The following is a 57,671-nucleotide window of genomic DNA, read 5'->3' on the forward strand; positions in this document are numbered from 1 at the left end:
TGAAGTTTGCTCTTGTGTATCTTTCGTTGTTCCTTCTGCCTGTTGATCTTTTGTTGCTGTATCTACCTTATCTTGTTCGTTATATTCTGGATCCACTGGTGATTCTGTTGATTTTGTTTGATTCTCTTTCGTTGTTCCTTCTGCCTGTTGATCTTTTGTTGCTGTATCTACTTTATCTTGTTCGTTATATTCTGGATCCACTGGTGATTCTGTTGATTTTGTTTGGTCCTCTTTCGTTGTTTCTTCTGCCTGTTGATCTTTTGTTGCTGTATCTACTTTATCTTGTTCGTTGTATTCTGGATCTACTGGTGATTCTGTTGATTTTGTTTGATTCTCTTTTGATGTTCCTTCTGTCTGTTGATCTTTTGTTGCTGTATCTGCTTTATCTTGTTCGTTGTATTTTGGATTTACATCGTTAGTGGTTAAATCACTTTCTGTAGCCACATCTTGTGCATTATGTACATCCTTTTGTGACGATGACTTAGTAGTTGCATCTTTACTGTTTTCTTGGTTTATATCTTGCGTATTATTTTGATTCGATTCGTCTGATAAAGAAGTATTAGTATTCACTTCTTGCTTAGATTGTGTAGCGTCAACTTGTTGTTGCTCTTCTTCAGCAGCTTGTGCAGTTCCTGCCCCTAAAAATAATAAAGCTCCAATGAGGATTGACGATGCACCAACACTAAATTTTCTGATACTGTATTTATTTTGTTTTTTCTCCATCTTAGACACCTCTTAAAAATATTCAAAATTACACTCTTAAAACCCAACGCATTTTAAATAAATAAATTAACGATGAAGCGTGGTAATAATTCAAAAAACTTTCCGATGAGAGCTTCCATAATTTTACCTCCTTTAGAAAACGCTTACATTTACAAAGAAAAATTTTATTTATTAAAAGTATTAATCTATAATTTATATATTCGTATACTATAATTAACAATTAATTGCTTCTAATAAATAATTTATTAAAATTGTACTAAACTGATAGTTAAATGTCAATGAAATGACACAATTTAATTTTATACAACTATTACCTGTTTATTGCTGATTTAAACAACATATTTAGCTAATTTAATTTGCAACGATTGATTCAATATACTTCATACTCATTTTACTGAAGTAAATTCTTTATTAATAAACTACTACAAAGTTTTAGTCGAATTTAACCGTCATCAACTGCATATAAAAAAGTGCCAACAAAGCGCAATACTTTGTCGGCACCTACCTATAACTATTAATAAAATAGAGTGTTATCTTTAAATAAATTGAACAACAAATATCAAAATGATTACAATTGGCAATACAAATTTTATTAAGTAATACCACGGTGCAAACAATTTAAATTTATCTTTACCAAAGTGTTCAACTAAATCTTCTTTACTAAGCACATGACCTACAACGAGCGTTGTCCCTAATGCACCTAATGGCATTAAAATATTTGATACTAAGAAATCCATATTATCGAAAATTGTACCCGCTGCAAAATGAATACCACTCAAACTACTGAAGGATAGTGTTGCTGGAATACTGATAATAAATACTAATAAACTAGCATAAAATGATACCGATTTTCTTTTACTGTTATCATTTTTAGTGAAGTTAGATACGTTCAACTCTAATAATGAAATAGAAGACGTTAACGCAGCAAACAAGAATAGTATCAAGAAGATAAAATAGAATGTAGAACCAAGAGCCATTTGATCAAATACTTTTGGCAATACTTTAAACAATAAACCTGGGCCATCCGTTGGCTTGTAACCAAATGCTGCAATTGCTGGGAAAATAGCTAGCCCTGCAAGTACTGACACCAATATATTCATCGCTACAATAGATACTGCAGATGTTTTAATCGGCATCTCTTTTGAAGCATAGCTCGCATACGTAATCATACCTGTAGTTCCAAGTGAAAGTGTAAAGAATGATTGACCTAAAGCAAACAAGATACCTTCCATAGTGATATCTTCAACACGAGGTTGTAATATAAATTTCAACCCTTCCATTGAACCACCTAACGTCAATGATTTTATAACTATGACAATTAAGAAGATAAATAGTAAAGGCATCATAAATTTCGAAGCTTTTTCTAGTCCTTTTTCAACGCCCATCATGACTATAATCATAGTTAACAAGATAAACACACCTTGTCCTATTATCGTCAATAACGGACTTCCAATAATGGATTCAAATTGAATATCTCCAAGTTTACCACCTTGGAATGATAATAATTGCAGTGCTACATTAAATATATAAATGATAATCCATCCACCAATAACACTGTAAAAACCAAACAATACAAAAACAGCTAAATTACCGTTCCAACCAATGATATTCAACCATCTTTTTTGTGTTAATTTCTCATAAATTTTAGTGGTATATGTTTGTCCCATTTTACCAACAGTAAATTCCATAACTAATAATGGTAAACCTACAAAAATTGTAAATACTAAAAACATTAATAAAAAGGCGCCACCGCCATATATACCTGCCATATATGGGAATTTCCACATTGCGCCTAGTCCTATTGCAGAGCCTGCACTAGCTAATATAAAGCCAGTTGAAGACTTCCATTGTGATTGTTTACTCATAACTCTACATCCTTTATATTTTACAAAACTTTATTGCGTTAAAGCGTTTTAGCGATATAGATTATACTATATCATTTTTCTACTTTCGGCTCAATAGCGTTTTTATTAACACAAAAATGTCATACCTTCATTTACTCTTTTATAGCCCTAATTCTCGCTGAAAATGTACAATTTGTGACTATATGTAGTTGTAATACTTTAAATATTAGAAATTGTCTGAAACTTCATTGAATTAAATGGTATTCTGTGTTAAAGTATTTTGTGTTTTGCGCAAGTAAATATCCTTGAAATTGAGGTAATCATAATGAATAAACTAATATTAATGTCTGGTCTCATGTTATTTTCATTTTTCTTTGGGGCTGGAAATTTAATTTTCCCACCGATGCTTGGCTATACTGCCCAAGATAATATGTGGATTGCGATGGGCGGCTTTGCAATAACTGGTATTTTATTACCTTATTTAACCGTCATTGTTGTCGCATATATGAATGGTGGCGTGGAGAGTATTGGTAATAAAGTACATCCAATATTCGGCACTATTTTTGCAGTATGTATATATTTATCAATAGGTGCACTTTACGGCATCCCAAGAGCTGCCAATGTAGCATATGAAATAGGTACGAACCATGTTTTACCTGTACATAACCATGCAACTTTAATCATATTCTCTGTTATATTTTTCTTTGTTGTATACTTTATCGCATTATATCCTAGCCGAATTATAGATAATTTAGGAAAATATCTAACACCTATATTAATTATTATAATTGCGATCCTGTGCATACTCGTTATTTTTAATCCAGAAGGATCAATCGGACAAGCAACTGGTGACTATGCGAAAACACCAGTCGTATCAGGAATCTTACAAGGTTATTTCACAATGGATCTCGTAGCCGCATTGGCATTTTCAGTTGTGATTGTACAAATGTTTAAAATGCATGGCATCGAAGATCATCGTACATTAGTAAAAAATGTAATTAAAGCAGGTCTTATTTCTGCTATCTTATTATTATTAATCTATTTTGCACTTGCTTATGTTGGAGCAACAACGAGTCACGCTGGTTTCAAAGATGGCACAGGCATTTTAACTTTTAACTCATTACGTGTATTTGGCTCACTAGGTAATTTAATTTTCGGTATCATTGTTATACTCGCATGTTTAACAACTTGCGTCGGTCTAGTCAATGCATGTGCGGCTTTCGCCATGAAAAAACTGCCTAAAATTTCATATAAAATGTTTGTACTTATCTTTTCATTATTAGGTTTCTTAGTTTCTACACTAGGTTTAGACTTAATTTTACAAATTGCAGTACCACTATTGACGTTCATCTACCCAACTTCTATCGTATTGGTAATTATTTCATTAGTGAGTATTTTCATACCATTTGATTTAAAATTTGCGTATATTTTACCAACTATAGTCACTTTAATTATTTCAGTATTACAAATTGTTAGTGACTTTAAGTTAAGTTCAGCCATCTCAAATTTATATCATGCATTACCATTAGCCGATATCCAACTCGCATGGTTATTGCCATTTATCCTATTACTTATTATCGGCTTAATTATTGATGCATTATTTCAACATAAAAAACGAAAAGTAACGGTGTAACCACCACAACAACACAATAACTTATCTAACTGTCTATTTCGGTAACAAGCTCAAACTAGTGCGCAAAACAAAGCACTTAACCGTGGCATTTAGAGCAACTCTTAAAGGTATCAAGATCCTTGAATTACTCATTTAACATATTCAAGACTTGATACCTTTTGTCTATCTATTATGAATTAATTTAAACAACATGATTACTATATTATTTGAAATCACGCTATTTACCATAAGCATTGTCACTAGCCCATTCTGTTATGCTATAATCAAAGAAATATTACACATTTACATGTAAAGATATAATTATTTCACTTTAAAAGGAGCTGACATTTACTTGGACTTATTTAAATCATTTCTCAATACTTTAGAAACAGATTCTCAAAAAGACACCATGATCCAAGTATTTCAATGGATGAATGACACATTTCCAAAACTAGAGACAACTGTGAAGTGGAACCAACCTATGTATACTGATCATGGCACATTTATCATAGCGTTTAGTAAGGCTAAACAACATTTCTCAATCGCACCTGAAGCGAAAACTATGTCCCATTTTTCTGAACGCATTACAAATGCAGGTTATTCACAAACCAATAATTTATTCAAAATAAAATGGACACAGGATATTGATTTTAATTTATTACAAGATATTATCCAATTTAATATTGATGATAAACAGAACTGTGATTCATTTTGGAGAAAGTAAAGCAGTATAGCGTCTTAAATGCTAAGTAATGCACAGTTCGCACTTAACATGCTAAAGACAAAAATATGCTACTAATTAATAAAAGACAATTACTACTTTATCTTCACCGATAATAGTAATTGTCTTTTTTGTTGAGCTTAGATTCAAACCAATAAGATCCATGATATTTACACTCATTTGTATTTTTTATTCATAATCTTCTAAGAAAGCAATAATATCCCGTTCTACATCTGGGCGCCCCTCTCCATGCGTCATAAGATGTTTCGAATGTGGATATCCAGAAATTTCCTTGTCATTATGTTTAATATGTTCATAAATGTAATTTGCACTCTTTGCATAGGACTGTTCGTCTTGTTCTCCATATTTAATTGCAATCGGTGCAGTAATATCTTCTAAATTTGCCATCACTTCATCTACGAGCAATTTAAATTTCTGTAACTGTGCATGATAACTTTCAATCATCGTCAATTGTCTGGTTACCTCTTCCTCAGATAACCCTACTAAATCACCCATGCGTTGGCAATAATATGTTAAGCGCGCTTCTAATCCTGCATCATCTTTACTAAATGGTGTCGACATGACAACTACTGAGTGCACATCAGTCGTTTCCGCTAATTTCAACGATAAGATACCACCTAATGACACACCACAAACACTGATTTGTTGATACCCTTGCTCTTGTAAAAAGCGATAGCCAGCTTGTGCCGTTTTCAACCAATCATCCGTATTGTACTCTAGTAAATCTTCTAATAACAAACCATGACCTTCATATGCTGGTACATAGCACGTATAGCCTACTTTATGTAATTTATTCGCTAATAACTTCACATCTCTTATCGTACCGGTAAAAGAATGTAACAGCAATATCGCGTGACTTGCCTCCTGCTGTTCTAAAAATAAAGAATTTGGTGCTTTTACATTTATCATCTTTTGTCACTCCAAATATTAATTTCATATACAAGTTTAAGCTAAAAAATTCAATCGCACAAAACAATTCACCTCATTTATTGATATGACAATAAATAAACGTTGCTTCAATTTGAATGTTCATACTAAATTAAAGCAACGCTATATTGAAATGTTTTAATACAAATTATTTTAAAGACTTAACAACTAGAAAAATTGTAGTTCATAAACAGATTTATCATTATACGTATTAAAGCTATCAATCTTCCCGTTCAAGTGTAAATATTGTTCCTTTCTACTCACATTATGTTTATATGTTATCTTGATATTTAAATTCGAATCATAGCCTTCATTTTTTATTGTATTTTCTATTTCAGAATATACATCCTTATTAATTGGCAATAAATATCCCTCTTTACTAGGTAATATATTAATATATTTACGTTGCAATACATCATCATCACCTAGGTAAATTTCAACTTTTATATTTTTAGCAGCCCCACCACCAAGATTATATAATTTCATATAATCTTGTTCAGACTCACTATCAATACCTGTATTGGTAAGTTGTAATTGATCCTTCTCCCGTGTAACAAGAATCTGATTGAAGCTTAACGCCGGTATAAAACTAATCTTCATTTGATAAAGTTGTATACTTACTGATACAAAGTAAAACAAAGCCATGACAAAAGTTCCAATCGAGCCAATAGCCGATATAATATTAATCATTTATTATTACCTCCATGACATAAATTTTCTAATATTCATTATAAAATCAAGCGTTCCCCACTTTTTAGAACTTACTTTTTTAAAAACATGGTTAATTTGTACGTTACCATGCTACATACCATATATCATTATCAATTGTAGAAAAAACCAATATATCCCTTTAAAAATAAAAATAATTTATTAATTTAATAATAATATGGTAACATATTTAATGTGTAATTAAATTTTAAAATACAGGAGAATTCAATGGCAGAAAATACATATTTTTTCAAATGGTTTTTTAAAAAAGAATTATATATCATAACCTTCACTTGTATGTTTATTTACCTTTTATCAGTCTTTTCTAAACCTGTATATGCTGACAGTTATGCTTCAATGACCGAACTGATGAATGATACAGAACAGGGGATTGACTGGAATTTATCGTATGACAAGCGTTTTGGCAATACGATAATTGCAGCTGTACATGGTGGCAATATTGAACCTGGTACAACAGAGGTTTCTAAATTAATCGCCAACAATGGATTTTATAATTATTATAGTTTTGAAGGTATTAGAACGACAAATAATGGGGAATTGCACGTAACATCTACAAATTATGACGAACCAACTATTTTAGATATGCAACAACAAATGACTAAATCCGTTATGATACATGGCGCTAGTGGTTCAGACTCAGTTGTTTACATAGGAGGAAAGGACGAGCCGTTAAAGAGCTCAATCAAGAAGCAATTAGAACTCAGAGGATTTAATGTTCAACCTACCCCTCGATATTTAGAAGGAGATTCCGATGCCAATATTGCGAATCGTAATGCTAAAAATGCAGGCGTACAGTTAGAACTATCATTAGGTTTACGTGCTTCATTTTTTAATAATGGGGATTTAACACGCTTTTCAAGAGAAGATGAAACAAATTGGAGCCCTATCATGCATGAATTTGCTGACGCGATAACTGTAGCTATTTTGCAAAATTAATAATATTTATCATTCACTTCGTCATATATGTGTGTATATCATTTTTGTAATATTCAAACAAATAAACCTTATTAATTCATCAATTTTGACGAATAATGCTTGTTACCATTCATGTATAATATAAAATGACGGAATTTAAAGAAAATGAGGTTATAAATATGGATGATTTGAAGATTAATAAACGATTAATTATGACACCAGGTCCTGTAAGTGTAGACCCTCGTGTTTCTCAAGCAATGTCTAATTCTATATTAGGTCAGTTCGACTATGAGTTTGTTGGTATAATGAATGAAACAATGGAATTGATACGCCAATCTTTTTTGACTAACAATCAATGGTCATTCCCAATTGATGGTACAAGTCGTGCTGGACTAGAAGCTGTCATTTCTAGTGTTGTTAAACCTGGTGATGATGTACTCATCCCGATTATCGGACGTTTCGGTTATTTATTCACTGAACTTGTCACTAGAGCAGGTGGTATTGTACATAATATTCAAAAACCTATGGGCGAAGTATTTGAACAATCCGAAATAATAGCTGCATTAGATGAAATCAAACCAAAAGTATTGGCTATTGTACACGGCGAAACATCTACGGGACGTCTTCAACCTATTGATAAAATTGGTCGTGCATGTAAAGAACGTGGCATTTTGTCGGTAGTAGACGCAGTAGCAACGTATCAAGGTATGGTTATCCCTGTTGATGAATGGGAACTTGATGCAGTTGTTGGAGGCGCTCAAAAGTGTTTATCTATCCCTTCAGGCATAACACCAATTACCTTTAATGAGCGCTTTAGCGAAGCAATTAATCGTCGTAAACGTGTCGAACTTGGTATACGTTCTGATGAAGTAGTCGAACAAGAACCTTTCATCCGCAGTAACTATTTAGATTTAACCCAATTACAAGACTACTGGAGCCCTAAACGCTTAAATCATCACACAGAATCTACAACTTCAATTTATGCATTGAACACAGGATTGAAGCTTGCACTTAAAGAAGGCATCGAAGCTCGTGCACAACGTCACGCTTTCCATCAAACAGGTTTGAAAGCTGCACTTAAAGCACTCGGACTTGAGATTTATGGTGATGAGGAAAATGAAATGAAAATGGTAATCTGTATAAAGATTCCAAATGGTGTAGATGATGCTACCTTTAGAGAAGGTTTATTAAAGCACTATGGTATTGAAATCGCTGGTTCATTCGGAGATCTACAAGGTAAGATTTGGCGAATTGGCATAATGGGTTATGCTGTAGAAAAGCAAAATATATTAACTTTCTTATCAGTATTTTCACTTTACTTAGCACAACAAGGTGTACCTAATTTAGAACCTGAAAAAGCACTTACTACATTATTACAACATTACGCAACACAAGATTAATCCTTTTTGATTTACATCACACATGTATGTCTCGTAGATTAATTGTATGAATTACACATTTTAAATTTAAAATAATACGCGCCCTTAAATGAAATTAATCGTTCATTTAAGGGCGCTTTTAGAGCTATAATACACATATCAACTGAACAATACTCAACAATGTCTAACCAAAAGCTAAACCAAACATGATTTTAATACTGATCATACTATTACCATTCACGGTAAAAAATCCTCACCAATAGCTACTGTAGTATTGTATAGTGATGCTTCTTGTGAATTAACATAATAAATAAGCCACCCACTTCCAAATATCCTTAGAAAGTGGGTGGCTTAATAAGTTGTACAGTAACTCTATCGAATCACAACAACCTTACTTCGACGTAATATCGCTATTACATTACAAACTAATTAATTTTTCAACTTGACTCTTTTGTTATAATGATTCATCTTCTATGACACGTCTCTTAGAAGCAGGATAACCAAATGCAAAGAATAGCACTGACATTACAAGCAAGGCAATGATTCCAGAAATCCAACTACCTGTTGCATCATGAAGATAGCCGATTAAAAATGGACCTACGGCAGCTATCAAGTAACCTACTGATTGACCAAAACCAGATAAAGAGATGCTGCCCTCACTTGTTTTCGCTCTAATTGAAAAGAATGTCATACATAAACTGAAACAAGCGCCCATCGCAAGACCAGCAATAACAATCCCTATAATAAGTAGTACTAAAGATTGTGTGAAGAATAAGCTAAATCCTACTATGAATAGTAACGTAATAATAATTACTAATATGCGTTGATCCTTTAACTTAGAAGCAATAATCGGAAAAGTAAAGGTCATTGGTACTTGTGCGAACTGATTTAACATGAGTAAATAACCCGCAGTTGATGGATCTAAACCTCTATCTACTAAAATTGATGGTACCCATGCAACAACGGTATAAAACACCATTGATTGGAAGCCCATAGTTAATGCCACCATCCACGCTAATTTAGAGCGAGTGATTTTAACTTTTTTTGGTTTAACCGTCTCATTAGAATCCATAGCTGCACGTTCTAATGTTGCCCCTTTTCGAGCTTTTGGCAACCATAATATAATGGCCATAATTGCCAAAACAATCCAAAATGCTAAAGACAATCTAAATCCTAAAGGTGATATTTGTGATAATGGAAAGCTCAATCCTCCGCCTAAACCTGCAGTAAAATTCATCGTCCCACTATAAATTCCCGTCGCCACACCAATTTGCAATGGAAAATACCATTTTACATAACTAGGCAACATCACATTCCCAAATGCTATGGCAATACCCAATACAACTGTACCAATAATAAACAGTGTAAAATCACCTGCAACACGAAGATAAAGGGCAAATATGAGTAAAATTGTTGAGTACAATATCGTTCTCGACATCGTCAGACGTGCTGTTACTTTAGAGACAACCGGTGATACAATAGCAAAAATAACAAGCGGTATCGTTGTGAGTATACCTGCAACACTATTATTTATCTCCATCACATGTTTTATCTCATCTACTACTGGACCTACGGAAGTAAGTGGTGCACGAAGCGTCGAAGCGATAAATACTATCGCTATAATCACGCCCCAATTCTTATTTATCTTATTCACATGAGAAGGATCAGTCATTTTATATCACCTTTCTTTGTAATCTTGTCATATAATAAGTTAACGAATCGACCAAATACATAAGCTTTGACCGATTCGTATCCAAATTAACTTTACTTAAGTTTAATTTACAACTTCAGTACTCGCTTCTAGCACGATGCGTGTACCTGCTTTTCCTTCTAATGCTTCAATTGCATCATCTAATGAACAAATGATGGCCTCTTTACCCATTTCTGCAAATTGAATCGCTGCTTCAACTTTAGGTAACATACTACCTGCTGGGAATTGCCCCTCACTTACATATTGTTTAGCCTGTTCTACTGAAATTGTCTCTAGCTTTTCTTCATTCGGTTTACCGTAATTCACATAGACGTTAGATACATCAGTCAGCATTACAAAGGTATCAGCATCAACTTGTTGTGCTAACTTTAAACCAGAGCGATCTTTATCAATGACAGCTTCGACACCATGTATCTTACCTTGGATATCACGATACACAGGTATACCTCCACCACCAGATGAAATAACAATCGCTTGATCAATAAGCGCCTTGATTTGATTCACACCATGAATCACTAGTGGCTCTGGTGATGGAACAACACGGCGATATCCTCTTCCTGCATCTTCTGCCATAACAAAGCCGTGCTTTTCTTCTAAACGTTTCGCTTCGGCCTCATCAAAGAATACTCCAATTGGTTTTGTTGGATTTTTAAATGCTGGATCATCTTTGTCAACTTCTACCATTGTCAATAACGTTACTACATTATTTTCTATATTTAAAGTCTCAAGATGATTCTTTAACGCTTCTTCCATCATATATCCAATAAACCCTTGTGATTCTGCGTTACAAGCATTGATCGGTAAAGGTTCTACAATATCTTTAGCCGCTTCATTTTGAGCGATGATATTACCTACTTGCGGTCCATTACCGTGAGTAACGACTACATTATGTCCTTGTTGCTTTAATTCTGCCATCTTTTTAGTAGCAGCACTGATATTATTATATTGATTTTCGTATGTCGCTTCTTGCTTTGGTTGTAAGATTGCATTTCCACCTAAAGCAAGTACTACTCGCTTACCCATACGTTCCACTCCTTAACGTTAATGCTACAAACACACCATACAATGTATCTTTCCCTGATGATGACCCTACTTGTATTAAGCGATCAATATTGTCTGGTGTTGGTTCTGTTTGTAACACTGATATTTTCGAACTAAATAGACCTTTTTGTGCACATTTTAAGAAAGTTTCACTGACAAGTGTCGTTAATGTTTCTCTCAGTAGTTGCTTTAAAATAATTAAATTATGATTTCTAATATACGGATTGATAAAATGAATGAACAACATACCTGTTAAAATATCGTCACCTGTTGGTGTTAACCCTTGTCCTCTACCGATAATAAAGCGATAGTAACGTTCCACTTCTTCAGAACTACCATGTGCTAAAGCGTAAATAAAGCGTCTTAAATATGAACTATTAAAATCACCTTGCTCATATTCAGAGAAATCATATTTAGCAACACATGAGCGTAGTTGTGTCACCTGATCGCTCATATGTGCTTCAAATGAAGCGAGTTGCTTCACTTTCCAAACAAGTTGACATTCAGCATCGATATAAATCGTATTCGCACTCACTTTAATCGTTTGCTGTTGATGTACTTTACCTAGTAATTGATCACGTGTTTGCGCGTCAATTTGAATACCAAATGGGAATGTGCCATTGTCATCTGTTCCAATAAATATAAGTTCCTGTCTATGATTAACGATATTAAATCCTTTTTTAAAAATACTATGCACATAAAATGTCTCACGTTCTTCTAGTATTTCCTGGGCAATACCCCCAATTGCAAGCGCTCTATAAATCACGCCTTAAAGCCTAATTTTTCTGCATAAGCAGTGATTGCTTTTTCAAAACATTCAATTGGTGGGTGTACTGTACCTGCTCCAATTTGACCGTATCCAGCAATTTTATGTGCGATACCTGTGTTGATAACAGGTGTGATGCCTGTTTCAACAACTTTACGAGCATCAATTCCAAGACAAGCGCCTTTAAAGTTCCATGTTGGAATAACGAAATTCGGATTTTCACCAATACAAATTTCAGTCATATCATTACTGATTTCTAAAGCATCTTCAAATCCACCAGTACCAACAAATCTTGTTACAGCAGGAGCTGCAATCATTGCCATACCACCTACACCAATAGTTTCAGTGATAGCTGAATCACCAATATCTGTATTAGCATCATCTGCAGAATAACCTGTAAAGTATAATCCTTGTGGTGTATTAACAGGTGCTGTAAACCATTCATCGCCCATTCCAGCAATACGAACACCAAAGTTTTCACCATTACGACACATTGCCGTAACAACCGTACCATGTTCAATTTGACGTGCTGCGTCCATCATAGCTTTACCTGTTGCCATTGCAATATTTAGGAAGAACTGATCCGTATCTGCTAAAAATTGCAGCACTTCAGTACGTTGTGCTGGCTCTACATCTTCCAACGAACTGATGATTGGTGTAACTTCCTTCAAGAATGCTAAAGAGGCAGCAATGTTTCGTTGATGGAATTCATCTCCCATTGCAATTGCTTTGGCAATTAACACATTTACGTTTAAACCTTCATCCATTTGTCTTAAAGCTTTACTCAATACTGGACCTAATACATCTTTCATCCAGTGCAAACGATTCACGACTGTTTCGTTATAAGCACCAAAACGTAAAACCGCACCAATACCTTCATTCATTTGGCAATGTGCTTCATTTCCACTTTCTCTATTCTCAACGACTAGAACTGGCATATTCGCAGAAGTGATACCACCCATAGGCCCAACGGCATTTACATGGTGACATGGAATTAATGTAATCTTTCCACCTTCTAATAATTGTCTCGCTTCTTGCTCATTGTTAGCCCAACCTTCGAACAAAATAGCGCCTACACACGAACCTTGCATTGGATCCGTCATGTTTTCATATTTGATTGGCGGTCCAGCATGTAATAATACGTGATCAGTCAATTCTGGAATTTTTGATTTTGCAGGCACAACATCCACTAAGAAAGGTGCTGCTGAAATCATTTTATCTATTACAGCTTGGTTTGCTTCATCTATTGTTTTGTAACCCATCTTATACCGTCTCTCCTTCGAAGTTATTTAAGTATTGGAGTACTTTCATTAATTTTTCATTTCCACCAGCAATAGGTCTCCAATTAAATTGGACAACTTGTGCATCGCTTGATTGAATTGCTTCAGTAAAACTCTTCAATCCAATGTTAATCACACTAGGTTTAACATTGATTAAATTCATAATTTTATCGTCTACAGATAAATCAACTGGATCTGCATCAATTTGTTTCACTTCTAATTGTGGTTGCTCAACTGTACTACCAATTAAATTTAATGCTGTACGTACCATTTGATCATTTGTATCACAAACGATAGCGCCTGCAGCTTTTAATGTTTCAATTTGAGCTTGATATCCTTGATAATCATGTTCTGTACCCACTACAGTCGCTAATACTACAAGAGAACGACCGTCTGCTTTAACTTTGTTTAAGATCTTTTGAATTGTAGGTGCAAGTTCACTCGCCATATCATCATGACTACCATAACCAATCACGTTGTCTAACATAATAACTGCAGTAGCAGGATCATCTGAAGATGTTTCCAACATTTCAATACGTTTTGAAGGATCAATCATTGGATGTGGTTTGCCTTGAGTGTAGATGTCATCACCCAAGTCAATAATCTCGTGGTTACCGCCTTTATATGCGAATCCTTCCGGTGTTTCGCCACTAGACAAATCACCTAATGTATCTTTAACGAGCATTGCAGCTTCAGATGCTAATGTTCCACCAGAATAGAAACCTTTGATACCATCTTGCTTGGCTGTTAGATTAGCTGATATATTTTCAAATAATCTTGGTTTAAAGTTTGGTGTCTCTCCATTTGAAAGTTGCACTGATACACGTGCTGCTTCTTCTAATGTATAAGCATGGTAAATATTTGTTTCCGTATAAGTTGGTTTTGCTCCAAGGAATAAAGTAACTACTGGTTTTTCTATATTTCGTAACACACTAAGTACTTGTTCCTCTACTTCTTTAGCTGGTGGTTTAGAAATTACTGTTATAACCTTTACAGTAGGATCTTGATTCAATGCTTTTATACTGTCTAACATAGTAATTGCCCCGACTTCAGATGATAAATCTCTTCCACCTGTACCGATAGCATTTGTAACACCTTTACCTTCGCGGTCAATGATTGTTGTCACTTCTTGAATACCAGTTCCAGAAGCACCGACAATACCAATATCACCTTCGTTAACAATATTCGTAAATGCGAGTGGTAAGCCATGGATAATACCTGTACCACAATCAGGACCCATAACGAGTAATCCTTTGTCATGTGCTAAATTTTTTAAACGTGTTTCATCTTCTTTTGCTACATTGTCACTAAACATAAAGACATTTAAATTATGATTTAACGCATTTTCAGCTTCCATAGCTGCATATTGACCTGGAATCGAAATCAACGCTAAGTTCGGATTATTAGCTAACTCTAATGCACGAGACCAATTCGAAGCTTCATTGTGCTTTTGCTCTTGATCATTACTTTCTGCCTTACCTTTTAGTTCTGCCTCAACTTCTTGATCGACTTCTTCAACTTTTGCAGCATCTTCAGTGTCAATGACGATTACAATATCGTTCGGCTTAGCATTTTCTAATTCTGCTGTTCCTAGACCTGATGATTTGAAAATATCTTTATTAGCAGGCGTTCCCATCATTATTGAAACTTTATTTACGCCTTCTATCGCAGATAATTTATTCGATAACAACATAAGCACAATCGAATCTTGGTACGTGTTTTCTTTAATAATTGTGTGTAACATTTTATTCCTCCATTATTATTCTGCAAATCTATTTTTGCCGTGATATCTATCGTAATGTACATCTTCTGAGACTAAATAATCATAAATGTCATCGACAATTTCGATGCCATCCTTATCATACTTGTCACTGCGCAATCTTCCTCTTTCGCCTGGATAGAAAATTTCTCCATATCCTTCAGCTGCAGGTTGCGCTTTAAGTTCATCTAACATTGTAGATATATTCTTTTTAAATTCATTTAAATCTGTGAAGAATGCTGGATTAATAACGATATGTAATTGCCCTAAGTCACGCCCTTTAGTCAAGTCCTTATACATGGATGACACGTGGACGCCATGTGGCACACCTAATAAACTACCTGACAAAATATCGACCATCATCATCAATCCATAACCCTTTGGTCCTGCTACAGGTAATAACGCGTGAACATCTCTCGAATCAGTAGTTGGTTCACCTTTAGCATTTACAGCCCATGTATCTGGTATAGATTGATGTTTCGCTCTCGCATCTAACACTTTGCCCCATGCTTGTACAGTCGTTGCCATATCGAACGTAATGATACGTTCGTCATTTGAAGGTGAACTAAACGCAATTGGATTCGTACCAAAATATGGCTCTGTTCCACCAAACGGCACTACCATAGGATCTGATTGACACATACTAATACCAACCATATCTTGCTTGGCAGCCATTTCGACAAAGTAACCTAATGCGCCACTATGAGAAATATGCTTAACACCAACCACCGCAACGCCATTTTCCTTGGCCATCTCAATGGCATGTTCCATCGCTTGCTTGGCAGCTTGATGTCCCGGACCATTATCGCCTTCAAATACTGCTGATGACGGTCCCGTCTGTTCAAATTGATAGTTTGGATTTGTCGTGATACCACCTTTTGCGATACGTTCGGCGTAGTATTCTACTCTGACTGCACCATGCGAATGAATGCCTCGATGATCTGCAAATGTTAGAACATCAGCAACATCACTAGCTGCATCCTCGTTTAAACCTGCCTTTTGCAATTTTTGTTTCATTAAATCAAATAAAGTTTCTTTAGTTAAACGCACATCTTTACCTCCTTCAATCATTTGGTTAATCATTAATCGTCATAAATTTCATTTTATGCAATACTAAACAAGTTCAGTTATTGCCACTTAACTTGCAATACTGATCGCTAATCTACATATGCTATAACGTTAATAGCTATCTCTAACACGCATGCAATAAAAAAGAAGTTACTCAGGATGTTCAATCATTTACTATCAAAAGATAAAATTCATTAAATCATCCTGGTCACTTCTATATGCTTTAAGTTAATAAATTTCATCCGAAATCAAGTATTCATAAATACTTCGTGCAATCGGTATGCCACTTTCAGCGTAACGCTGCTTTACTGTTTCTTGTATTTCACCTGGGTAATATACTTGATCGAACCCTTGCGCCGGATCGATAGCATGTAATTCATTTACCATTTCAGTAATTTGGTTCAAGAACTGTTGTTCATCACCAAAGAAAGCTGGATTAATCACAATGTGAAATTGTCCTAACCGTCTATATTGACTCAAATCTTCATACATTGAACTGACATGTTTGCCGAATGGTAAACCTAAGAGACTGCCTGCAAGGATATCAATCATCATCATTAAGCCGTAACCTTTCGGCCCTGCTACTGGCAGTAACGCGGATACTTTATATGGATCGGTCGTCGGCTGACCTTGCTCATCTACTGCCCATGTCTCAGGTATAGATTTATGTTTAGAACGCGCATCCAATATTTTCCCCCACGCTTGTACTGTTGTCGCCATATCAAATAGTAATGGTTCACCCGACTGACGTGGTGCCGCAAAGGCAATTGGATTGGTACCGAAGTATGGCTTGGTGCCACCAAAAGGCACAACCATTGGATCTGATTGACACACAGTCAACGCTACCATTCCCTCGTATGCAGCCTGTTGAGCATAGTAGCCTATTGCGCCACTATGACCAATTTCTCGAACACCTACGACACCAATACCATTTGATTTCGCAAGTGAAATTGCTTCTTTCATTGCTTCATACGCTACATAATGACCAACTGTATTATCACCGAAATACGTACCTGTTGAAGGTCCAGTTTGCGTGAATTTGAGCTCAGGTGACAAATTAATTCCTTGCTTCATAATACGCTCAGCATAATATTGCATTCTGACAGAGCCGTGAGAATGTATGCCCCGCTCATCTGCAAACAACATTAAATCTGCTGTCTTATTTGCATAAATCGCTGGCAAACCAGCTTTGGTCAATTTCTCTATAAATAACTGACGTAATTGCTCACGCTCAACGTATACTAATGACTCTTCATCCATCCTTAACAACCTTTCTTAAATTTCTATATCTCTATTAGCATCTTTTGAATAGATGTAAGCAAAAGGTTCATCTAACCCTACTGCGTATGTTGCTTGTGGTGAATAAGCCCCCATGAAAATATAATCACCTTTATCGACTGGCATCCATTCATTATCTAAGTTGTACATGCCACGTCCACTTAAAATATATGCGCCATGCTCTTGAACATGCGTTTCGATATAACCATGAGAAGCACCAGGTTCAAATGATAAAATATGAATATTCATGTCATAAGCAAGTTCTTTAGGAAGTAAATCTATAACTTTCACTTCAGCCATACCTTCATAAGGTTCTTGTTTCATTTCATTCACATTACCTGTCACGATTTCAGGCTCGAAACCTGCTAATGGCTGATAACGTTTTTTGTATAAAAATACACGACTATCATTATTTTGATTACTATTTTCAAATGTCATTACTAAATGTGGTGGAACATATAAATAGCCACCTGCACTTAATTCATACTTTTTATCTCCAGCATATGCTTTGATATTTCCGTATTCAACATAGATAAATGTTTGTACGCCATCGCCACCAAAACCTTGTTTATTACCGCCTTGATTTTTAAGTGTGACAATATAATCTACAAAACGCGCACCTAATCTTGGTGAACCCATAATTGTTACGTCACAATCTTCAAATCCGGGAACGACATTATTTACTAGCCCATCCGGTGTAATTACTGCATAATTATCTTTCTTAATTACTGAGCGCGTTTCTAATAAACCTTCTCTATATCCTTGATTATGATTGATATAACCCATAAATATTCATGCTCCTTTGTCTTTTTGATAAAACCTAGTTATTATTGTTGCGTGTTATTTACATTCTATTTCTTATATATCTTTTGAATTTCAATATATAAAGCGCTTATAAATTGAACTATAAACGCTTCATATATCGTTAAAATATTGAAAAGTGTGACTATTAATTATTCTTCATAAGCCAACTGATACAATACTTGCTTTAATACTTCTATACCTTTAACTAAATCGTCTAACTTTGTCTCTTCTTCTACGTTATGACTTACACCATTGATTGAAGGAACGAACATCATTGCAGTAGGGACATATTTTGCAAATATTTGAGAGTCGTGACCTGCACCTGACGGCATTACTTTACAGTCCGCTTGACCAACAACTTGTTCTGCTGCCTTAGTAATTTCTCCTACTAAACGTTCATCCATCAATGTCGGCGCTTCGTCCATCCATAAGTCTATGTCACACGCCACGCCTTGCTCTTTAGAAATCTGCTTAATACATGTATCAATTTCCGCTGCAAATTGATCAAGCTCAGCTTGATTAATATGTCTACAGTCAATAGAGAACGTTACTTCTCCTGGTACTACATTAACTGTATTAGGGACAGGATCAACACGACCAAAGGTAATCACCAACGGATCGCCTATCTCTTCGGCACGTTCTGTTAACGCAACGGCTATCTTGCTGAATGCAACTACAGCATCTCTTCTTAATCCCATAGGTGTAGTTCCTGCGTGGTTTGCTTCACCTTTTAAATTAATTGTGTAGCGCTTTTGACCTACAATGCCTTCTACGATACCAATCGTTTTCTGTTCAGTTTCAAGCACTTTCCCTTGTTCAATATGTACTTCTACGAATGACTTCACGTCACTATAATTATTGTCAGCCGTTCGATAATCGAACCCTGCTTGATGCATTGCGTCTTCGAATTTGACACCTTCTGCATCTGCAATAGATTCTACTTCTGACTTTTCTGCTAAATTGAAAAAGTTTTTACTTCCCCAAAATGCAAACGGGAAACGACTGCCTTCCTCTTCTGCTAATGCTAATATTTCTAATGAACGTAATGGTTGACCATGTGTTGCCTTCAATGATTCCATCGCAACTGTTGCTGCGAGGACACCGAATTGTCCATCGAGATGGCCACCTTCAACAACTGTATCGATGTGTGATCCAGACATAATTATTTCCTCTGGATATTTACTACCTTCGATACGACCAATTAAATTTCCAACACTATCAAAACGTGTGTCGAAACCTTTTTCATTTAGTGATTCTCTTAAACCATGTACAGCATTTGACCACTCTTTCGTATAGAGTAAGCGTGTGATGCCACCGCCTGCCAATCCACCATAACTAGTGATTTTTTTGTCTAAAGCTTCAAAAGAAGATCGGATGTCCATGTATTTCAACTCCTTTGCTATGTCATATTTAATTATAAGCGTTTACATTTTTGTTATCATTCACAATTCTTACAATAATAAGCACTACTTTTATTCGATTTATACAAATACTTCTACAATTTTCTTTGAGATACTATAATTAGCTAAATATATCTAAAATAGGGGGCTCATCACTTTGACTCAACAAACATCAAGCTGTCTAACGACAGATGGTTTTTCATTACCATACACTACTATTACTGCTAAGCAAGATGATGTTAAAGGGGTTATCGTTTATTATCATGGAGGTGGTCTGATTTTTGGACAACCAAATGATTTAGAACAGGCATATATTGATATACTCACTGAAAATTATCACTTAATACTTGTTTCTTATCGCTTAGCTCCGGAAAGTAATTTAGCAACCATTATCAGCGACGCGTTGCTCAACTTTGATCATATACAAGCAACTTATCCAGAACTACCGCTGTTCACTTTCGGTCGTTCAGCCGGAGCATACTTGGCGATGCTCGTCGCCTTAAACAAATCAGTCGCAGGTGTAATTGATTTTTATGGATATGCACGCATACATACACCTGCTTTTTTAACAGCTAATAAACAATTCCAAGCACTATCATCACAATTATCACCTAATATCATCAATCAGCTCATTCAAAAGGAGCCGTTAGTCACTGGACCAATTCAAGCGAGATATACAATTTATTTATATGCTAGAGGACAAGCTGAATGGATTAATTATTTGGGTATTCAATCTTCTTCACAACAGCAATTTAATATTTCACCACAACAATTAGAATCTTTTCCACCTACCTTTATCGTTCATTGTACTGGAGATCCAGATGTGCCGTATAGTGAAAGTGAACATATTCATCGCTTTATAGAAGAAAGTCATTTCGAATCCCTATCCTTAAATGAGCATGATTTTGATAGAACATTTAATGAAAAAGGCATCGCAATTTACCACAAAGTAGTTCAATTCCTTAATCAAGTTGTCCAACATTATGGAGGAGATAACCAATGAATATAGATAACGTAATTGATAATTTCCAAACATTTAATAACTTTGCACGTAATACGTCGAATGGTGGTATCAACCGGATTGCTTTTAGTCATCCTGAACGGTTAGCAGCACTTAAATTTTCAATGCTCTGTCAAAAGGCTGGATTAGATGTATATTTTGACTTTTTTGGAAATGTAATTGCTCGCAGAGAGGGTAAATATCCTCATTTAAAACCCATTGTATTAGGTTCGCATATCGATACGGTGAAAGATGGCGGACAATATGATGGATTATTGGGGGTTTTAGGTGCCCTTGAAGTAGTTGAACATTTAAATGAACATCAAATTGAAACAGACCACCCATTGATTATTATCGCTTTCGCTTGTGAAGAATCGACACGTTTCAATGAAGCTACTTTAGGTAGTAAATATTTAACTGGCAAAATGACTAAAGAAGACATGAAAGATATACATGATAATGATGGCAATATTTTGTACGATATTGTGGCACCCTTGGCACAAGATATGAATGGAAAAACAGCACTATTTGAACGCAATAAAATCAAAGCCTTTTTAGAATTACACATTGAACAAGGTCCTATTTTAGAAAATAATAACAAAGATATTGGTATTGTTACTGACATTGCCGCTCCGCACCGTTTCAAATTACAAATTCAAGGCGTGACAAGTCATTCAGGTTCCACACCAATGCCCATGCGACGTGATGCATTGACCACTGCTGCAGAAATCATTCTAACAATCGAATCCATTGGTAGGACTTATCATGCGCAAGGTATCGTTACAACGGTAGGATACACCCAAGTATATCCTAATACGATGAATGCCATTCCTGGTGAAGTTACATTACTTATAGATATTCGTGGTAAAAAGCAAGCTATCAGAGAACAAGTTGTAAATGAGGTTAAGCAAGCAATAGCAGAAATTACTGAACGTCGTTTACAAAGCTATCAATTAGACGATTTAGGGCAGGATCAGCCACGTAGCTTCAATCAACAAATCGCCCAAATTACTGAACACAGTTGTATAAATCAAGATTATAGTTATCGTTATATGTATAGTGGTGCTGGTCATGATGCAATGAATTTCGCTCCAATCTGTCCAACCAGTATGATTTTCATACCTTGTAAAGACGGAATCAGTCATTCTCCAAAGGAATCCGTCACATCTGAGCAAATAGCAAAAGGCATACAAGTACTTATCGATACAACGATTGAATTATCAAAGTTAGACATTACATTAGCCACAAATGAATCCTAATATAAAAAACCGAGTTCCATTATTGAGACTCGGTTTTTTATTTTTGAAAATATTACAAACTAGTGAGACACTATGAATCATAGAGTAACAGTTAGATAATCATATTACGAGGTTGATGATAATGACATATATTAGCTTTATAAGACATGGAGAAACTGCATGGAACACTGCAGGAAGACTACAAGGGCGCACAGATATCCCCTTAAACCAAAACGGCGAACTACAAGCCAAAGCATGCGGAACATTTCTAAATCCAAATGATTGGGATATCATTATTACAAGTCCTTTAAAAAGAGCACGTAAGACTGCTGAGATTATTCAAGACCATCTCAACATCCCTCTTATTGAAATGGAAGAATTTATAGAAGTTGGTTTCGGAGAAGCAGAAGGTTTAACATTTGCAGAGCGAGATCAATTATACCCTGAACGCAACTACCCTAAAAAAGAACACTCTAACATGGTAACTGCTCGCTTTTTAAAAGGATTAGATAGAGTAACTCAACAATACAAAGACCAACATATTTTGATTGTTTCACATGGTGCCTTTATCAATGCAATTGTTTACCACTATACGAACGGACAAATGGGGACTGGAGTGTCACGTTTAAATAATGGTGGTATCACAACATTACATCTAAGTGAGCGTTCAGGTGAAATTGTTAGCTATAATGAAATCAGTCATTTAAACCCTCAAACATTAACAAATAATAGCAAAATATAATAATTAAGAATCCGCTACGTATAAGCCAATTGCGTATTGTTAACCACAATGTAATAGACTAGCTTGTGATATCGATTGATTTAAGATATTCGTGTAGTTACATCATATCAACAGTCAATGTAATGTATACAAAAAATCCTTTAATACCCACACATAATGTGTGTCATTAAAGGATTTTTCACTATATATTAATAATTAATGAAACGACCGCTTCTGATATCTGCGACACCTGTTTCTTGATTATAAATCTCTTGACCTCTTAATATTGTTCGAGTCACTTGTGCTCCAATTTCTCTACCAAGATATGGGCTCATTTTATTACGATATTCTAAATCTGCTTCTGTCAATGTATAAGGTGAGTCAGGTTTGATAAATACAAAGTCTGCATCTTTACCAATTTCGATACTACCCTTATCATACATTCCAAAGCGTTTTGCTGGTTCAGTGGCAATAATTTCTGCGAAACGTTTCAAAGTCATATTACGTTTTTGTACACCTTCATCATAGAGTACATCGACATTATTTTGTAAGCCTGCAATGCCACCCCATGCCTCAAAGGCATTATCAGTTGCTTTCAAGTCTGGTGTACACGGTGAATGATCTGATGTAACAAATCCGATATCACCATTTAATACACGATTCCACATACCTTCAAGACGTGATTTTTCACGGATTGGTGGAGAACATTTTACTACAGGACCAATATCATCTAACTCCTCTTTATAGAAGTAAAGGTAATGTGTACATGTTTCACAGGTAATATCAACACCTGCTTGCTGTGCTTTAACAACCTCATCTACACCTTCTTCACATGCAACGTGAACAATATGCACACGACAACCTGTTTCTTTCGCAAATAAGATAATTTTACGGATTGGTTCAACTTCAGTAAATACTGGTCTTGTGTCTACATAAGCACTCAATGTTGTTTCGCCATTTTCTTTAGCAATTTGTCCTAAACGATCTGTAATGGCCGCATTCTCAGAATGAATTGATAAGATTTTTCCTGTCTTAGCAATTTGTTTCATTCCTTCATACAATGAATAATCATCTACATCTTGGAAGTCTCCTTCAATAGAACGGTCTCCACAAGTAGCAATAAACGCTTTATAACCAATGACACCTGCTTCGTCCAACTCTTGAATACCACCATTTAAATTGTATGGCACTAACCCACCATAACTTGCCACGTCTACTGCAAGTTCATCCTTACCTGCCTCAAATTTCACTTCAATAGAAGCTTTATCTGTTGTCGCTGGTACTTGGTTTAACGGCATTTCGATAAATGAAGTTACCCCACCTTTAGCAGCGGCTTTAGTTCCAGTTTCATAACCTTCCCAACCATCACGGTATCCACCACCTGGTTCAGTAATATGCACATGTGCATCGACCATACCTGGAGATACTATTTGATTTTCGGCATCGATGACTTTCGTAGCCTCGCCTAAGTCATGTCCAATTGCAGCGATTTTTCCATCTTTAACCCCTACCTCGACATTTTGCTCTCCATTTTCTAAAATTACTAAACCATTTTTGATAATTAAATCAAACTTCATTATACTTCACTCCTTCTTTTTCTTTAGAAAATACCTTTAATAAATAGTGCAAAATAATATAAATCACACTAGAAATTATGAAACCGATAAACCATGAAAAATCAGAAATAACCTTAAATGCTGGTAAAAATCCTAATAATGAAATTACGACACCAACAATAGTTGCTATATATGCTGAAATGTTAATACGTTGAATATTGATTTCTTTATCAAACATATCAAAATACAATTCTTCTAAATTAATTTGACATCGAGTCACAAGGTAGAAGTGCACAATCATCACACCTGCTACCGGACCTAAAAATGCGCCGATTGCATTTAGAAATACTACAATACTGCCTTCATTTTCCATCATCTTCCAAGGCATAATAAGTACACTTGCTACACAAGCAATAATGACGCCTCTACGGTAATTCACAATCTTAGGCATCAATGCACTCAATTGATAAGCTGCCGGAATAATATTGCTTGTCGCATTAGTTGAAATCGTAGTCATCAACAATACACCCGTAGCAATAAGTATTGCCCAGAAATTGCTCCATTCATTGATGATAGTTAAAATATTCCATTCTTGATGTCCAAGATAAATAGAACCACCAATGATAATAAAGACACTCGCAAACGCAAAGAGAATATGTGCTACAACAATACCTGATATCTGACCAATCACTTGCGCTTTAGTAGATTTTGCATTTTGTGTAAAATCTGCAACGCTGGAACCAGGACCAGCCCATACACCTAACAACGAGTTAAATATCAAGAAGAATGATAAGATTGCTGGATAAAGTATGCCATCTGTCTTAGTCGAAATATCATAATTTAGGATATTGCTGACGCCACCCGAAACAGTGATGCCCCATATCGCCATGCCTCCAAACACAATGTATATTAATGGATTTAAAATGGCTGTGAATTTATTAAGAATCTCACCACCGCCAAAGCCAATTGCAAAGCTAATTGCCCAGAATATTAGGAAAGCGATCAATGCTGGAATTGTAATTCCTAAAATTGTCATCCCATGTCCAATATCATTAAAACCTGGAAAGATCTTATTTAATAAAATATGTAACGCTTGCGAACCGGCAAATGTTTGTAAGCCAAACCATGCAATACCAGCAATCACACCACGTAATACGCCTGGCAGTTTCGCACCGACATCACCATATGTAGAACGTAATTGCATAGAAAAAGGTATGCCATATTTAGAACCGGCATATCCATTTGCGACTAATAGTAATGCGATAAAGAAAGAACTAAAGATTAATGCAATGATGACTTGCAATGGCGATAAACCAATTAATAAAAACCCTCCAACCGCTGTATAATTCGGTATATTATGCACGGCACCCATCCACAAAGTAAAAAAGTTGAATGCGGAATTGTTTCTTTGTGCCGGCGTCTTCGGTATGATGTCTTTGTTGTAACCGCGCTTTTCGAAAAAGCTTTGGTCATGCGACGTAGCCTTCCCCACTGTTCCCATTATTTAAAACTCCTTTGCTATAATAAACTTATAACTTTTTTGTATAATGCTTTATTAATAGTTTATATCTAGTGTAAGCGTTTTTCTTTGTTGACTATGACATATCTTCTAACAAAAATTATATATTTCGAACAAAAAAGTGTATAATTCATAATATATAGAGTTATTTTTATCTCATTTATCAATGTTATTAATATGTGATATTTTCTTATAAATATACTATATTATTACTTTTTTCACAGAGAAACGCAATTATTTTTGCAAATTTTCTAAAAATTTTAACTACTATGGAGACGGAGGTAAGCACATTGACTACACTTAAAGAAATTCTATCCGTTCCTCAATTTAAAGGCTTAGAACTTATAAATAAAAATGGGGACTTGTCGTCTGAGGTTACCAATTTAGATATAACTGAGAACAACGATATTAAAAATTTCACGTCAGAAAATTCATTTATATTAACAACTGGCGTTTTATTCCAAGAGAGTCAAGCAGGCTTAAAGAGATTAATCAAAGATTTAAATGACATACACACGGCAGGACTGGGAATTAAAGTTTCTAGGTTTCTACACGAAATAGATCCAGAAGTTATTGCATATGCGGATGAACTTGGATTCCCATTAATTGAAATACCAGAGGGATGGAATTTAGGAGAAATTACACATGAAATTTCCTCATTTATTTCTGATTCAGAAACAGGAAAATTAAATTATGCTTTGCACATTCAACAAGAACTAAATCAATTGTTGATTAAAGGATTCAGTATCAAATCGATGATAGAACGTATGAGTAAATTATTAGGTGTTCCAATCATTTTATTTGATCCCTTCAAAGTACCAGAAGCGGTCAGTCATCATTACCAACAAAACAAAAAATTGACTCGCGCGCATATTAACTATTTTCATAATCATTATCACGAATACCTAGAACAAGATAAAAATAAGCAAGTATTCGAAAATAAAGATCATATTATCTTTAAAGTATTAGGCTATACTTATTTCCCTTATTACCTTATGGTCTCTCAAGTCGACAAATTGTCCTATCCGTTTAGTCTATTGACGATCGAACAGGTTGTAAGCGTGTTAAGTTTTGCTTTATATAAAAATACTAAAATTGAAGAAGCTGAACAAAATGACATTAATCGCTTTTTCGAGTCACTTGTCAATAATCGGTCGGATCAAGCATTATCTATCAAAAAACATGCGGACTTATTACAGCAATATCACATATATCGCTCTAATTATTATCAAATTATTATTTGTGCCATTGATTCGGAGAATACATTAGAGAATAGTTACTATATAAATGAGCGTCAACAACTCACACTGCATTGGCTTAAGCATAAACTGACAGACATCGATTCCTATACAAGTATTTATAGATTACCGAGTAACGATCGATTCGCAATATTATTACAAAGCAAGCATCAATATTATTATGATTATTTACAACAAATACAACAAGAATATCCTAAGCATTTTGACGGTAATATCTCCTTTGGTATCGGTAATGAGGTCACTGAATTCACCCAACTGGCATCTTCATTTTTCGAAGCAAATGAAGCTTACGAAAATGCCTTATTAAATAATCAACGCGAATTTATATCTGACTATCATTCAAAGGATATCAAAGAGTTACTTCAACTGATTCCTAAAGAGAAACTACAACCCTTTGTAAAACACACGCTTGGACCACTAAGTCATCCTTCAACTAAGAAGGATTCAGAACTTAAACAAACATTACAAGTCTACATGGATAGCCAATGCGACATTACAAAGACAGCAGAAAAAATTTATATCCATCGTAATACAGTGAAATACAGGATTAATAAATGTAGTAATATGATTGGTACCAATATCGAGGATCCAATTCATTCCTTAAATATCAGAATTGCATTATATGTTTCTGAAATCATGGACTTTGAATAGTGTAGCTAACACGGCGTTACTCTCAAAACTCGAAGTATGTAACTCGTTTAAATGTGCCTATGTTGCAATATTTAGACATCTCCCTACTTCAAATAACTTCATAATTAATATCCTGAAATCAATTAAAGCACCAGTAGTCGACCTGTAAATCTCGCTTTTACAAGTAGCTACTGGTGCTTGTTGTTATACCACTGTAACGCCATAGATTCTAAGCGTTTCATATACGCATCTTTACTTTGACAATAACCTTCGCTATCAAATCTGAATGACTTCGCCAATTTTCGCTTTAATTCACCATAATGTTCAGCCATATTGTCATGCGCCAATAAATAGTCTCTTACAGCCAAATGTCGTTCAATTTGCGCCCGTTCGGATTTAGGAAATACATGGACATGATGCGTTCTTTGGTCTCCACCCTTTATAAAGAATCTACGGTTTTTAATACCATTTTCACCTTTTGCAGCGTATCCCAATTCAAACATCCCTTGGTTATAATGATCTACCGCTTTAATATTATTAACTACAACCAATATATCAATGATGGGTTTTGCGTATAAATTGGGTACGGATGTACTACCAATATGATATATATCAACGACTTCATTGTTAAACAACTTTGCTAATTGCACCTGCTCCCTACTAAATGCTTCTTTCCAAGCAACATCATAAGGCATCACTTCTATTGTTCTCATGTTCCTTACTCCTTATCTACGCTCTATACAATATAACTACTGTACTTCGATTACTATATCCCCTGTTTTCATCACTATTACGCTTAATTTGTTTATATTTTTAAAAAGAATATATTCAAATGAATTTAGATTTTATAAACAAATGGTTTGCTTTGCTAACTTAAATTCGTTACTATTTATTGTTGGGATGTTATAAAAGGAGATGTATTTGTAATGTCGGAGATTGCTTTATCGAGTAAAAAGAGAAATACGATTATTTTAGTTATGCTGAGTAGTGCATTTGTAGCAATGCTTAACCAAACACTACTGAACACAGCTTTACCTGCAATTATTACAGGTTTAAAAATAACTGAAACAACTGCTCAATGGCTTATTACGGGATTTATGTTAGTTAATGGGATTATGATTCCGTTAACAGCATTTCTAATGGACCGATTCCATACTAGACCACTCTATATATTCTCTATGAGTGCTTTCTTGATTGGATCTATTATTGCTGCATTATCACCATCGTTTGGGTTACTCATGTTTGCACGTGTTATCCAAGCTATAGGTGCAGGTATACTATTACCACTGATGCAGTTTACCGTCTTCACGTTATTCCCAGCTGAAAAACGTGGATTCGCAATGGGGCTCACTGGTATCGTAGCCCAATCCGCACCAGCAATCGGACCAACTTTAACAGGATTTTTAATTGATTCATTTAGTTGGAGAGCGCCATTCCTTGTAGTCGCTACAATCGCTTTGATTGCATTTATCATTGGTGCTATTTTTGTCGAAAGTAATAATGAAACTAAATTAACGAAATTAGATAAAACTTCAGTTGTTTATTCAACATTTGGGTTTGGTTTAATGCTCTATGCATTTAGTAGTGCCGGTAACCTTGGATTTTCTTCTCCGATTGTCATCATTTCGTTAATTCTCGGTATAATTATTGTCGGTGTATTTGTATCTAGACAAATTCGTATCGACAATCCTTTATTGAATATGCGCGTGTTTGCTAATCGAACATTTTCATTATCTGCATTCTCGTCAATGGTATTATTTATCGGAATTGTGGGACCCGCTTTATTAATACCAATGTATATTCAAACTGGTTTAGGCTTATCAGCTATATTATCTGGACTAGTTATCTTACCTGGTGCTGTCGTAAATGCATTTATGTCAGTATACACCGGCAAGATATTTGATAAATATGGTTTGAAAGTACTTGCTATACCTGGTTTTATTTTATTAATTATTATGACTATCTTACATTGTTTCTTAACTGTAGATACACCATATTGGTATGTGGTAGTCATTTATGCCGTAAGAATGTTCGCAGTAGCATTGATTATTATGCCTTTAAATACAATCGGCATTAATGCTTTAGATACTAAAAATATTTCACACGGTACTGCTATCATGAATTCATTAAGAATTATCGCTGGCGCTATTGGTACTGCGATAATGATTACAATTATGGCTATCGTTAGAACAAATTATGCCAACCATGCTACACAACAATCCAAGACTGAAATCATGCAACATGCAACAGTACTCGGTGTAGATGCAGCCTTTGCATTCACTACAGTATTGTTGATTATTGGTTTTGTTTTAACTTTAATGATTCGTACTCAAAAAAGATAACATTGCGTCATAATACTAGCACCCTTACGCTATTACGGGCACGTAAGGGTGTTTTTTATATTAATATTTAATTATCTTTACAAACAGCAGTCGCTCTATCTAAGAACAATTGCGCCGCTTTGGAAAAGGTATGATCCTTACGCCATACAATATTATGTTTAGCCTCTAACACTGGATATAATGGAATAAAGCAAAGATCATTCTCCTCGGATGTATCGATTAAATTTTCCAATGAAATTGCATGACCAATGTTTGCCTTGACCATCAAACCAGCATTGAATGCCAAGTTGAACGTTGCTACAACATTCGCTTCATCGTAACTGTCACCAAGCCAATCTAAAAACTCATTATTAGGTATCGTTTGGTCAATCGCCTGTCTCGAACAAATAAGTGGTTCATTACTAAGTACTTTTCTTTCAATTTGTTTATAGTGCGCAAATTTACTATTCCTTTGCGTAATTAGTCCCCACCTATCCGAAGAAGGTAAATTCAATGCCTCATACTTATTTAAATTCGCAGGTTGAATTAAGATACCAAAGTCTAACAATCCCCTATCTAAACGATACTCAATGTCTTCTGCATTCCCACTATAAATATGAAAATACACATTAGGGTATTCCTGTTGAATCTCTTTAAATATCTCAGCAATAATTTGTATTCCAATCGTTTCACCACACCCAACATAAACATTACCTTCAATTTGTTTATCGATATATTTAAACTCGTCTTGCAACTTTTGCGACATATCCAACAACTCTTGAGCACGTTGCTTCAATAACACACCTGCTTCAGTTATATGAATATGATGGTTACTTCTGGTAAATAACTTAACGCCCAATTCTTCCTCTAAATCTTTAATCTGTCTAGAGAGTGTAGGTTGCGTTATATGCAATGAGTTTGCAGCTCTAGTAATACTTTCTTCCTTTGCTACTGTAACGAAATAGAATAAAGTTCTTAAATCCATTTTGAACCTCCTGTTATGTTAATTAAGCATATCTAGACATAGTTATTAAGTAATTGTTATAACTCATTATACACATTACACTACTGATAACAATTATTTTAGGAGTGACAATATTGAACAATAATAGACTAATTATCTTCATTCTGACTTTAGGTGTCTTTGGTATTTTAAATACTGAAATGGGTTTTATTGGACTGATCCCCAATATTGGAACACAATTTAATGTATCAACCTCTACTGCGGGATGGCTTGTATCAGCATTCGCAATTGGCATCGCTATTTCCGGTCCTATCATGCCATTAGTAATGTCAAAATTAGAACGTAAAAGTATTATGCTACTTGTCCTAGCTATTTTTGTTGTCAGTAATGTGATCTCTATATTTACTACAAGTTTCACCATACTACTGATTGCCAGAATTATTCCGGCCATATTCCATCCGGTTTATATAGCCTTAGCATTTTCTGTAGCTGCCGATTCTGTTGAAAGGAAAGATGCTCCAAAAGCTGTGTCACGTGTATTTATAGGCGTCTCTGCTGGTATGGTAATCGGCGTACCTATCGTCAATTTCTTGGCATCTCAATTTTCATTAGCAATCGCAATGTCCTTCTTTGCAGTCATCAACATTATAGTCTTGATTATGACTTTAAACTTTATTCCAAAAATGGCCAACAACAAAACTGCATCTTACGGTAGTCAATTACAAATGTTAAGGCGACCGTTAACTTGGATTTCCATCATCGTTTCATTGTTATTTAATGCTGGGATATTTGGTGTTTATAGCTATCTCACAGATTTCTTAAATAACGTAACAGGCGCAACACATTACATCGCATCTATCGCACTCTTTATATATGGTGCAGCAAATATAATTGGTAATATATTAAGTGGAAAATTATTAACTACCATTCCACAGAAAGCTATATTTGGCCTACCCTTTACCTTAATTATTATTTATAGCGCAATGTTTGTATTTGGTTCTCTACTCATTCCAATGTTCATATTGACATTAATATGGGGGATTGTTGCAGGCATTTCCTCTAACATAACACAATATATTGTCACTAGCGCAGCACCTGACGCACCAGATTTATCAAATGGCATTTTCCTATCCGCAGTTAACCTTGGCACAACAGTTGGTACATTTATTGGAGGTGTGTTTATCAGTACGTTAGGTTCAAATTATGTATTACTTGTTGGAATTCTAGCAAGCATACTAAGTATTTACTTAGTTACCGTGAGAAACCAAAAATATACAGCCAGTGCTGATTCATTTACTGAACTTCAAACTTAAAAAAGTACAAAAAAAAGACGAGCAATGCTCGTCTTTTTTATCCGTTATTATAATTTAACAACGTTAGCTGCTTGAGGACCGCGGTCGCCATCAACGATTTCGAATTCAACAGCTTGTCCTTCTTCTAATGATTTGTAGCCTTCTTGAGCGATAGCTGAGAAGTGTACGAATACGTCGTTTCCACCTTCAACTTCGATAAAACCAAAACCTTTTTCTGCGTTAAACCATTTAACTGTACCGTTATTCATATTAAATTCCTCCATGTGCTTTTGCACGAATATTCGTAATCTGTCTTAAAAAATCAAAAGGAGTAAATTCAAAAGAATAAAACTACAAATCAATTTCACGAACTAAATTACTTAATTACTATTATAAAGATAGTAGTTCCATTTGTACACCTTTTTCGGATAATAAATTTTAAATTTTAATCAGTAGGTTTATTATATTGCATTAAACGATATAATTTTTAAAGTGACACTTATCGTTAGAAATTAATAATTCAATGCATAAAGCCTTGTTATATACAGTTTATTATTATTTGAAAGACTTAATTATCTGTTTCGTTTTGTAATACTTTACCATTTTTAGCATCTACTGTAATTTCATGTGTTTCTTGATCTTTACTTAAATCCATATCATAAACGAGCTGTCCATCATCTTTAGCGAGAGACCATTCTCTAATCTCACCATCAAATTCCTTTTGTCCTTTTTTAATAGCTTTTTTATAATCTATTACATCATCATAATGAAATGCTTCTCGTTTATCAATATCATTCTCTTTTTCGCTTTCTTTATGAAGCACTTTACCATTACTATCGACGATCACCACTTCAGATTCTTCATTTTGCCCTTGTTGTTCCACCTTATAACTCCACTTGCCATTACTTTTTTCAAATGATATACCTTTTAAGTCTTGATTAGTATAAGTTTGCTGCGCCTTTTTAATGGCATCTGTAGGGTTGGTCTTTACCTTGTTAATAGTAATAACTTTGTCACTCGTTCCTTTATTGCCCCCTGTTGCTTCGTCCTTATCCTCTTTGCTTTCATCACTGTTACCACAAGCTACTAATAATACACTCGTTAAAACAATTCCAGATATATACTTCAACTTCATATGAAAACCTCCTTGAATTCATTAATTATTAAATTCCCGAAATATAAATTAGAAAACAATGCAAAAATATATTTTTCTTATTCAACCACAAAAACATATAAAACATACTTTTCAACAAAATAATTAAGTATAAGAATAAGTTATCAATATTCATCTAATAATAACTTAAATCAATTATTATATTTTGCGCAATTTAGATATTATTATTTAAGTAGACAAAATACATAGATATTATCAAAAAATTGAATAGCGGAGGATATTTCATGGACGAAAAAAAGGCAGGAATCTTTGGCTGTCTTGGATGTTTAGGTTGCTTTGGGTTAATCATTTTAATCATCGTATTGTTTAGCGGTTGTGCAATGATTATTGATAAAACCCAAAATAATGATTCAGATACCGAAGATAAGAAAACACACAAAGTTGATAAAGATAAAAAGCACAAAGATAAGAAAAATGACGATGATCAGCAAGATGCAAATACGATGGAAAGCGAAAGTACAGAAAATACAGAAGCAAGTGATGAAAGTACCAACGAAAATGATAATGATACAGACAAAACGTCATCATCTCATAATAATGCTTCAAACCAATCTAATACACAAAAAGCTAACTCACAATCATCATCAACCAATGAATCTAATGCTGCATACGCTGATCCAGATGCAGATGTTGATGTCGATGCTCCAGAAAAAAATGATATACCTAGCACACCAAATGTTAATTCATCGAATAACAATTCAAACAATAATTCAAATAATAATTCTGGTGTCGATACGCCTAAACCAGGTGAGATTACTTCAGGAATGCCTGGTTACGATGCAAGTCGTGATCGAGACAAAGACGGTATTATTAATGAAAAATAATTTACACTTTTCAGAGACTACAACAAATGTGGTCTCTTTTTTATTACAATACAATAGAAAAATTAATAGTATTTTTAAAATTCAAATTGATAATGATTCCCAATTAATTCATAATTGATGTTAAGAAAAATATAGAATAAAAGGAATGATTATATGAAGAAGTACATCTTCTTATTTATAGCTGTATTACTCGTACTCACTGGATGCAGCCAAGACAAGTCAACATCCTCAAAGGACACAAAAACCTTTGAAACAAAATCGGGAGAAAAGGTTAAGATTCCTAAAAATCCAAAGCGTGTCGTCGTATTAACTTCAAATGGCGGAAACTTCAAAGATCTAGGTGTAACACCCGTTGGCATCGATGCAGATTTTCCCAAATCAAAGTATGTTAATGAAAAAGGGTCTAAACGTGTTGGTTCAGAAGATGTAGAAAGTGTCGCAAAACTCAAACCGGATTTAATTTTAACTTATGACGTTAATACTAAAATCAAGAAATATAAAAAGATAGCTCCGACCATTCCTATCAAATACACCGATTACTCTTATAAAGAAATGCACTTAGCAATTGGTAAGATTTTAAACAAAGAACAAAAAGCGAAAGATCAAATTAAAGATTTAGAAAATCAGTTACAGCAAGATGGACAAGATATCAAACAAAAAATTGGTAAAAACAAAACATTTACAGTTATGGAAATTCAGCCAAAACAACTATCCATTTTCGGTGAAAATTTCGGTAGAGGTACACCGATTATCTACCAAGAATATAAGTTTCCTTTCCCGAAAGGTGCCAAAGATGGCTTAGCTAAAAATGGCTTTAAAAAAATTCCTTATGAACAATACAATAAATATGCAGCTGATTACGTCTTGATTCCAACTGATTCTGGCAAAGCTGAAAGCAATGATTTCACAAAATCTGAACTATGGAAAAATCAAGAAGCATATAAAAACAAACATGTTTATTATTATTCAAAGGATGAAGCAACATATTCAAACCCAACTTCATTAGAAAAACTATCTAGTCACTTTAAAGATATGTTGACACACTAGCCTAAATATCTATCTTCAATTATATATAACTATATACTTTCGCAAAAAACGTCAATTTCTATTACAACAGAAATTGACGTTTTTTAGTTAGCGATATTTAATATGATTATTTTTCAATAAAAGCCTTATTTTTATAAACAAAATATCTTCTCACAAATTCAATAACCATCATCCAAACGATATGGCCGAATAACTCAGATAAATGTTCATGCAAAGGCTGTTGTAATGCATTATGCACCACACCCATCAAAGGCATAATAATCAAATGAAATGCAATCCAAACTATGATACCAAATACAGCACCATAACCCATTGCCACCTTTGTAGAATAATTCACGAGTATCGCATAAATGAGCGCAAATGCAATAGCAAAACTAAAATGTATAATAAAACTCACCCAAGGCATTGATTGCTCAGAGAATTGATATGTTGAATGTGTAAAATCAGAACTGAAACCAAAATGTTGCAACAATTCCTGTGGTGGATTTGTAGCATTACGTTCTGGTGTTCTTGGTGGAAACATAACTTCCCAACCAAACTTAACGATGCCAGATAATACCCCACCCACAAGTGCAACATACACAATTTGAATAAGGGATAATTTATTTTTTCCTTTCATAAATACATCCTCCTTATATTATTTCTACAACAAAATTTTACCAAAGCAAATTTATTCAATTCAATATGATTTAGATTGTGAATATTAATATTTTGCGAACATTTTCACATTAAAAGAGTAGATGTCTTATTTAGTGATACTTTCGCTAAAATTAAAAGTTCATATAATTACTGACATAGGAGACTGACCCAATTGCAGATGATTTAAATACTTTAATTTTAACCCCAACTTATAAAGTGAAATTGTACATTACTAAACTTAACTTAACTCATTTATTGATTACATCAATTTTTAGACCGAACGTATTCAAAACGTATTCAAGGCAAAATAAAAAGAGCTAGAAAGTGCATAACAGCAACATTTCTAACTCTTTTTAAATGCTTATCTATTATTCCCACTCGATTGTGCTTGGTGGCTTAGAAGTAATATCATAGACTACTCGGTTTACGTGGTCTACTTCGTTTACGATTCTGCTTGAAATCTTTTGTAAGACTTCCCAATCGATACGCGCAAAATCACTTGTCATACCATCAATAGAAGTTACGGCACGAATACCCACTGTGTGGTCATACGTACGGTAGTCTCCCATTACACCTACTGATTGGATACCCGGTAATACTGTAAAGTATTGCCAAATGTCACGTTCAAGACCTTCCTCACGAATGACTTGTCGTAAAATCGCATCTGATTCACGGACGATTTCTAGTTTATCCTCAGTAATTTCTCCAAGTACACGGATACCTAAACCTGGACCTGGGAACGGTTGTCTCCAAACTAAATGTTCTGGAATACCTAATTCAATACCTAATTCACGCACTTCGTCTTTAAACAATGTGTTGATTGGCTCGATTAATTGGAATTCCATATCTTCTGGTAATCCACCAACATTGTGGTGAGATTTAATTGTTTGTGCAGTCTTAGTTCCTGATTCAATTACATCTGTGTATAATGTACCTTGCGCTAAGAAATCAACACCTTGTAATTTAGATGCTTCATCATCAAAGACGTAGACAAATTCATTACCGATGATTTTACGTTTTTGTTCTGGATCAGAAACACCTTGCAATTTGCTCATGAAACGATCTTGTGCATTTACACGAATAATATTCATGTTGAAACCTTCACCGAATTGTTCCATAACCATGTCGCCTTCGCCCTTACGTAATAAACCGTGGTCAACGAAGATACATGTCAATTGATCACCAATTGCTTTGTGTAATAATACTGCAACTACTGATGAATCCACGCCACCGCTCATTGCACAAAGTACTTTACGGTCTCCTACTTGGGCACGAATCTTTTCAATTTCAATTTCAATAAAGTTTTCCATTGACCATTCACCAGTACAATCACAAACGCGACGCACAAAGTTACGTAATAAATCATTACCGTATTCTGTATGACGTACTTCAGGGTGGAATTGTACGCCGTAAATGCGACGTGATTTATCTTCGATAGCAGCATAATTTGTGCTAGGGCTATCAGCGATCACTTCGAATCCTTCAGGAATTTCGATTACTTTATCCGAATGACTCATCCAAACGTTTTGCTCTTCAGGTAAACCAAAGAATAACTCGTCTGTCTTAGCATTAATTACAGCTTTACCATATTCACGTTCATTGGCACGCTCAACTTTACCACCTAGTAATTTAGTAGTTAGCTGCATACCATAACAAATACCTAAAATAGGTACACCTAAATTATAAATTTCAGGATCGATTGTAAATGAATTTTCTTCATATACTGAATTTGGTCCACCAGAAAGGATAATACCTTTAGGATTTAAACGTTTTATTTCTTCAATACTAATTTCATGATCGTGTAACTCACTGTATACACCCATTTCACGAATACGTCGTGTAATCAATTGGTTGTATTGGCTACCAAAGTCTAAAACAAGTATCAATTCTTGCTCTTTCGCCATTTCCATAACTTTAAATCTCCTTTAACTTAGAATGAATAATTTGGTGATTCTTTTGTAATTTGAACGTCATGTGGATGACTTTCTGCTAAACCAGCAGGTCCCATGCGTGTAAATTGAGCTTCTTCTCTTAATGATTCTAAGTTTGCTGAACCAGTATAGCCCATACCAGATCTTACGCCACCCATTAATTGATAAACTGTATCTTGTAAAGGTCCTTTATATGCAATACGGCCTTCGATGCCTTCTGGAACGAATTTTTTAGGTGTTTTGTCTTCTTGGAAGTAACGGTCATTTGAACCACTTTCCATGGCACCTAATGAGCCCATGCCACGATATACTTTATATTGTCTACCTTGGAAAATTTCTGTTTCTCCTGGGCTTTCTTCTGTACCAGCCAATAAGCTTCCTAGCATAACAGCGTGTCCACCTGCAGCTAATGCTTTAATAATATCACCTGAGAATTTAATTCCACCATCTGCGATAATCGCTTTACCATGTTTACGTGCTTCTGTAGCACAATCATAGATTGCTGTAATTTGAGGTACACCAACACCAGCAACGACACGTGTTGTACAGATTGATCCAGGACCAATACCAACTTTAACCACGTCTGCACCAGCTTCGTATAACGCTTTAGTTCCTGCTGCAGTCGCTACGTTACCTGCTATTAATGTAACTTGTGGGAATTTTTCTTTAATGTGTTTTACTTGGTTTAATACGCCTTTAGAGTGACCATGTGCAGTATCGATAACAAGTGCGTCAACGCCTGCCTCTACTAATTTCTGTGCACGGATATCTGTATCTTTCGCAATACCAATTGCTGCTGCAACTAAGAGTCTACCGTGAGCATCTTTAGCTGAGTTAGGGAACTCAAGTACTTTTTCGATATCTTTAATTGTAATTAAACCTTCTAGGCGTCCATTTTCAACTAATGGTAACTTTTCAATTTTGTGTTGTTGTAGTAACTCTTCTGCTTCGTCCAATGTCGTACCAACTGGCGCAGTTACTAAATCTTCTTTAGTCATTACGTCAGAAATTTTAATTGAAAAATCTTCGATAAAGCGTAAGTCACGATTTGTGATAATACCTACGAATTGTCTATCCGTTGTATTATTAACGATAGGTACACCAGAGATGCGATATTTACCCATCAATGCCTCCGCTTCATAAACACTTTCCTCAGGAGTTAAATAAAATGGATTAGTGATGACACCATTTTCAGAACGCTTAACTTTTTGTACTTCGTCTGCTTGATCTTCGATATTCATATTTTTATGAATAACGCCTAAACCACCTTGACGCGCCATTGCTATAGCCATTTTTGATTCAGTTACCGTATCCATACCTGCAGATAATACGGGTATATTTAATTTTACACCTTCTGATAATTGCACACTTAAATCTACCTCTTTTGGTAACACATCAGATTCCGCTGGTAACAATAACACATCATCAAATGTTAGTGATTCTTTTTCAAATTTATTTTCCCACATACTCGTACAGCCTCCTAATATTTGTTTTATAGTTACATTATTCCATAACTTCTGACTTTTGTTGATACTTTATGCCATTAAAAAAGAAATTCAAAACAATCGCCGAAACTGCTCCAAGTACAATACCATTCTGGGTTAACCAAGCGAAGTTATCACCTAGTGCTTTAAATGCTTGTGGTACTGCACTTATACCCGTTCCTAGTCCAACTGATACAGCAATAATCAATAAATTATTTTGATTCTTAAAATTAATATTACCTAATATACTAACACCATATGCCATGACCATGCCAAACATAGCTATCATCGCACCGCCTAATACTGGAAGTGGAATCATATTAGCCATTGCGCCTATTTTGGGAATACATCCACAAACAAGCAACATAATGACCATGCCATAAATTACATTATTCTTCTTCGCCCCTGATAAAGATACGAGTCCGACGTTTTGTGAATAAGCCGTATAAGGAAATGCATTGAAGATAGAGCCTAAAATAATTGCAATACCTTCTGCTGTATAACCCTTTCTAAAATCTTTACGTTCTAACTGCTTACCAGTGATTTCACTCAAAGCGTGATATACACCAGTAGATTCAATTAAACTGACTAGTGCGACGATAAAGAATACTAATGTCGCACCAAAATCAAAACTAAATGTCGAAAATCTAAAGGGTTGTGGCAATGCAAACCAATGCGCATCACCCACTTGTTTCACATCTACGACACCAAAGAATGATGCGAGTACTGTCCCAACAATCAAACCAATTAATATGGCGATGGATTTCATAAATCCTGTCGTCAATCTTTGTACGACAAGTATAACGATTAATGTCGTCACTCCTAAGATGATGTTTTTAGCATCTCCATAATTTTTAGCACCTTCTCCACCTGCTAAATAGTTCATAGCAACTGGCATTAAATTAATACCAATAATCGTTACTACACTGCCCGTTACTACTGGTGGGAAGAATTTAACTAAATAAGAGAAAAACGGAGCAATAATGACTACTAATATCCCTGACAGGAATAATGAGCCATATAAATCGCCAATACCTTTCGTTTGTCCGATTAGGATCATTGGTGCCACTGCGGTGAAAGTACAACCTAATACAATCGGTAAGCCTGTCCCTGTACCTTTCCACACTTGTAAGAATGTTGCTAATCCACACATAAAGATGTCTACTGTGACTAGAAATGCGATTTGTTCTGGTGTAAAATCCAAACTCGTACCCACGATAATCGGAACTAATATCGCACCAGCATACATCGCTAATAAATGTTGAAGACTTAAGATAAATGTCTTCATGCCTCGTCACCTACGAATGTCACTTCGTTACCCTTTAATGACGCAACTTTACATAATGACGATACCGTTAATCCTGCTTGTTCTAAACGTTCTCTACCTGGTTGGAAACTCTTTTCAATGACAATACCAACACCAACTGTCTTAGCTTGCGCTTGTTCAACAATCTCATTTAGCCCTAGTGATGCATCACCATTTGCTAAGAAATCATCAATGATTAGCACTCGATCATCTTCATTTAAAAACTCATTAGACACAATGACCGTGCTTGTAGTGTTTTTAGTAAATGAATGAATTGAAGCTTGGTAAACATCTTGAGTCAATGTACTTGGCTTTGCTTTTTTAGCAAATAGACAAGGTACATCAAAATGTAAAGCTGCCATAATTGCTGGTGCTATACCAGATGCTTCAATCGTTAAAATTTTTGTGATACCTTCTTCTTTGAATTGTTCGTAAAAGGTCTGCCCCACACTATGCATTAACTTAGCGTCAATTTGATGATTTAAAAACCCATCTACTTTAAGGATTTTTTCATCAATGACTACGCCGTCATCTGCAACCTTCTGTTTTAACAAATCCACTCAAAAAACCTCCTCATTTTGTATACAAAAAAAATCCTAAACTAACTTAGTTTCAGGATCTATGAGTGAACGTGCAATACCAAAAGAAGCCATTCTCCATCTTATAACGATTACGCGCTAACTTGGTTCCTTACATCCATTTCCCTTTTCATAAAAATGTAAGGTCGTATTAATCGTAATGTCATTATTATTTTAGCTTTAGCAACCGCAAAGGCATAAAACAATATGAATTTTAGTCTCGTGTATTGTATAGGTTACTCATAGTCACATCGTTCATGGCGACATGGTAGAAACTTCTAAAGCCGTATCCTTTAGATTATATGAGTTAGATAAATTATTAACTGATAATAGCAAATTTCACGATTATTTTCAATATGTCATTTTATGTAATCGTTTTTATATAATTATCCTATTAAAACTACAACAGTATGTGAAAGCGTTTCATAATTCACCTAAATAGTAATTGTCAGTACTATCACGTAGTTATATAATAATAGTATATTCGTTTTATTAATTTTGTATGTGGGTAAATATTACTAATCACACAACATCGGATGGAGGGACTTTAAATGTCAGATTTCACAGTTGTACAAAGCAAGGAAGAAATTTTAAACGCAATTGAACAAAAGCTAAGTGAAGGATATAAAGCTTCAGAACTTTCTGTATTAAGCAAATCCAAACTTCACATTGATGAGTTACACGATTCAGAGGTGAATCTAACATCAACGAGCGGTACGTTCAGTGATAAGATGGCTAAGCTGTTAACTGGTGAAGACGGTGAAGAAATTGTCTTATCTTATTATCATATTTCAGATGAAGAAAAGACACGCTATAAAGACGCAATCCTAGATGGTAAGTATGTAGTAGTAGCGAAGAAAGATACTTCTACACACGAAGAGGTGGAGGATTATAATGCCGCTTACGACCCAAAGCCTAAACCAGGCGTAACACATTACGCCGAAGAAACGCATGGCCCTAAGTCGTAATTACTTACGCACACCTTAACAAATTAATATTTCAATGAAAGCACCAACCCTTGTGATATGTACTGTGGGTTGGTGCTTTCATTTCCGCAATAATTATGGCACCTAAAATGTTCTTTCATTTATATTGGCTATTTATCTACAATTTATTACAAACTCATCATCTATGTTATAATAAACGCAATAATTTTGGAGGTGTACCCATGGAGTTTAAGACTGTTACATCTATTGATGACCCTTTATTTGAAGCCGCATTGAAAATATATGATGAAAGGTTTGATATTGGTTTATCAGAAGACAAACAAATCTTCAAGCAATCATTAGAGAATGTCCATACTAAAGATGATTATTTATTCATCGTAGGTTTAGAAGACGGTCAACCAGTCAGTCTCGCTACCGCCCATTATGAAGCGACAACTAACTCAGCATTTTTAATCTATCTTATAGCCGTCAATCAGTCTAACCATAGTGAACTCATTACACAAACTTTGGATCAAGTCGAACTTGAAATCAATAAACTATCAAATCAATTACACGCACATGATGTTAATTTCATTATGCTTGAAGTAGAAAGGGAACCTGCTGAAGTCGAAGAAAAGGATATTCAAATTTTAGAAAACAGACGAGAATTCTTATTTGAACATGGTTTTGAGAAACAAACTGACATCGATTATTTAGCTCCAAGTATATATGGTTATGCCGATGGTGTACCAATGGATTTATTTATTAAATCAAACATCGAACTTACCAAAGATATCTATGGACCCAGTATCAAATCCAACTATATTCTTAAATATGTATTTGCCAATAAAATCTCTAGAAGTATAATTTACCCGTTATTAGAAGAGATGGATCTGCGCAAGCGATTGTGATAGGCACTTGAAATCACTGGTTAAACAGGTTAAAATGACGTAGAGGTAAGACTGACGTTTCACTAACCGGAGACAAACGTCAGTATACATATACTAATAATTAATTATGAAAGGACTTATTTCTATGTTAACCAAAGAATTTGCACAACGTGTGGAACTAAGTGAAAAACAAGTCCGCAAGATCGTTCAACATTTAGAAGAACGCGGTTACCAACTTAGTAAAACTGAATACCGAGGCCGTGAAGCAACTGATTTCCAAGAAGAAGATATCGAACTTTTCCAAGATATTGCAGATAAAGTTAAACAAACAAATAGTTATGATTTAGCATTTGATGAGTTAGAAAAAGAGAAAGACTTCTTACAAGTACTTGTAAAGGACGAAGGTAGCAATCTACCAACCGATCAAAATGTTTCACATTTAGTCGAAGATTTGCGTAATGAAATTCAAAAAATGCGTGACGAACGACAAATGTTAGGTCAAATGATCAATCAAGTACACCAACAACAACGTGAATTACATGAAATGCAAAATCAAATCACTACTCAATTAAACAATAATACCGAATCATTAAAGGCAATCCAAACATCTACGGATGAAATCAAGACAACACAAAGTGCGATTCAAGAAGCTCAAATCGAACAACAAACGATTGCTCAGTCTAACGTTGAATCAAAGCAAATACCCGCTAATCAAAGTACAACTACAAGCGATTCAGAAAGTAACTATACTGAAAGTTCGACTGAACAACGTACTGAACCTAGTAAACAAACAACAGAGACTAGCGCACAACAAGATGATAAAGCTGTCGATAAATTGATTGCTAATTCGAACAACTCAGCACAAGCAAAGACTGAGAAAGATGAGATCACTCAAGTTAGCAAACCTGCTGACACAACAACAACTAAATCTGATGATAAAGATGACGCTAACAAAGCAGCGACTACAACTACTTCCGACAGTACTAACGATACTAGCAAACAAGTAACAACTAACGATTCTACTGCTACACGCGATGAAAAAGTAGAACATTCTGTGGAAACTGACAAAGAAGCAACTATCTCAGATGATAATAAAGAGACAACTCAAACATATACTTCACAAGCAACGCATAGCGAACCTAAAGAAGAACGAAAAGGTTTCTTCGCTAGACTATTCAATTTATAAGATTCAAAGATTAGATTATAACGGAGCGACTCTAACAATTAGAGTCGCTATTTTTTTGTTAACTCCCTTTGATTTATACCCCATTCATTCCTCGTCCTATGCTACATTTTAAACTCTTGCATTGTACATTTATCATTAAGTAACACTCACCTTCCTTACTCACTCTGCCTCATATCATTATTTATCATTTATACAATTCAATTATTGTCAGAAAATAAAATCATTTCAATTTTATAAATTATTTTGAGTAATAGACTTGAATAATATTTCATTAGCTACTATCCTTAGTATGCGTATCGGATTATAAAACAAAATTTTTTATAGAAAGTGCAGGTCCTTTTATATGTTATTAACTATACTTAACATTATTATCTTTGTGGCCTTTCTCATTCTTTTATATGCAATGACAAGACGACATGTATCATTTCCTAAACGCGTATTCACTGCTTTAGGCATTGGGATTGTATATGGCGTTGTTTTACATTTAATTTATGGGATAGACTCAAGCGTTACGAAGCAAACAACAGATTGGTTTAGCATCGTAGGAGACGGCTACATTGCATTATTACAAATGATTGTTATGCCACTTATTTTCATTTCAATCGTTTCAGCATTCACTAAAATTAAGATTGGTGAAAAATTCGCGAAAATTGGGATGTATATTTTCATCTTCTTAATTGGTACAGTAGCAATTGCATCTATTATTGGTATCATTTCAGCATTGGTATTCAACTTGGATGCTTCTTCTATCGATTTAGGTCATGCAGAAAGTTCACGTGGTAGTGAAATTGCTAAAGAAGCTAAGGATATGACAGCAAATACGTTACCACAACAAATATTACAATTAATTCCAAGTAATCCATTCTTAGATTTCACAGGTCAACGTACTACTTCTACGATTGCAGTTGTTATATTTGCTGCATTTGTTGGTTTTGCATTTTTACGTGTAATGCGCAAGCAACCAGAAAGTGGTAGCGTCCTTAAACGTGGTATTGACGCACTTTACAACTTAGTTATGGCTATTGTAACTTTCGTATTACGTTTAACACCTTATGGTATTCTTGCAATTATGACTTCAACTATTGCTACAAGTGACTTTGGAGCTATTTGGACATTAGGAAAATTCGTTATTGCTTCTTATGTAGCATTAATCGCAATGTATATCATACATTTAATTATTATTTCATTATTAGGATTAAACCCAATTACCTTCATTAAAAAAACGGGCGAAGTATTACTATTCGCATTTACTTCTCGTTCAAGTGCAGGTACTTTGCCAATTAATGTTCAGACACAGAAAAATAGATTAGGCGTACCTGATGGTATTGCGAATTTCGCTGCATCATTTGGTTTATCTATCGGACAAAATGGTTGTGCTGGTATTTACCCAGCGATGTTAGCAATTATGGTCGCACCTGTAGCACATGTTGAAATCAATCTACAATTTATCTTAACTGTTATCGGAGTTGTAGTTATTAGTTCATTTGGTGTAGCTGGTGTAGGCGGTGGCGCAACATTCGCATCAATCTTAGTGCTTTCTACATTGAACTTGCCAGTCGCATTAGCAGGTGTACTCATCTCAGTAGAACCATTAATCGATATGGGAAGAACTGCATTAAACGTTAATGATTCTATGTTAGCAGGTACAGGTACAGCTAAATTAACAAATCATTTAGACAAAGATGTCTATGATTCAAACGAATATGCAGAAGTAACTGCAAGCAACTAAATGATTAAACATCTTATTTCAATGCAATAAATAAAGTTTATTTATAATACATGTCACATTTTCTCTACCATGCAGTATGATTGGTGGATGAGAATGTGGCATATTTTTTATATTTAATAAGTATTCTTTCGTGATAACGTGATAATGATTAAACCTCAACATTGATACAGTAAATATAGAGAGGCAGTAACGACATCATTCACAAAAAAAGCACACCTCCAATCTATATAAGGAGATGTGCGCTATATTATTTTTATGGTTCTCCATCAAAATTTGATTGCTGAGACAATATCCTCAACAGTCTAAATTTTTATAGAGCACATTATTTACTTTAAAATGATTAAACTACGTCATATTCACGTTAGTATTCTTCTGGCTTAAACGGCCCCCACGTCACCTTTGCCTTACTGTCTAATGGCAATGACTCTACAGATCTAGCCACATCATCGAACCACTTTAAAAATGCTGGTTCTTTATCTAACTGTGCTTCAACGCTATCCTCAGTAATATCATGTAAATACCAAGTCTTACTTTCAAATTCAAATTGAATCTGTGAATACGCGATTCGTGACATATTTACACTGTCATATAAACAGTTAACTTGCTTAACTAAATTGGGTGCCTGTGTAATTAAATTTTGTGAAATCGTACGTTTGTAATCTTCGTTATCTAAATCATTCCACATTCTTAACTGTCCATTCATTTGAAAGAAAATATCTATCGTTGATGCTTTATCATCAAAAGAGATTAGAATAAAGACCCTTTCAGCAGTATGTTCGACTGACTTAATTGTTCCAACAACTATTTTTTGTGCCATCTTGACCCAATACGCTTGAGCCTCGTTCGGAGTCAGTTTACTAGAAGAAGAGTAAATGTATCTATCGCTTGAATCTTTCTGCTTATCATCATCATTAGATTTCTTGTGAAATAGCTTTTCAAACATACTCATCTTCTTCAACTCCTTTTTTCCACTCAAGATAATTATTGAGCAAATTTAATACTTCTCTCAATTCACACTAAAATAGTTTGAGTTAGTATTACTTGCGTATAAAGCCTGAACTATTTAAATGATCCAACATATCTAGTCGTTGTTTCGAACTCATAAATTGTGCAATTTGTTCTGACCATGTTTCACTACGTTCACCATTCGTACGTGATTTATAGTAATCACTTACTTCTTGATCATATTTATCAAGAGCTTCTTGTTGCGTTTCTTTGTCTTGGTTATAACGATCTTTATGGAAGACATTTTCAAATGGTAAACGTGGTTTCGGGCTACCATTTTACCCATCTTCAGGAATGCCTAATGCCATACCAAATAATGGGAAAGTGTGATCAGGTAAATTCAATATTTCTCTCACTCGTTCAATATCATTTCTTAATGATCCTAAGTATACGATGCCATAACCCATATCTTCAGCAGTTACTGCAATATTTTGTGCTACTAATGTCGCGTCTACAGTACCAACTAAGAGCCCTTCAGCTGATTCAAATGAAGTAGCCATATCAACCTTTGTATGTTCATCTATAATAGAATGTCTATAATAATCAATTACAAACACAAACAAATAACCGTTTTCTACCACGTATGGTTGACCAGAAACTTCTTTTAATTCTTCTTTAATTTCAGGATCTTCTACACCAATAATTGAATATGTTTGTAAGTAACTTGACGTTGAAGCGCTTTGCCCTGCTTCAACAAGTTGTTTAATATGTTCTTCTGAAATACGTTCTTTCTTAAAGTTTCTTACTGAATGGTGCTGTTTCACTAAATTATAAACATGTTCAGACATGTCATCCGCTCCTCTTTTGTGTTTTTGTACACATAGCTTAACAGACATAAATATGGATTGCTTATATTCTGTTTACCCCGTTTTCCTATGATTTAAAAGATAATAAATCAATTAATGAAATAATAATTGATTTATTACCATTAAACGGAACGCTATATATTCCCTTTTCATAACATTTAACGTCTATCTCATTCCATAATTCACTTCTTCCTTTATTTATATAGGTAATTTATAATACGAATACTTATATAAATTTTCATTTTTTGTTCACATTTTCAGTGACTTTCTCTCAACTATGCTGATGCCCTTAATTGAACATTATATAATCAGTAAATAAGTGCCTTTCTTTTAATAATCACTTTGGCAACTCATCATTACTCAAGAATAACAACTCAAATGACACAATAGCTTTAAAATGATAATAATCATTACCTTTAGTTCTCAATTTTATATGTTTAGTTGAGAATAACTTGGTTATTTATGAACTATAAGTCTAGTATTAGTAGTGTGAAATACACTGTAAAACGATCTAATCTGACTTAGCCATTTTATATTAAATTCTATTTATATGGCGTTATTTTACTCTTTTCACTTACGAGCTTACATTGTTGACGAAACATATAATAAATGCAATAATGTAAAACATAGAGATTAGAATTATTATAATTAAGTAATCATAACAATCTACTTTTCAGTAATTCTAATCAAATTTTAAGAAAATAATCAGGAGGATGTTTTTATGTCTTTAATCAATAAAGAAATTTTACCATTTACAGCAAATGCTTATGATCCAAAGAAAGATGAGTTCTTCGAAATCTCAGATGAAAACTTAAAAGGTTCATGGAGTGTTGTTTGCTTCTATCCAGCAGACTTCTCATTTGTATGTCCAACTGAATTAGAAGATTTACAAGGACAATATGATAAATTACAAGAATTAGGCGTTAATGTTTATTCAGTATCAACTGATACGCATTTCGTACACAAAGCATGGCATGACCATTCAGATGCAATCAGCAAAATCCAATATGCTATGATTGGTGACCCTTCTCAAACTATCACTCGTAACTTTGATGTATTAGATGAAGAAGCTGGTCTTGCTCAACGTGGTACATTCATCGTTGACCCTGATGGTGTCGTTCAAGCAGCAGAAATCAATGCTGACGGTATCGGTCGTGACGCTAGCACATTAGTACACAAAATTAAAGCAGCACAATACGTGCGTCAACATCCAGGTGAAGTTTGCCCAGCTAAATGGGAAGAAGGTTCAGAAACATTACAACCTGGTCTTGACTTAGTAGGTAAAATCTAAGGAGGCATTGATTTAAATGCTTGATGATCAACTTAAATCACAATTACAACAATTACTTCAATTAATGGAGGGTGACGTTGTACTCAATGCAAGCATTGGATCAGATGACAAATCTAAGGAATTAAAGCAATTATTAGAAGAAGTCGCTGAAATGTCACCCCGCATTTCAATACAAGAATCAACACTGAAACGTACACCTAGTTTCTCAGTAAATAAACCAACTGAAGAAACTGGCATTACGTTTGCAGGTCTTCCAATGGGACATGAATTTAATTCACTCGTATTAGCATTGTTACAAGTGAGTGGTCGTGCTCCTAAAGAAGAACAAGCAGTTATTGATCAAATCAAAGCATTAGACCGTCCACTACATTTTGAAACTTATATTAGTTTAACTTGTCAAAAATGTCCTGACGTTGTCCAAGCTTTAAACTTGATGAGTTTATTAAATCCTAATATTTCTCATACAATGATTGATGGTGCTATTTTCAGAGAAGAATCTGAAAATATCATGGCTGTACCAGCTATTTTCCTAGATGGTGAAGAATTCGGTAATGGTCGTATGACGATTCAAGATATCTTATCTAGTTTAGGTAGTAAGGCTGACCCAGCAGAGTTTAACGATAAAGATCCATACGATGTCTTAATCATCGGTGGTGGCCCTGCGAGTGGTAGTGCAGCGATTTATACTGCAAGAAAAGGATTGCGTACGGGCATCGTAGCTGACCGCATTGGTGGTCAAGTTAATGATACTGCCGCAATTGAAAACTTCATCACTGTTAAAGAAACAGATGGACCGAAGTTCTCATCTGCGCTACAAGACCATATCAATCAATATAATGTTGATGTGATGACTGGTATACGCGCAAGTGCAATAGAAAAGACAGACCACGGTATCGATGTTACGTTAGATAATGGCGCACAATTACAAAGTAAAACTGTAATTATTTCAACGGGTGCGCGTTGGCGTAAATTAGAGGTACCAGGTGAAGAAGCATTAATCAATAAAGGCGTTGCATTCTGCCCGCACTGTGATGGTCCTTTATTTGAGGACAAAGACGTAGCCGTTGTCGGCGGTGGTAACTCAGGCGTTGAAGCAGCAATCGATTTAGCAGGTATTGTTAAACATGTTACCTTACTAGAAAGAAATGCAAACTTAAAAGCCGATAAAGTCTTACAAGAACGTCTGACTTCTTTACCAAATGTAACAGTAATCAAGAACGCCCAAACAACAGAAGTTCTTGGAGATGGTGCTGTTACAGGTCTTAAGTACCAAGATAAGAATAGTGGCGAAGAACAAACACTTGAATTAGAAGGTATTTTTGTACAAATTGGCTTATTGCCTAACACTGAATGGCTCGACAATTACGTTGAGTTAAACCAAGCTAACGAAATTATGATTGATCGTAAAAATGCGACGAGCATCCCAGGTATCTTTGCCGCTGGTGATGTTACCGATGATCGAAATAAACAAATTATTATTTCAATGGGTGCCGGTGCCAATGCAGCATTAAACGCATTTGATTATATCATTCGACATTAATCATCACCCTATCAATTTTAAATATAAATAAATATAGGAACTAAATCCTATCACAAAAGAGTCGATGGAAATTATAAATTTAATTTTCACCGACTCTTCTTGTTATATACATAAATTATTTTATAAGACTACGCGTATACGTAATGAGTTATGCAGTTGTTGCACTTTAATATACCACTTTATTCATACTATTTCTTTAATGATAAATTCATTCTAGAATCTTCACTTTGTTATAAAAATGGCACATCTTCTTATTTGTTCAAGAGATTGTGCATTTATTATTTCATAGCATATTCAAATAAATAGCACTACATGATACGCTTAAGTTATAATTTTATAAAATGCGTTTAAACATTGAACTTCGTTGTTTATATACGTACCATTATTTTCAAAGGAGCAGTATTAATTTATGAAGAAAAGCATACTATTATCGTTAGTTTTAGTCTTAACTATGATGCTTGCGGCATGTTCAAATAGTGATTCAGAAGATAACGACCACCAACATAGTGAAAGACACGCGCCAAAAAATGTTAAAACACTAACTGAAAAAGATATTTTCCAAACAGATAAAAAGGGCCAAAAAATTAGCGAACAAGAAATGAATGCAGCAATCAAAAAGTATTTAGCTGTCAATTCAGATATTTTGGATAATAAATACTTAATTCAGTATAAATTAGATAAACAATCAAACTCAGATAAGAAAATTACAGATGCACAAGCAAAACGTTTATCAAACTTATCACATTTAGCAGTTAAAAATGATGTACGTTTCGAGAAATTTATCAAGAACAACACACTACCTAAAGGTTATCAAGAAAATGTAGAGCGTATTCACAAATATTTCACTGCCTTAAACAGTACAATTAAAGATGCCGATGAAGCTATCGAAGAATTAGATTATCAACCTCAAAATGAACTCAATGTCGTCGATGTTTCAACAAAATTTGCTGGTGATGTAAACGGGAAACAACAAGATAAAATCAAAAAATTCCTAAAATCAAAAGATTTACCTACAAAAGCAATCGACAAATAATGGCTAAATGGTGACAATCAACTAAATAACATTGTAAGTTATTACTTAAAAAGTAACGATTAACAACGTTGTGTTGGCTAAAAAATGTTTATTGACAGATTAATTACAAAATGATGACAACGATGATTCCTAGATATACATTGCTTCAAGCCTAAAATATGTATATTTTAACAATCTTCGTTGTCTTATATTCGTAAAAAACCTTACATGATTGTAAGGTTTTTTAATACAATATCCCTTTTTTTCTCAAATAGTAATTTGTTATGATAATGGCAAGTTAGGCAATTAATTATTTAATGAGAAGCACAGCCGATCGTATTAAAAATTGGGAGGTTCCATAATTATGATTTTAACTATCTTATTTGGAGCAATGGCTGCTGTCTTCATAGCTTATTATCTCTTTGAGAAACAAGAAAAATATGGTGTTATATCATTTAAATCAATTGCACTAAGCATTACTTATGTCATACTTGCGGTAATAGTTGGTAGTTTTTTAGACAATATAAACACGATATTCCAAGGATTTCATGAAAGCTTAACAGCAGCTAAAAAATATTAAACACTCTGGCACATAAATTCCAGAAAAATAGCACTCAGATAATTCAATTTATCTGAGTGCTTCTTTTTATTCATATTACGAATTATTGGCTCGCTTTCCTATGGGACAACTCAGCTTATAATTGTCAGCCCATCCTATCCCCTAAGGAAACAGCTCATCAGAACAACCCCTTCCCTCATTTGGAAAATTAGAAAGGGATAATACCCATACTTTCTGTATAACATTATTTAATATCTAAGACATAAGGCACACAGTTCTCTACTTTTGTATCAACGGCACTCTCTTTAGATTCATAACCAAAATAAACAAGGATACAACGAATAACGACTTGATGTGCCACAATAGCAATATTATCATCTTGCGCTTGTACCTCATTTTTGAAAAACTGTTCCACTCTATATAAGACATCAGCATAACTTTCACCTTCTGGCGCCTTTTGACTAAAGCTATGGCGGAAATATTTATATGCTTCATCATTAAAATATTGCGCAAATTCTGTCGATTGTTCTAATTCATCAACCATTTCTCCTTCAAATTTTCCTAATGAACGCTCTCTCAATAAAGGCGTTTCCGTTTTAGGCACTTTATCACTAGGAAATATACCTTGAGCCGTTTGTTTAGTTCTCGTCAAATCAGAAAGGTATACATGATCAATCTCTTTATCTGCAAAATACGTTTGTAAATCAACAGCAGATTGTTCACCCTTTTCCGTTAATGGCACATCCATTTGACCACAAAAGTAATGATTACCGTTCTTCTTATCATAATTAGATTGTGATTCTCCATGTCTTATTAAATATATTTTCATATTTCTACTCCTCCATTTTCAATATATTATTCTATTGTCACATTTAACCGATTTAAAACTAACAGAATTGTAATATTACTTCCAAACACTATATTTAGTCTTATATTCTTGATAATCTTTAACACGAGGTGAAATTAAATGGAAAAAATTAACAGTAATCACTATAAATCTGCACCCCAAGGAAATCATGTCTTAGCATCTATCAGTTATTTTAGTTTATTTTTTGCTCCTATCATAGTTCCTATTATTGTTTGGATTTTTGCAGATAAGCCAACTTCACAACATGCATCTAAGTCTCTTGTTTATCATATCATTACGTATTTAGGCCCAATCATTGCATTATTAACTGGTTCATTTGGGATATCATTAATGCAAAATGCAACTAATAATTGGATCACTATTATTGTGATAATCATTGCGTGCCTACTGGCATTTGCGACAGTGTGGTATACCATTAAAAATGTATATAGAGGTGTAAGTGTACTAACTTCTGAATCAAGCTTTTTTAATCCTTAAATTGAAAATCATTTCAAATAAACTTTGTAATTAACTAAATTTGACAATATTTAAAACTTTAAAAATCATTATATACGAATCCTTTAATATCTATTATGATGAACAAAAGGAGACAGATTATAATGAAAAATAAACTTACTTTAGCTTTAATAAGTGTACTCGTTATCATCGGAATTGTCGTGACGATTACTATGGTCGTTTCAAGTCAGAAAAGCACATACTACGGTTATATGAAAAATAGTAACACAGCTGAAAAGGTTGTAAGTGAAAAAGATGGCCTTGTAACACATAATGTAAAGCTAAAAACGAATAGCGATTTCAAACCTAAGAAAGGCGATTTTGTTAAACTCGTTTCAAAAGATGATGGCAAGACATTTTACAAAATGCAAGTCGTAAAGCACGATGATATTCCTCATGGTCTAATGATGAAGATTCACGAGATGGATATGAAAATGTAAATATTAAAAAGAACCAATAGCTCATAATACGTCTACAACACACTGTTGGAATCCCAACAATGTTCAGTTACGTTATGCTTAGATATTGGTTCTTTTTTTATTTAACTTATTAGTTTGTTGATTGCTTTTTCTTATCTTTCAAATACAATAACAATTCAATAATAAAGACAATAATAAGTGAAAAGCCAAATAATGGCATTAAAATGCCTAAAATAATTAATAATACAATTACTGGTAATGACATTGGCTTTTTAACTCTATGAGGTACTTTAACCGTCTTTCCTTTCAAACGCTTAATCCATGAAGTAAATCCAAAGCCAATAGCTACTAGTAATGCAAGACAAACCAATAGATTAATCACTTTATTAGCAACACCAAATAAGTGTCCTTCATGCAAAGGAATTCCCCAAGTAAACCATTTACCAATAATGCCATATTCTTGATATTTCACTTGTCCTAAGTCTTTGCCATTATATTGATCCATATATAATGTTTTTTCATCATATGGAGAAACATCTAGACCTGTAACACCTGTATTACTACCCTTAGAAATAGTGAATGTACCTTCTACGCTTGATGGATAAACGATTGAAAATGGTTTGTTAAAACCATCTTTTTCAGCATTTTTGATTACTTTATCTAAAGAAATTTGATGCTTCAAATCTGTTTGTGGCATAGCACCTCCACCATGATGTGCTGCATGCTCACCAGATGCTGGTTGTTTGTTACTTCTTGTCGCCCAAGGAATTTCGTTGACATCTGACTTAGGTGGATTAATTGCCAATTCAGATTGACCTAAACTACCCGAATTATTCATAACATCTGCAATTTTAGCTCCCATAAAGCCTGACCATGGCAAACCAGTCAGGACAAGTACAAATATAGGTATTGCAATGATTACGCCAATAATGCCGTGCCATTTTTGAAACTTTAATTGTTTACTTTTATTGCTAATGAGTTTTTTCTTAATTAGTAAATAAGTCCCCGAAATAATCATAAAGATCGTCCAACATGCCGTTAATTCAACTAAATAATTAATAACAGTATTCTCTGTAAATAAAGAACTATGTATATTTCTAAGGACATTCGCGTATGTATGTTTGGCATTCTGATCAGCAACAATTTGATTATTATGATCTAGAAAGACATACCTTTGGTTACCTGCCATATCATCTAATGTAATTCTCTTATTATAAGGTTCGTCTAGTATACTAACCTTACTAACATAAAAACCATCGAATTTTTTCTCCACATCATCAATAGCTTGATTCATAGATTGATGTGTCTTATTCGAACTACCTCCGAAAAATTCAGTTTTATAAATATTATTTTCAACTTCTTGATAAAATAAATAACCAATGCCTGATATCGTCAAGGTAATTAGCAATGGTGTTATAAATAATGCCGCGTAAAAGTGCAATCTTTGTAGTGGATTAAATGTATTCTTCAACCTATTACCCCCTCTCTTTCAACATTATAAATAACTATGAAAATTAATATGTAGATAAATTGTGACTTTTTAATAATATAGTGTTTTATTTTTTATAATTAAATTATTTCATTTTCAGTTTACCACTAGCAAATATAAAAATAGACTAAGCGGTCCATACTTTGACTTACAAAGATCGACCACTTAGTCACATAATTAATAATATATAACAATGATTAACTACTTTTACTAAATAATAAATTGATTGATAACGTGATTAATATAGCACCTACCGCATAATCAAATATAGCTTTTACTTTTCTGTTGTTAAATAATAATTTAATATATTGAAAAATATATACACAGAAAATAAACCACACCAATATAACTGTAGTCACTATTGCTGATAAAATGGCAATTTGTGTAGAAACACCATCACCAGCCGTAATAAACTGCGGCAAAATACTTATGTAATATAATAAAGCTTTCGGATTTAATAATGTACTTAAAAATCCTTGTCGATAAGAGTTTAAATAGCTAATTTGTTTAGCTTGCATATGATCCTGGGAGAAGTCCATCCCTTGCCTTGCAGTAATAATACTTTTAATACCTAAATAAATTAAATAACATGCACCAAGTACCTTAATAACTAAAAATACATAATACATATTCGCTAAGATAAAAATAATTCCAAACACTGCTAATAAAGAATAACATACATGTGCACTCGTTATACCTAATGCTGCCATTGCGCCATTTCCTTTACCTGATGTAATAGAATTCTTCATTACTACAAAGAAATCAGGACCAGGAACAATAATGATCATTAGTGTGATGGTTATAAATGCTGCGAGTCCTTCCATCATATACACCTCCTATTCATTTATCCTATCAATCAACCCATACTGGTGCAATAGTATCTGAAAAATCATGCTGAAATCAATTACATTTTCAAAAAGTTGAATAAAATTAATTAAAAAAATTGTAGCGTTTACATTGTGTATTTGTTTAAAACTTGATATATTATAAGTGTAGTTGGGAACCGACTACTAGTCTTTTATATTCATGAACATATTACTCTAAAAGCGATGCCTTAAGGCGTCGCTTTTTCCTATTTTGACAGACTTTTTATATCTTATTAACTATCTTAACTTAATAATTTTAATCCTACAGTACTTGCAAGAATTACCACAATACATAATATTCGCTTTATATCCTTAGACTCTTTATAAAATATCATCCCCAACAAAGTTCCACCTACAGCACCTATTCCAGTCCATACAGCATATGCTGTACTCATAGGTAACTCACTCATCGCTACTGAAAGTAGAATAAAACTCAATATAAATGTTACACACATCATTAATAAGTTAACTTTCTTACGATAACTGACATAAGCATTCAAAAAATTAATACCTAACATTTCAAATATCCCAGCAAAAACTAAAATAATCCACATCATTATACTTCCTCTCCTTTATTTTTTGTAACCAACTTCAATCCAATTACGCCAAGTAATAAAGTGAAAATTAGAATCACTTTTCCAATATTCAAACCATGTGCAAACACTAAAACGTCAAATATCGTAACACCTGTTGTTCCTAATCCAACAAATACTGCATATGCCGTACCAACAGGCAAACTTTTAGACGCATTGATTAATAGATAAAAACTCAGCACGATAGCAATTGCAGTCAATAACCACTCAATTGCTGACGATGCATGCGTCAAACCAACTACCCAACCTACCTCAAACATAGCTGCAATAACAATCTTAATCCAATTCATCTCAATTCCTCCTTAAATAAATAAAAAAGCCTGGGAAACAGTAAAAATTACTATCTCCCAGGCTTTTATCCTTCCGTGTCACATTTAAAATGTGGCTTTCTCTCGGACCAGACCAATTGTAATTACATTGCGGAACCCTAGAAAGCTATTATTAAATTTCATTATATCTTAGCAAATAGTTAATTATAATTCAACCTAGTATCATTCAATTTCATACATTATAATTATTTTAATTTAATGAAAGCG

General features: G+C 34.3%; 52 protein-coding genes, 1 pseudogene and 2 riboswitches. Of the genes and pseudogenes, 22 read left to right on the forward strand and 31 right to left on the reverse strand.

Annotated elements, in window-relative coordinates; translation table 11 throughout:
• Nucleotides 1-723 (reverse strand): YSIRK-type signal peptide-containing protein (locus SH09_RS00005; RefSeq protein ID WP_042737560.1); only part of this gene is annotated, 723 nt, incomplete at its 3' end.
• A gap of 536 nt (nt 724-1,259) precedes the next feature.
• Nucleotides 1,260-2,588 (reverse strand): sodium-dependent transporter, encoded by a 1,329-nt coding sequence (locus tag SH09_RS00010; protein ID WP_042737561.1) that lies wholly within the window; start codon nt 2,586-2,588, stop codon nt 1,260-1,262.
• 304 nt (nt 2,589-2,892) lie between these two features.
• On the opposite strand from SH09_RS00010, the gene brnQ reads away from it, so the two are divergent.
• Both brnQ and SH09_RS00020 read left to right on the forward strand, forming a co-directional pair.
• Nucleotides 2,893-4,200, forward strand: a complete 1,308-nt coding sequence (gene brnQ / locus SH09_RS00015) for a branched-chain amino acid transport system II carrier protein (RefSeq protein WP_042737562.1) — start codon at nt 2,893-2,895, stop codon at nt 4,198-4,200.
• A 331-nt stretch (nt 4,201-4,531) separates the two neighbouring features.
• Nucleotides 4,532-4,903, forward strand: a complete 372-nt coding sequence (locus tag SH09_RS00020) for an iron chaperone (protein WP_042737563.1) — start codon at nt 4,532-4,534, stop codon at nt 4,901-4,903.
• Between the two features lie 186 nt (nt 4,904-5,089).
• Here the strand turns inward: SH09_RS00020 and SH09_RS00025 are convergent, their stop codons facing one another.
• Nucleotides 5,090-5,830 carry an alpha/beta hydrolase gene (locus SH09_RS00025; RefSeq protein WP_042737564.1) on the reverse strand — a complete coding sequence of 247 codons (741 nt, stop codon included), beginning with the start codon at nt 5,828-5,830 and terminating at the stop codon, nt 5,090-5,092.
• A 186-nt stretch (nt 5,831-6,016) separates the two neighbouring features.
• Nucleotides 6,017-6,538, reverse strand: coding sequence for a hypothetical protein (locus SH09_RS00030; RefSeq protein WP_042737565.1), 522 nt, complete (start codon nt 6,536-6,538; stop codon nt 6,017-6,019).
• A 246-nt stretch (nt 6,539-6,784) separates the two neighbouring features.
• On the opposite strand from SH09_RS00030, the gene SH09_RS00035 reads away from it, so the two are divergent.
• Nucleotides 6,785-7,513 (forward strand): poly-gamma-glutamate hydrolase family protein, encoded by a 729-nt coding sequence (locus tag SH09_RS00035; RefSeq protein WP_042737566.1) that lies wholly within the window; start codon nt 6,785-6,787, stop codon nt 7,511-7,513.
• A 158-nt stretch (nt 7,514-7,671) separates the two neighbouring features.
• A complete protein-coding gene (locus tag SH09_RS00040; protein ID WP_042737567.1) occupies nt 7,672-8,892 on the forward strand; it encodes a pyridoxal-phosphate-dependent aminotransferase family protein in 1,221 nt (406 codons plus the stop codon).
• A gap of 433 nt (nt 8,893-9,325) precedes the next feature.
• On the opposite strand, the gene SH09_RS00045 is transcribed toward SH09_RS00040, so the two are convergent.
• The 9 genes from SH09_RS00045 to allC form a co-directional block, all read right to left on the reverse strand.
• Entirely contained in the window at nt 9,326-10,543 is a 1,218-nt protein-coding gene (locus SH09_RS00045; protein ID WP_042737568.1) for a CynX/NimT family MFS transporter, read from the reverse strand.
• Between the two features lie 102 nt (nt 10,544-10,645).
• On the reverse strand, nt 10,646-11,605 hold the full coding sequence (arcC, locus tag SH09_RS00050) for a carbamate kinase (protein WP_042737569.1): 960 nt from the start codon (nt 11,603-11,605) through the stop codon (nt 10,646-10,648).
• Nucleotides 11,598-12,389, reverse strand: coding sequence for an oxamate carbamoyltransferase subunit AllH family protein (locus SH09_RS00055; protein ID WP_042737570.1), 792 nt, complete (start codon nt 12,387-12,389; stop codon nt 11,598-11,600). Before SH09_RS00055 ends, arcC begins: the two co-directional genes overlap by 8 nt.
• Nucleotides 12,386-13,651: a YlbE family protein gene (locus SH09_RS00060; RefSeq protein WP_042737571.1), complete on the reverse strand. Its 1,266-nt coding sequence runs from the start codon at nt 13,649-13,651 to the stop codon at nt 12,386-12,388. Before SH09_RS00060 ends, SH09_RS00055 begins: the two co-directional genes overlap by 4 nt.
• A 1-nt stretch (nt 13,652) precedes the next feature.
• On the reverse strand, nt 13,653-15,413 hold the full coding sequence (locus SH09_RS00065) for an acyl-CoA synthetase FdrA (protein ID WP_042737572.1): 1,761 nt from the start codon (nt 15,411-15,413) through the stop codon (nt 13,653-13,655).
• Nucleotides 15,414-15,428: 15 nt separating this feature from the next.
• Nucleotides 15,429-16,478 carry an ureidoglycolate dehydrogenase gene (allD, locus tag SH09_RS00070; protein WP_042737573.1) on the reverse strand — a complete coding sequence of 350 codons (1,050 nt, stop codon included), beginning with the start codon at nt 16,476-16,478 and terminating at the stop codon, nt 15,429-15,431.
• 246 nt (nt 16,479-16,724) lie between these two features.
• Nucleotides 16,725-17,756: an ureidoglycolate dehydrogenase gene (allD, locus tag SH09_RS00075; RefSeq protein ID WP_042737574.1), complete on the reverse strand. Its 1,032-nt coding sequence runs from the start codon at nt 17,754-17,756 to the stop codon at nt 16,725-16,727.
• 15 nt (nt 17,757-17,771) lie between these two features.
• Entirely contained in the window at nt 17,772-18,560 is a 789-nt protein-coding gene (gene allE, locus SH09_RS00080; RefSeq protein WP_042737575.1) for a (S)-ureidoglycine aminohydrolase, read from the reverse strand.
• A 167-nt stretch (nt 18,561-18,727) separates the two neighbouring features.
• Nucleotides 18,728-19,960: an allantoate deiminase gene (allC, locus tag SH09_RS00085; protein ID WP_042737576.1), complete on the reverse strand. Its 1,233-nt coding sequence runs from the start codon at nt 19,958-19,960 to the stop codon at nt 18,728-18,730.
• Nucleotides 19,961-20,135: 175 nt separating this feature from the next.
• On the opposite strand from allC, the gene SH09_RS00090 reads away from it, so the two are divergent.
• The 3 genes from SH09_RS00090 to SH09_RS00100 all read left to right on the forward strand — a co-directional run bounded on the left by SH09_RS00090 (nt 20,136) and on the right by SH09_RS00100 (nt 22,958).
• Nucleotides 20,136-20,981, forward strand: coding sequence for an alpha/beta hydrolase (locus SH09_RS00090; RefSeq protein ID WP_042737577.1), 846 nt, complete (start codon nt 20,136-20,138; stop codon nt 20,979-20,981).
• A complete protein-coding gene (locus tag SH09_RS00095; RefSeq protein WP_042737578.1) occupies nt 20,978-22,237 on the forward strand; it encodes a Zn-dependent hydrolase in 1,260 nt (419 codons plus the stop codon). The genes SH09_RS00090 and SH09_RS00095 overlap by 4 nt, the downstream gene beginning before the upstream one ends.
• Before the next feature lie 121 nt (nt 22,238-22,358).
• Nucleotides 22,359-22,958: a histidine phosphatase family protein gene (locus tag SH09_RS00100; protein ID WP_042737579.1), complete on the forward strand. Its 600-nt coding sequence runs from the start codon at nt 22,359-22,361 to the stop codon at nt 22,956-22,958.
• A gap of 188 nt (nt 22,959-23,146) precedes the next feature.
• Here SH09_RS00100 and allB read toward each other — a convergent pair whose 3' ends face one another.
• Both allB and allW read right to left on the reverse strand, forming a co-directional pair.
• Nucleotides 23,147-24,514, reverse strand: coding sequence for an allantoinase AllB (gene allB, locus SH09_RS00105; RefSeq protein WP_042737580.1), 1,368 nt, complete (start codon nt 24,512-24,514; stop codon nt 23,147-23,149).
• Nucleotides 24,504-25,994 carry an allantoin permease gene (allW, locus tag SH09_RS00110; RefSeq protein WP_042737581.1) on the reverse strand — a complete coding sequence of 497 codons (1,491 nt, stop codon included), beginning with the start codon at nt 25,992-25,994 and terminating at the stop codon, nt 24,504-24,506. The genes allB and allW overlap by 11 nt, the downstream gene beginning before the upstream one ends.
• A gap of 308 nt (nt 25,995-26,302) precedes the next feature.
• On the opposite strand from allW, the gene SH09_RS00115 reads away from it, so the two are divergent.
• The gene (locus tag SH09_RS00115) at nt 26,303-27,922 is read left to right on the forward strand and encodes a PucR family transcriptional regulator (protein ID WP_042737582.1); all 1,620 of its coding nucleotides are present in this window, start codon (nt 26,303-26,305) and stop codon (nt 27,920-27,922) included.
• Between the two features lie 167 nt (nt 27,923-28,089).
• On the opposite strand, the gene SH09_RS00120 is transcribed toward SH09_RS00115, so the two are convergent.
• Nucleotides 28,090-28,614, reverse strand: coding sequence for a GrpB family protein (locus SH09_RS00120; RefSeq protein WP_042737583.1), 525 nt, complete (start codon nt 28,612-28,614; stop codon nt 28,090-28,092).
• A 213-nt stretch (nt 28,615-28,827) separates the two neighbouring features.
• Here SH09_RS00120 and SH09_RS00125 point away from each other — a divergent pair, with 213 nt between their 5' ends.
• Nucleotides 28,828-30,243, forward strand: coding sequence for an MDR family MFS transporter (locus SH09_RS00125; protein ID WP_042737584.1), 1,416 nt, complete (start codon nt 28,828-28,830; stop codon nt 30,241-30,243).
• A gap of 67 nt (nt 30,244-30,310) precedes the next feature.
• Here the strand turns inward: SH09_RS00125 and SH09_RS00130 are convergent, their stop codons facing one another.
• On the reverse strand, nt 30,311-31,207 hold the full coding sequence (locus SH09_RS00130) for a LysR family transcriptional regulator (protein WP_042737585.1): 897 nt from the start codon (nt 31,205-31,207) through the stop codon (nt 30,311-30,313).
• A gap of 113 nt (nt 31,208-31,320) precedes the next feature.
• Here SH09_RS00130 and SH09_RS00135 point away from each other — a divergent pair, with 113 nt between their 5' ends.
• Nucleotides 31,321-32,499 (forward strand): MFS transporter, encoded by a 1,179-nt coding sequence (locus SH09_RS00135; RefSeq protein WP_042737586.1) that lies wholly within the window; start codon nt 31,321-31,323, stop codon nt 32,497-32,499.
• A 47-nt stretch (nt 32,500-32,546) separates the two neighbouring features.
• Here the strand turns inward: SH09_RS00135 and cspD are convergent, their stop codons facing one another.
• Both cspD and SH09_RS00145 read right to left on the reverse strand, forming a co-directional pair.
• Complete coding sequence (gene cspD, locus SH09_RS00140) at nt 32,547-32,747, reverse strand: cold-shock protein CspD (protein WP_042737587.1); 201 nt, start codon at nt 32,745-32,747, stop codon at nt 32,547-32,549.
• Between the two features lie 299 nt (nt 32,748-33,046).
• Nucleotides 33,047-33,613 carry a PepSY domain-containing protein gene (locus SH09_RS00145; RefSeq protein WP_042737588.1) on the reverse strand — a complete coding sequence of 189 codons (567 nt, stop codon included), beginning with the start codon at nt 33,611-33,613 and terminating at the stop codon, nt 33,047-33,049.
• 263 nt (nt 33,614-33,876) lie between these two features.
• On the opposite strand from SH09_RS00145, the gene SH09_RS00150 reads away from it, so the two are divergent.
• Nucleotides 33,877-34,476, forward strand: a complete 600-nt coding sequence (locus SH09_RS00150) for a hypothetical protein (protein WP_042737589.1) — start codon at nt 33,877-33,879, stop codon at nt 34,474-34,476.
• Nucleotides 34,477-34,629: 153 nt separating this feature from the next.
• Nucleotides 34,630-35,523: an ABC transporter substrate-binding protein gene (locus SH09_RS00155; RefSeq protein ID WP_042737590.1), complete on the forward strand. Its 894-nt coding sequence runs from the start codon at nt 34,630-34,632 to the stop codon at nt 35,521-35,523.
• Between the two features lie 106 nt (nt 35,524-35,629).
• On the opposite strand, the gene SH09_RS00160 is transcribed toward SH09_RS00155, so the two are convergent.
• The 5 genes from SH09_RS00160 to xpt all read right to left on the reverse strand — a co-directional run bounded on the left by SH09_RS00160 (nt 35,630) and on the right by xpt (nt 41,443).
• A complete protein-coding gene (locus tag SH09_RS00160; protein ID WP_042737591.1) occupies nt 35,630-36,142 on the reverse strand; it encodes a YagU family protein in 513 nt (170 codons plus the stop codon).
• Nucleotides 36,143-36,530: 388 nt separating this feature from the next.
• The gene (gene guaA, locus SH09_RS00165; RefSeq protein WP_042737592.1) at nt 36,531-38,072 is read right to left on the reverse strand and encodes a glutamine-hydrolyzing GMP synthase; all 1,542 of its coding nucleotides are present in this window, start codon (nt 38,070-38,072) and stop codon (nt 36,531-36,533) included.
• A gap of 20 nt (nt 38,073-38,092) precedes the next feature.
• Nucleotides 38,093-39,559, reverse strand: coding sequence for an IMP dehydrogenase (gene guaB, locus SH09_RS00170; RefSeq protein ID WP_042737593.1), 1,467 nt, complete (start codon nt 39,557-39,559; stop codon nt 38,093-38,095).
• Between the two features lie 37 nt (nt 39,560-39,596).
• Nucleotides 39,597-40,865: a xanthine permease PbuX gene (pbuX, locus tag SH09_RS00175; RefSeq protein ID WP_042737594.1), complete on the reverse strand. Its 1,269-nt coding sequence runs from the start codon at nt 40,863-40,865 to the stop codon at nt 39,597-39,599.
• Entirely contained in the window at nt 40,862-41,443 is a 582-nt protein-coding gene (gene xpt, locus SH09_RS00180) for a xanthine phosphoribosyltransferase (RefSeq protein WP_042737595.1), read from the reverse strand. The genes pbuX and xpt overlap by 4 nt, the downstream gene beginning before the upstream one ends.
• Nucleotides 41,444-41,684: 241 nt before the next feature.
• Nucleotides 41,685-41,787: riboswitch (purine riboswitch) on the reverse strand.
• 225 nt (nt 41,788-42,012) lie between these two features.
• Here xpt and SH09_RS00185 point away from each other — a divergent pair.
• From SH09_RS00185 to SH09_RS00200, 4 genes are all read left to right on the forward strand, one after another.
• Nucleotides 42,013-42,429, forward strand: coding sequence for a general stress protein (locus SH09_RS00185; protein ID WP_042737596.1), 417 nt, complete (start codon nt 42,013-42,015; stop codon nt 42,427-42,429).
• Nucleotides 42,430-42,629: 200 nt separating this feature from the next.
• The gene (locus SH09_RS00190) at nt 42,630-43,298 is read left to right on the forward strand and encodes a hypothetical protein (protein ID WP_042737597.1); all 669 of its coding nucleotides are present in this window, start codon (nt 42,630-42,632) and stop codon (nt 43,296-43,298) included.
• Between the two features lie 124 nt (nt 43,299-43,422).
• Nucleotides 43,423-44,463 (forward strand): hypothetical protein, encoded by a 1,041-nt coding sequence (locus tag SH09_RS00195; protein ID WP_042737598.1) that lies wholly within the window; start codon nt 43,423-43,425, stop codon nt 44,461-44,463.
• Between the two features lie 343 nt (nt 44,464-44,806).
• A complete protein-coding gene (locus tag SH09_RS00200) occupies nt 44,807-46,192 on the forward strand; it encodes an L-cystine transporter (protein ID WP_042737599.1) in 1,386 nt (461 codons plus the stop codon).
• A 361-nt stretch (nt 46,193-46,553) separates the two neighbouring features.
• On the opposite strand, the gene SH09_RS00205 is transcribed toward SH09_RS00200, so the two are convergent.
• Entirely contained in the window at nt 46,554-47,141 is a 588-nt protein-coding gene (locus SH09_RS00205) for a hypothetical protein (RefSeq protein ID WP_042737600.1), read from the reverse strand.
• 88 nt (nt 47,142-47,229) lie between these two features.
• Nucleotides 47,230-47,985 (reverse strand): annotated as a pseudogene (nfsA, locus tag SH09_RS00210) (oxygen-insensitive NADPH nitroreductase).
• A 739-nt stretch (nt 47,986-48,724) separates the two neighbouring features.
• Here nfsA and ahpC point away from each other — a divergent pair.
• From ahpC to SH09_RS00230, 4 genes are all read left to right on the forward strand, one after another.
• Complete coding sequence (gene ahpC, locus SH09_RS00215; protein ID WP_042737601.1) at nt 48,725-49,294, forward strand: alkyl hydroperoxide reductase subunit C; 570 nt, start codon at nt 48,725-48,727, stop codon at nt 49,292-49,294.
• Nucleotides 49,295-49,310: 16 nt separating this feature from the next.
• On the forward strand, nt 49,311-50,834 hold the full coding sequence (gene ahpF / locus SH09_RS00220; RefSeq protein ID WP_042737602.1) for an alkyl hydroperoxide reductase subunit F: 1,524 nt from the start codon (nt 49,311-49,313) through the stop codon (nt 50,832-50,834).
• A 409-nt stretch (nt 50,835-51,243) separates the two neighbouring features.
• On the forward strand, nt 51,244-51,867 hold the full coding sequence (locus SH09_RS00225) for an NDxxF motif lipoprotein (protein ID WP_042737603.1): 624 nt from the start codon (nt 51,244-51,246) through the stop codon (nt 51,865-51,867).
• A 343-nt stretch (nt 51,868-52,210) separates the two neighbouring features.
• On the forward strand, nt 52,211-52,426 hold the full coding sequence (locus tag SH09_RS00230; protein ID WP_042737604.1) for a hypothetical protein: 216 nt from the start codon (nt 52,211-52,213) through the stop codon (nt 52,424-52,426).
• Nucleotides 52,427-52,649: 223 nt separating this feature from the next.
• Here SH09_RS00230 and SH09_RS00235 read toward each other — a convergent pair whose 3' ends face one another.
• Nucleotides 52,650-53,234, reverse strand: coding sequence for a histidine phosphatase family protein (locus tag SH09_RS00235; RefSeq protein ID WP_042737605.1), 585 nt, complete (start codon nt 53,232-53,234; stop codon nt 52,650-52,652).
• 138 nt (nt 53,235-53,372) lie between these two features.
• Between SH09_RS00235 and SH09_RS00240 the strand changes: the two genes are divergently transcribed.
• Together SH09_RS00240 and SH09_RS00245 are read left to right on the forward strand one after the other, a co-directional pair.
• On the forward strand, nt 53,373-53,750 hold the full coding sequence (locus SH09_RS00240; RefSeq protein ID WP_042737606.1) for a DUF4870 domain-containing protein: 378 nt from the start codon (nt 53,373-53,375) through the stop codon (nt 53,748-53,750).
• Between the two features lie 122 nt (nt 53,751-53,872).
• Entirely contained in the window at nt 53,873-54,208 is a 336-nt protein-coding gene (locus SH09_RS00245; protein WP_042737607.1) for a DUF4889 domain-containing protein, read from the forward strand.
• A gap of 109 nt (nt 54,209-54,317) precedes the next feature.
• Here the strand turns inward: SH09_RS00245 and SH09_RS00250 are convergent, their stop codons facing one another.
• The 4 genes from SH09_RS00250 to SH09_RS00265 form a co-directional block, all read right to left on the reverse strand.
• Nucleotides 54,318-55,658, reverse strand: a complete 1,341-nt coding sequence (locus tag SH09_RS00250) for a PepSY-associated TM helix domain-containing protein (protein ID WP_042737608.1) — start codon at nt 55,656-55,658, stop codon at nt 54,318-54,320.
• A 215-nt stretch (nt 55,659-55,873) separates the two neighbouring features.
• Nucleotides 55,874-56,500, reverse strand: a complete 627-nt coding sequence (locus tag SH09_RS00255) for a LysE family translocator (RefSeq protein WP_042737609.1) — start codon at nt 56,498-56,500, stop codon at nt 55,874-55,876.
• A gap of 284 nt (nt 56,501-56,784) precedes the next feature.
• Nucleotides 56,785-57,099 carry a DMT family transporter gene (locus SH09_RS00260; protein WP_042737610.1) on the reverse strand — a complete coding sequence of 105 codons (315 nt, stop codon included), beginning with the start codon at nt 57,097-57,099 and terminating at the stop codon, nt 56,785-56,787.
• Nucleotides 57,099-57,425 carry a DMT family transporter gene (locus SH09_RS00265; protein WP_042737611.1) on the reverse strand — a complete coding sequence of 109 codons (327 nt, stop codon included), beginning with the start codon at nt 57,423-57,425 and terminating at the stop codon, nt 57,099-57,101. Before SH09_RS00265 ends, SH09_RS00260 begins: the two co-directional genes overlap by 1 nt.
• A 52-nt stretch (nt 57,426-57,477) precedes the next feature.
• Nucleotides 57,478-57,577, reverse strand: a riboswitch (guanidine-I (ykkC/yxkD leader).
• Between the last annotated feature and the right edge of the window lie 94 nt (nt 57,578-57,671).

The organism is Staphylococcus gallinarum, from assembly GCF_000875895.1.
Lineage (GTDB): Bacteria > Bacillota > Bacilli > Staphylococcales > Staphylococcaceae > Staphylococcus > Staphylococcus gallinarum.

Coding starts and splice junctions, on each gene's coding strand:
- SH09_RS00205 (WP_042737600.1), bottom strand. CDS start 47,141: ATGAGTATGTTTGAAAAGCTATTTCACAAGAAATCTAATGATGATGAT.
- allD (WP_042737574.1), bottom strand. CDS start 17,756: ATGGATGAAGAGTCATTAGTATACGTTGAGCGTGAGCAATTACGTCAG.
- SH09_RS00245 (WP_042737607.1), top strand. CDS start 53,873: ATGAAAAATAAACTTACTTTAGCTTTAATAAGTGTACTCGTTATCATC.
- SH09_RS00260 (WP_042737610.1), bottom strand. CDS start 57,099: ATGATGTGGATTATTTTAGTTTTTGCTGGGATATTTGAAATGTTAGGT.
- guaA (WP_042737592.1), bottom strand. CDS start 38,072: ATGGAAATGGCGAAAGAGCAAGAATTGATACTTGTTTTAGACTTTGGT.
- SH09_RS00060 (WP_042737571.1), bottom strand. CDS start 13,651: ATGGGTTACAAAACAATAGATGAAGCAAACCAAGCTGTAATAGATAAA.
- arcC (WP_042737569.1), bottom strand. CDS start 11,605: ATGGGTAAGCGAGTAGTACTTGCTTTAGGTGGAAATGCAATCTTACAA.
- SH09_RS00190 (WP_042737597.1), top strand. CDS start 42,630: ATGGAGTTTAAGACTGTTACATCTATTGATGACCCTTTATTTGAAGCC.
- SH09_RS00120 (WP_042737583.1), bottom strand. CDS start 28,614: ATGAGAACAATAGAAGTGATGCCTTATGATGTTGCTTGGAAAGAAGCA.
- SH09_RS00045 (WP_042737568.1), bottom strand. CDS start 10,543: ATGACTGATCCTTCTCATGTGAATAAGATAAATAAGAATTGGGGCGTG.
- SH09_RS00130 (WP_042737585.1), bottom strand. CDS start 31,207: ATGGATTTAAGAACTTTATTCTATTTCGTTACAGTAGCAAAGGAAGAA.
- SH09_RS00155 (WP_042737590.1), top strand. CDS start 34,630: ATGAAGAAGTACATCTTCTTATTTATAGCTGTATTACTCGTACTCACT.
- brnQ (WP_042737562.1), top strand. CDS start 2,893: ATGAATAAACTAATATTAATGTCTGGTCTCATGTTATTTTCATTTTTC.
- ahpF (WP_042737602.1), top strand. CDS start 49,311: ATGCTTGATGATCAACTTAAATCACAATTACAACAATTACTTCAATTA.
- SH09_RS00035 (WP_042737566.1), top strand. CDS start 6,785: ATGGCAGAAAATACATATTTTTTCAAATGGTTTTTTAAAAAAGAATTA.
- SH09_RS00150 (WP_042737589.1), top strand. CDS start 33,877: ATGGACGAAAAAAAGGCAGGAATCTTTGGCTGTCTTGGATGTTTAGGT.
- SH09_RS00240 (WP_042737606.1), top strand. CDS start 53,373: ATGGAAAAAATTAACAGTAATCACTATAAATCTGCACCCCAAGGAAAT.
- allB (WP_042737580.1), bottom strand. CDS start 24,514: ATGAAGTTTGATTTAATTATCAAAAATGGTTTAGTAATTTTAGAAAAT.
- SH09_RS00065 (WP_042737572.1), bottom strand. CDS start 15,413: ATGTTACACACAATTATTAAAGAAAACACGTACCAAGATTCGATTGTG.
- SH09_RS00025 (WP_042737564.1), bottom strand. CDS start 5,830: ATGATAAATGTAAAAGCACCAAATTCTTTATTTTTAGAACAGCAGGAG.
- SH09_RS00185 (WP_042737596.1), top strand. CDS start 42,013: ATGTCAGATTTCACAGTTGTACAAAGCAAGGAAGAAATTTTAAACGCA.
- SH09_RS00200 (WP_042737599.1), top strand. CDS start 44,807: ATGTTATTAACTATACTTAACATTATTATCTTTGTGGCCTTTCTCATT.
- allW (WP_042737581.1), bottom strand. CDS start 25,994: ATGGGAACAGTGGGGAAGGCTACGTCGCATGACCAAAGCTTTTTCGAA.
- SH09_RS00100 (WP_042737579.1), top strand. CDS start 22,359: ATGACATATATTAGCTTTATAAGACATGGAGAAACTGCATGGAACACT.
- SH09_RS00125 (WP_042737584.1), top strand. CDS start 28,828: ATGTCGGAGATTGCTTTATCGAGTAAAAAGAGAAATACGATTATTTTA.
- pbuX (WP_042737594.1), bottom strand. CDS start 40,865: ATGAAGACATTTATCTTAAGTCTTCAACATTTATTAGCGATGTATGCT.
- SH09_RS00265 (WP_042737611.1), bottom strand. CDS start 57,425: ATGAATTGGATTAAGATTGTTATTGCAGCTATGTTTGAGGTAGGTTGG.
- SH09_RS00255 (WP_042737609.1), bottom strand. CDS start 56,500: ATGGAAGGACTCGCAGCATTTATAACCATCACACTAATGATCATTATT.
- SH09_RS00160 (WP_042737591.1), bottom strand. CDS start 36,142: ATGAAAGGAAAAAATAAATTATCCCTTATTCAAATTGTGTATGTTGCA.
- SH09_RS00195 (WP_042737598.1), top strand. CDS start 43,423: ATGTTAACCAAAGAATTTGCACAACGTGTGGAACTAAGTGAAAAACAA.
- SH09_RS00095 (WP_042737578.1), top strand. CDS start 20,978: ATGAATATAGATAACGTAATTGATAATTTCCAAACATTTAATAACTTT.
- allE (WP_042737575.1), bottom strand. CDS start 18,560: ATGGGTTATATCAATCATAATCAAGGATATAGAGAAGGTTTATTAGAA.
- allC (WP_042737576.1), bottom strand. CDS start 19,960: ATGGACATCCGATCTTCTTTTGAAGCTTTAGACAAAAAAATCACTAGT.
- SH09_RS00230 (WP_042737604.1), top strand. CDS start 52,211: ATGATTTTAACTATCTTATTTGGAGCAATGGCTGCTGTCTTCATAGCT.
- SH09_RS00235 (WP_042737605.1), bottom strand. CDS start 53,234: ATGAAAATATATTTAATAAGACATGGAGAATCACAATCTAATTATGAT.
- guaB (WP_042737593.1), bottom strand. CDS start 39,559: ATGTGGGAAAATAAATTTGAAAAAGAATCACTAACATTTGATGATGTG.
- cspD (WP_042737587.1), bottom strand. CDS start 32,747: ATGAATAACGGTACAGTTAAATGGTTTAACGCAGAAAAAGGTTTTGGT.
- SH09_RS00010 (WP_042737561.1), bottom strand. CDS start 2,588: ATGAGTAAACAATCACAATGGAAGTCTTCAACTGGCTTTATATTAGCT.
- SH09_RS00040 (WP_042737567.1), top strand. CDS start 7,672: ATGGATGATTTGAAGATTAATAAACGATTAATTATGACACCAGGTCCT.
- SH09_RS00030 (WP_042737565.1), bottom strand. CDS start 6,538: ATGATTAATATTATATCGGCTATTGGCTCGATTGGAACTTTTGTCATG.
- SH09_RS00145 (WP_042737588.1), bottom strand. CDS start 33,613: ATGAAGTTGAAGTATATATCTGGAATTGTTTTAACGAGTGTATTATTA.
- ahpC (WP_042737601.1), top strand. CDS start 48,725: ATGTCTTTAATCAATAAAGAAATTTTACCATTTACAGCAAATGCTTAT.
- SH09_RS00225 (WP_042737603.1), top strand. CDS start 51,244: ATGAAGAAAAGCATACTATTATCGTTAGTTTTAGTCTTAACTATGATG.